Origin of the sequence: Streptococcus sp. TATVAM-FAB8 (assembly GCF_046592795.1) — a bacterium.
Taxonomy (GTDB): Bacteria; Bacillota; Bacilli; order Lactobacillales; family Streptococcaceae; genus Streptococcus; species Streptococcus ruminicola.
Genome location: NZ_JAWVPQ010000005.1, coordinates 57,672 through 115,342, shown reverse-complemented (window position 1 = coordinate 115,342; position 57,671 = coordinate 57,672). Strand labels below are relative to the sequence as shown.

Annotated in this window: 57 protein-coding genes and 2 riboswitches (2 of these 59 cut by a window edge); of the genes, 51 read left to right on the top strand and 6 right to left on the bottom strand. The window is 38.0% G+C overall.

What is annotated here, in order from left to right; genetic code table 11:
• The 7 genes from recN to SFC32_RS04660 form a co-directional block, all read left to right on the top strand.
• Window positions 1–681 carry the end of a DNA repair protein RecN gene (gene recN, locus SFC32_RS04690; RefSeq protein WP_411049390.1) on the top strand. It extends 978 nt beyond the left edge of the window, so only the last 681 of its 1,659 coding nucleotides appear in the window; the start codon falls outside the window, past its left edge; it ends in the stop codon at window positions 679–681.
• Window positions 682–817: 136 nt separating this feature from the next.
• Window positions 818–1,660, top strand: a complete 843-nt coding sequence (locus SFC32_RS04685) for a DegV family protein (RefSeq protein WP_039697266.1) — start codon at window positions 818–820, stop codon at window positions 1,658–1,660.
• Entirely contained in the window at window positions 1,653–2,501 is an 849-nt protein-coding gene (locus tag SFC32_RS04680) for an SGNH/GDSL hydrolase family protein (RefSeq protein WP_411049391.1), read from the top strand. Before SFC32_RS04685 ends, SFC32_RS04680 begins: the two co-directional genes overlap by 8 nt.
• A complete protein-coding gene (locus SFC32_RS04675) occupies window positions 2,470–3,072 on the top strand; it encodes a YpmS family protein (protein WP_039697264.1) in 603 nt (200 codons plus the stop codon). The genes SFC32_RS04680 and SFC32_RS04675 overlap by 32 nt, the downstream gene beginning before the upstream one ends.
• Window positions 3,073–3,166: 94 nt before the next feature.
• The gene (locus SFC32_RS04670) at window positions 3,167–3,442 is read left to right on the top strand and encodes an HU family DNA-binding protein (RefSeq protein ID WP_009853724.1); all 276 of its coding nucleotides are present in this window, start codon (window positions 3,167–3,169) and stop codon (window positions 3,440–3,442) included.
• A 178-nt stretch (window positions 3,443–3,620) separates the two neighbouring features.
• Window positions 3,621–3,818, top strand: coding sequence for a hypothetical protein (locus tag SFC32_RS04665; protein WP_133018061.1), 198 nt, complete (start codon window positions 3,621–3,623; stop codon window positions 3,816–3,818).
• A 424-nt stretch (window positions 3,819–4,242) separates the two neighbouring features.
• A complete protein-coding gene (locus SFC32_RS04660) occupies window positions 4,243–5,727 on the top strand; it encodes a peptide MFS transporter (protein ID WP_081341867.1) in 1,485 nt (494 codons plus the stop codon).
• Window positions 5,728–5,836: 109 nt separating this feature from the next.
• Here SFC32_RS04660 and SFC32_RS04655 read toward each other — a convergent pair whose 3' ends face one another.
• Window positions 5,837–6,772, bottom strand: a complete 936-nt coding sequence (locus SFC32_RS04655) for a dihydroorotate oxidase (RefSeq protein WP_074601406.1) — start codon at window positions 6,770–6,772, stop codon at window positions 5,837–5,839.
• A 321-nt stretch (window positions 6,773–7,093) separates the two neighbouring features.
• Here SFC32_RS04655 and SFC32_RS04650 point away from each other — a divergent pair, with 321 nt between their 5' ends.
• The 8 genes from SFC32_RS04650 (at window position 7,094) to SFC32_RS04615 (ending at window position 15,960) form a co-directional block, all read left to right on the top strand.
• Complete coding sequence (locus SFC32_RS04650; RefSeq protein ID WP_006531516.1) at window positions 7,094–7,408, top strand: ArsR/SmtB family transcription factor; 315 nt, start codon at window positions 7,094–7,096, stop codon at window positions 7,406–7,408.
• Between the two features lie 2 nt (window positions 7,409–7,410).
• Window positions 7,411–9,294 carry a heavy metal translocating P-type ATPase gene (locus tag SFC32_RS04645; RefSeq protein ID WP_411049392.1) on the top strand — a complete coding sequence of 628 codons (1,884 nt, stop codon included), beginning with the start codon at window positions 7,411–7,413 and terminating at the stop codon, window positions 9,292–9,294.
• Between the two features lie 374 nt (window positions 9,295–9,668).
• Window positions 9,669–10,361, top strand: a complete 693-nt coding sequence (locus SFC32_RS04640) for a phosphoglycerate mutase (RefSeq protein ID WP_020916409.1) — start codon at window positions 9,669–9,671, stop codon at window positions 10,359–10,361.
• Window positions 10,362–10,536: 175 nt separating this feature from the next.
• Complete coding sequence (locus SFC32_RS04635; RefSeq protein WP_039697260.1) at window positions 10,537–11,058, top strand: transcription repressor NadR; 522 nt, start codon at window positions 10,537–10,539, stop codon at window positions 11,056–11,058.
• Between the two features lie 176 nt (window positions 11,059–11,234).
• Complete coding sequence (locus tag SFC32_RS04630) at window positions 11,235–11,783, top strand: hypothetical protein (protein ID WP_411049393.1); 549 nt, start codon at window positions 11,235–11,237, stop codon at window positions 11,781–11,783.
• Between the two features lie 153 nt (window positions 11,784–11,936).
• Complete coding sequence (pbp2b, locus tag SFC32_RS04625; RefSeq protein WP_411049394.1) at window positions 11,937–14,018, top strand: penicillin-binding protein PBP2B; 2,082 nt, start codon at window positions 11,937–11,939, stop codon at window positions 14,016–14,018.
• Between the two features lie 59 nt (window positions 14,019–14,077).
• Complete coding sequence (gene recR, locus SFC32_RS04620) at window positions 14,078–14,674, top strand: recombination mediator RecR (protein ID WP_014334442.1); 597 nt, start codon at window positions 14,078–14,080, stop codon at window positions 14,672–14,674.
• 239 nt (window positions 14,675–14,913) lie between these two features.
• Entirely contained in the window at window positions 14,914–15,960 is a 1,047-nt protein-coding gene (locus tag SFC32_RS04615; RefSeq protein ID WP_006531508.1) for a D-alanine--D-alanine ligase, read from the top strand.
• A gap of 78 nt (window positions 15,961–16,038) precedes the next feature.
• Here SFC32_RS04615 and SFC32_RS04610 read toward each other — a convergent pair whose 3' ends face one another.
• A complete protein-coding gene (locus SFC32_RS04610; RefSeq protein WP_411049395.1) occupies window positions 16,039–16,596 on the bottom strand; it encodes a folate family ECF transporter S component in 558 nt (185 codons plus the stop codon).
• Between the two features lie 44 nt (window positions 16,597–16,640).
• Window positions 16,641–16,731: riboswitch (THF riboswitch) on the bottom strand.
• A 179-nt stretch (window positions 16,732–16,910) separates the two neighbouring features.
• Between SFC32_RS04610 and SFC32_RS04605 the strand changes: the two genes are divergently transcribed.
• The 5 genes from SFC32_RS04605 to SFC32_RS04585 all read left to right on the top strand — a co-directional run bounded on the left by SFC32_RS04605 (window position 16,911) and on the right by SFC32_RS04585 (window position 24,074).
• The gene (locus SFC32_RS04605) at window positions 16,911–17,858 is read left to right on the top strand and encodes a bile acid:sodium symporter family protein (RefSeq protein WP_411049396.1); all 948 of its coding nucleotides are present in this window, start codon (window positions 16,911–16,913) and stop codon (window positions 17,856–17,858) included.
• 67 nt (window positions 17,859–17,925) lie between these two features.
• A complete protein-coding gene (locus SFC32_RS04600) occupies window positions 17,926–19,290 on the top strand; it encodes a UDP-N-acetylmuramoyl-tripeptide--D-alanyl-D-alanine ligase (RefSeq protein WP_411049397.1) in 1,365 nt (454 codons plus the stop codon).
• Window positions 19,291–19,300: 10 nt separating this feature from the next.
• The gene (locus SFC32_RS04595) at window positions 19,301–20,449 is read left to right on the top strand and encodes a polymerase (RefSeq protein ID WP_411049398.1); all 1,149 of its coding nucleotides are present in this window, start codon (window positions 19,301–19,303) and stop codon (window positions 20,447–20,449) included.
• A 155-nt stretch (window positions 20,450–20,604) separates the two neighbouring features.
• Window positions 20,605–22,149: a peptide chain release factor 3 gene (locus SFC32_RS04590; RefSeq protein ID WP_006531502.1), complete on the top strand. Its 1,545-nt coding sequence runs from the start codon at window positions 20,605–20,607 to the stop codon at window positions 22,147–22,149.
• A 347-nt stretch (window positions 22,150–22,496) separates the two neighbouring features.
• Window positions 22,497–24,074, top strand: coding sequence for a DEAD/DEAH box helicase (locus SFC32_RS04585; protein WP_133018377.1), 1,578 nt, complete (start codon window positions 22,497–22,499; stop codon window positions 24,072–24,074).
• A 39-nt stretch (window positions 24,075–24,113) separates the two neighbouring features.
• Here the strand turns inward: SFC32_RS04585 and SFC32_RS04580 are convergent, their stop codons facing one another.
• A complete protein-coding gene (locus tag SFC32_RS04580) occupies window positions 24,114–24,389 on the bottom strand; it encodes a GIY-YIG nuclease family protein (protein ID WP_074601464.1) in 276 nt (91 codons plus the stop codon).
• A complete protein-coding gene (locus SFC32_RS04575; RefSeq protein WP_411049399.1) occupies window positions 24,364–25,125 on the bottom strand; it encodes a tRNA1(Val) (adenine(37)-N6)-methyltransferase in 762 nt (253 codons plus the stop codon). Before SFC32_RS04575 ends, SFC32_RS04580 begins: the two co-directional genes overlap by 26 nt.
• A gap of 116 nt (window positions 25,126–25,241) precedes the next feature.
• Here SFC32_RS04575 and SFC32_RS04570 point away from each other — a divergent pair, with 116 nt between their 5' ends.
• From SFC32_RS04570 to SFC32_RS04545, 6 genes are all read left to right on the top strand, one after another.
• Window positions 25,242–25,988 carry a lysophospholipid acyltransferase family protein gene (locus tag SFC32_RS04570; protein WP_074559556.1) on the top strand — a complete coding sequence of 249 codons (747 nt, stop codon included), beginning with the start codon at window positions 25,242–25,244 and terminating at the stop codon, window positions 25,986–25,988.
• Window positions 25,989–26,083: 95 nt separating this feature from the next.
• Complete coding sequence (locus SFC32_RS04565; protein ID WP_411049400.1) at window positions 26,084–26,764, top strand: helix-hairpin-helix domain-containing protein; 681 nt, start codon at window positions 26,084–26,086, stop codon at window positions 26,762–26,764.
• Window positions 26,754–28,988: a DNA internalization-related competence protein ComEC/Rec2 gene (locus tag SFC32_RS04560; protein ID WP_411049429.1), complete on the top strand. Its 2,235-nt coding sequence runs from the start codon at window positions 26,754–26,756 to the stop codon at window positions 28,986–28,988. The genes SFC32_RS04565 and SFC32_RS04560 overlap by 11 nt, the downstream gene beginning before the upstream one ends.
• 64 nt (window positions 28,989–29,052) lie before the next feature.
• A complete protein-coding gene (gene holA / locus SFC32_RS04555) occupies window positions 29,053–30,090 on the top strand; it encodes a DNA polymerase III subunit delta (protein WP_411049401.1) in 1,038 nt (345 codons plus the stop codon).
• Window positions 30,091–30,185: 95 nt separating this feature from the next.
• Entirely contained in the window at window positions 30,186–30,797 is a 612-nt protein-coding gene (gene sodA, locus SFC32_RS04550) for a superoxide dismutase SodA (protein WP_411049402.1), read from the top strand.
• A gap of 103 nt (window positions 30,798–30,900) precedes the next feature.
• On the top strand, window positions 30,901–31,626 hold the full coding sequence (locus SFC32_RS04545) for a YebC/PmpR family DNA-binding transcriptional regulator (protein ID WP_024344280.1): 726 nt from the start codon (window positions 30,901–30,903) through the stop codon (window positions 31,624–31,626).
• A gap of 51 nt (window positions 31,627–31,677) precedes the next feature.
• Here SFC32_RS04545 and queA read toward each other — a convergent pair whose 3' ends face one another.
• Window positions 31,678–32,706, bottom strand: coding sequence for a tRNA preQ1(34) S-adenosylmethionine ribosyltransferase-isomerase QueA (gene queA, locus SFC32_RS04540; RefSeq protein WP_411049403.1), 1,029 nt, complete (start codon window positions 32,704–32,706; stop codon window positions 31,678–31,680).
• Between the two features lie 163 nt (window positions 32,707–32,869).
• On the opposite strand from queA, the gene SFC32_RS04535 reads away from it, so the two are divergent.
• From SFC32_RS04535 to ribE, 25 genes are all read left to right on the top strand, one after another.
• Window positions 32,870–33,376 carry a VIT1/CCC1 transporter family protein gene (locus tag SFC32_RS04535; RefSeq protein ID WP_074564744.1) on the top strand — a complete coding sequence of 169 codons (507 nt, stop codon included), beginning with the start codon at window positions 32,870–32,872 and terminating at the stop codon, window positions 33,374–33,376.
• Between the two features lie 132 nt (window positions 33,377–33,508).
• Window positions 33,509–34,213 carry a glucosamine-6-phosphate deaminase gene (nagB, locus tag SFC32_RS04530; protein WP_411049404.1) on the top strand — a complete coding sequence of 235 codons (705 nt, stop codon included), beginning with the start codon at window positions 33,509–33,511 and terminating at the stop codon, window positions 34,211–34,213.
• Window positions 34,214–34,245: 32 nt separating this feature from the next.
• Window positions 34,246–34,962 (top strand): pseudouridine synthase, encoded by a 717-nt coding sequence (locus SFC32_RS04525; protein ID WP_411049405.1) that lies wholly within the window; start codon window positions 34,246–34,248, stop codon window positions 34,960–34,962.
• A 50-nt stretch (window positions 34,963–35,012) separates the two neighbouring features.
• Window positions 35,013–35,975, top strand: a complete 963-nt coding sequence (locus tag SFC32_RS04520; protein ID WP_411049406.1) for a competence protein CoiA — start codon at window positions 35,013–35,015, stop codon at window positions 35,973–35,975.
• Window positions 35,975–37,777: an oligoendopeptidase F gene (gene pepF, locus SFC32_RS04515; RefSeq protein ID WP_411049407.1), complete on the top strand. Its 1,803-nt coding sequence runs from the start codon at window positions 35,975–35,977 to the stop codon at window positions 37,775–37,777. Before SFC32_RS04520 ends, pepF begins: the two co-directional genes overlap by 1 nt.
• A 72-nt stretch (window positions 37,778–37,849) precedes the next feature.
• Window positions 37,850–38,356, top strand: a complete 507-nt coding sequence (locus SFC32_RS04510; protein WP_411049408.1) for a GNAT family N-acetyltransferase — start codon at window positions 37,850–37,852, stop codon at window positions 38,354–38,356.
• Between the two features lies 1 nt (window position 38,357).
• Window positions 38,358–38,969, top strand: a complete 612-nt coding sequence (locus SFC32_RS04505; protein WP_074869171.1) for an HAD-IA family hydrolase — start codon at window positions 38,358–38,360, stop codon at window positions 38,967–38,969.
• Between the two features lie 52 nt (window positions 38,970–39,021).
• Window positions 39,022–39,723 (top strand): O-methyltransferase, encoded by a 702-nt coding sequence (locus tag SFC32_RS04500; RefSeq protein ID WP_039697204.1) that lies wholly within the window; start codon window positions 39,022–39,024, stop codon window positions 39,721–39,723.
• A gap of 69 nt (window positions 39,724–39,792) precedes the next feature.
• Window positions 39,793–40,845 (top strand): peptidyl-prolyl cis-trans isomerase, encoded by a 1,053-nt coding sequence (locus SFC32_RS04495; RefSeq protein ID WP_411049409.1) that lies wholly within the window; start codon window positions 39,793–39,795, stop codon window positions 40,843–40,845.
• Between the two features lie 356 nt (window positions 40,846–41,201).
• Entirely contained in the window at window positions 41,202–43,820 is a 2,619-nt protein-coding gene (gene alaS, locus SFC32_RS04490) for an alanine--tRNA ligase (protein WP_411049410.1), read from the top strand.
• 1 nt (window position 43,821) lies between these two features.
• A complete protein-coding gene (locus SFC32_RS04485) occupies window positions 43,822–44,007 on the top strand; it encodes a peptidase (protein WP_411049411.1) in 186 nt (61 codons plus the stop codon).
• A 219-nt stretch (window positions 44,008–44,226) separates the two neighbouring features.
• A complete protein-coding gene (locus tag SFC32_RS04480; RefSeq protein ID WP_411216630.1) occupies window positions 44,227–45,099 on the top strand; it encodes a site-2 protease family protein in 873 nt (290 codons plus the stop codon).
• Between the two features lie 157 nt (window positions 45,100–45,256).
• Entirely contained in the window at window positions 45,257–46,039 is a 783-nt protein-coding gene (locus SFC32_RS04475; RefSeq protein ID WP_411049413.1) for a carbon-nitrogen family hydrolase, read from the top strand.
• A 13-nt stretch (window positions 46,040–46,052) separates the two neighbouring features.
• Entirely contained in the window at window positions 46,053–47,231 is a 1,179-nt protein-coding gene (locus SFC32_RS04470; RefSeq protein ID WP_411049414.1) for a pyridoxal phosphate-dependent aminotransferase, read from the top strand.
• 112 nt (window positions 47,232–47,343) lie between these two features.
• Window positions 47,344–48,366 carry an N-acetyl-gamma-glutamyl-phosphate reductase gene (argC, locus tag SFC32_RS04465; protein ID WP_074601506.1) on the top strand — a complete coding sequence of 341 codons (1,023 nt, stop codon included), beginning with the start codon at window positions 47,344–47,346 and terminating at the stop codon, window positions 48,364–48,366.
• A gap of 19 nt (window positions 48,367–48,385) precedes the next feature.
• Entirely contained in the window at window positions 48,386–49,579 is a 1,194-nt protein-coding gene (gene argJ, locus SFC32_RS04460; RefSeq protein ID WP_074601509.1) for a bifunctional ornithine acetyltransferase/N-acetylglutamate synthase, read from the top strand.
• 12 nt (window positions 49,580–49,591) lie between these two features.
• Window positions 49,592–50,326: an acetylglutamate kinase gene (gene argB / locus SFC32_RS04455; protein WP_074559612.1), complete on the top strand. Its 735-nt coding sequence runs from the start codon at window positions 49,592–49,594 to the stop codon at window positions 50,324–50,326.
• 18 nt (window positions 50,327–50,344) lie between these two features.
• Window positions 50,345–51,475: an acetylornithine transaminase gene (locus SFC32_RS04450; protein ID WP_074563343.1), complete on the top strand. Its 1,131-nt coding sequence runs from the start codon at window positions 50,345–50,347 to the stop codon at window positions 51,473–51,475.
• A gap of 95 nt (window positions 51,476–51,570) precedes the next feature.
• Window positions 51,571–52,128, top strand: coding sequence for an NAD(P)H-dependent oxidoreductase (locus SFC32_RS04445; protein ID WP_074563344.1), 558 nt, complete (start codon window positions 51,571–51,573; stop codon window positions 52,126–52,128).
• A gap of 144 nt (window positions 52,129–52,272) precedes the next feature.
• On the top strand, window positions 52,273–52,638 hold the full coding sequence (locus tag SFC32_RS04440) for a helix-turn-helix transcriptional regulator (RefSeq protein WP_411049416.1): 366 nt from the start codon (window positions 52,273–52,275) through the stop codon (window positions 52,636–52,638).
• Window positions 52,638–53,405 carry a DUF3169 family protein gene (locus tag SFC32_RS04435; protein WP_411049418.1) on the top strand — a complete coding sequence of 256 codons (768 nt, stop codon included), beginning with the start codon at window positions 52,638–52,640 and terminating at the stop codon, window positions 53,403–53,405. Before SFC32_RS04440 ends, SFC32_RS04435 begins: the two co-directional genes overlap by 1 nt.
• Window positions 53,406–53,458: 53 nt before the next feature.
• Window positions 53,459–53,714: riboswitch (FMN riboswitch) on the top strand.
• Window positions 53,715–53,933: 219 nt separating this feature from the next.
• Window positions 53,934–54,989 carry a bifunctional diaminohydroxyphosphoribosylaminopyrimidine deaminase/5-amino-6-(5-phosphoribosylamino)uracil reductase RibD gene (gene ribD / locus SFC32_RS04430; RefSeq protein ID WP_411049419.1) on the top strand — a complete coding sequence of 352 codons (1,056 nt, stop codon included), beginning with the start codon at window positions 53,934–53,936 and terminating at the stop codon, window positions 54,987–54,989.
• On the top strand, window positions 54,989–55,591 hold the full coding sequence (locus SFC32_RS04425) for a riboflavin synthase (protein ID WP_411049420.1): 603 nt from the start codon (window positions 54,989–54,991) through the stop codon (window positions 55,589–55,591). The genes ribD and SFC32_RS04425 overlap by 1 nt, the downstream gene beginning before the upstream one ends.
• Window positions 55,592–56,770, top strand: a complete 1,179-nt coding sequence (ribA, locus tag SFC32_RS04420; RefSeq protein WP_411049421.1) for a GTP cyclohydrolase II — start codon at window positions 55,592–55,594, stop codon at window positions 56,768–56,770.
• 11 nt (window positions 56,771–56,781) lie between these two features.
• Window positions 56,782–57,243: a 6,7-dimethyl-8-ribityllumazine synthase gene (gene ribE, locus SFC32_RS04415; RefSeq protein WP_411049422.1), complete on the top strand. Its 462-nt coding sequence runs from the start codon at window positions 56,782–56,784 to the stop codon at window positions 57,241–57,243.
• 63 nt (window positions 57,244–57,306) lie between these two features.
• On the opposite strand, the gene thiT is transcribed toward ribE, so the two are convergent.
• A protein-coding gene (gene thiT, locus SFC32_RS04410) for an energy-coupled thiamine transporter ThiT (protein ID WP_411049423.1) crosses the window boundary here: on the bottom strand, window positions 57,307–57,671 show its 3' portion. It continues 202 nt past the right edge of the window; 365 of the gene's 567 nt are visible here — the last part of the coding sequence; its start codon lies off the right edge, out of view; it ends in the stop codon at window positions 57,307–57,309.

The following is a 57,671-nucleotide window of genomic DNA, read 5'->3' as shown; positions in this document are numbered from 1 at the left end:
TACGAGAATATCACTAAAGAGTACAATCTTTTGACCGGCAATGATGAGTCATCTGATGATATGGAAAAAGAGCTCAAACGCTTGGAAAAAGAATTGATTGTTGCTGCTGAAAACCTTAGCCAAGAACGTCATCGATTAGCTAAAAATTTGGAAGCTGAAATCAAGCAAGAACTGGCTGATTTGTACATGGAAAAGGCTGATTTTCAAGTGCAATTTAGCAAGGGAAAATTCAATCGTGATGGGAATGAAGCTATTGAATTTTACATTTCAACTAACCCTGGTGAAGGTTTCAAGCCTTTGGTTAAGGTAGCCTCTGGTGGTGAAATTTCACGTTTAATGTTAGCTATAAAATCTGCCTTTTCACGTAAAGAAGACAAGACAAGTATTGTCTTTGATGAGGTTGATACAGGAGTTTCTGGACGTGTAGCGCAAGCTATTGCCCAAAAAATCTATAAAATCGGTAGTCACGGGCAAGTTTTGGCGATTTCACACTTGCCACAAGTGATTGCGATTGCGGATTATCAATTCTTTATTGAAAAACGTAGTGATGAAAATACAACTGTTTCAACAGTGCGTTTGTTAAGTGAAGAAGAGCGTGTGGAAGAAATTGCAAAAATGCTTGCTGGTAGTGATATTACGGAAATGGCGCGTGAACAAGCGCGTGAATTGCTAAAGAAATAAAATAGGAGCCTCAGGGCTTCTTTTTTTGTCTTCTAAAACCTGGTTGATAAAATGTCCCCCAACTGCTAAAAATTTGGTATAATGGTTGTTAGGATAAATTTTGATATAAAGTTTTGAAAGTATGATAGGATAAAAAATGAGTAAAATTAAAATTGTTACAGATTCATCTTTAACGATTGAACCAGAATTAGTAGAAAAATATGATATTACAGTTGTGCCATTGTCAGTTATGATTGATGGTGTTGTTTATTCTGATAACGACATGAAAGAGGAAGGAAAATTCCTCAACTTGATGCGTAACAGCAAAGAATTGCCTAAGACAAGTCAACCCCCTGTTGGTGTGTTTGCAGAAGTTTACGAAAACTTGATGAAAAATGGTGCTGAGCACATTGTTTCAATTCACATCACGCACACCCTTTCTGGAACTGTTGAGGCAGCCCGTCAAGGAGCTAACCTTGCTGGAGCAGACGTAACGGTTATCGATTCAACATTTACAGACCAATGTCAAAAATTCCAAGTGGTGCAAGCTGCCAAATTAGCCCAAGAAGGTGCAAGCTTAGAAGAAGTTCTTGCAAAAGTTGAAGAAGTTCGTCAAAAATCAGAACTTTACATTGGTGTTTCAACTCTTGAAAATTTGGTTAAGGGTGGACGTATTGGACGTGTTACAGGTCTTCTCAGCTCACTACTTAACATTCGAGTGGTTATGGAAATGATTGATTGCGAATTGAACACAGTTATCAAAGGTCGTGGTGTTAAAACATTTAACAAATGGCTTGATAGCTTTATTGAGCATGCACAAACATCTGGCAAGAAAGTCGCTGAAATCGGTATTTCATACTGTGGAACGGCTGATATGGCAAATGGCTTTAAAGAAAAGCTGCAAGTTTTGGGTGCTCCAATCGCTGTTTTAGAAACTGGTTCAATCATCCAAACGCACACTGGTGAAGACGCTTTTGCGGTTATGGTACGCTATGAATAAGAAAAAGAATTTTTTAACTGGGTTTGCTTTCTTTTTAGCAAGCCTTCTTCTGTTTATCGCCGTTTTTAATATTTTGATTCCAAAATCAGATCAAGAATTAACCAAAAAGGATTTCTTAGCTCAGAAAACAAAGTCATTTCATTATGTGGCTATCGGTGATTCCTTGACCGAAGGGGTTGGCGATACAACTAATCAAGGTGGTTTTGTCCCAATTCTATCCCAAAGTTTAACAGATACTTATCATTATCAAGTCACACATGATAATTATGGGGTTTCAGGAAATACCAGTAACCAGATTTTGACACGAATGAAAGATAAGCAAGACATCCAAAATTCCTTAGCTAAAGCTGATATGATGACCCTAACCGTTGGGGGGAATGATGTTATGGCCGTCATTCGCAAGCATTTGACGAAATTATCTGTGGCGACCTTTAAAAAGCCTACCAAATCATATCAAGAACGTTTACGTCAGATTATTGAGCTAGCTCGTTCAGAAAATGAAGATTTGCCAATTTATATTTTGGGAATTTATAATCCTTTTTACTTGAATTTCCCTGAAATGACGGAGATGCAAGAAATTATCAATGATTGGAATGATGCTACTGAGAGCGTGACAAAAGAGTATCATCATGTTTACTTCGTTCCAATCAATGATCAACTTTATAAAGGAATTGATGGTCAAGAAGGAATCGTGTCAACATCTGGTGACCAAACAACGGTTATCAACGATGCTTTGTTTAGTGGTGACCATTTCCACCCGAATAATATTGGCTATCAAATTATGTCAGACGTAACAATGGAGAAAATCAATGAAACTAAAAACGAATGGAACAAAGACTAACTGGTGGAAGTGGGCGTGTCTCCTCATTTTAGCTATTAATGTGGCTTTTGTGGGAGTGATTGCTAGCCGCTTAATTCAAGTTAGAGAACCAGCAGCACAAACGATTACTTCAAAAAAGGTTAAAAGTGTCAAAGTTGGAACAGTTTCAACGACACGTGAGCAATTGAATGATACGGTTGCTGCTTATTTGAAAGATTATCAAACAAAAAATTCGTCTTATAATGTTTACGCAACTTCATCAGCGATTTTGTTTGAAGGAACTTATACTTTTTTAGGTTATGAAGTACCACTTTATATTTATTTCCAACCAAGTCGCCTAGAATCGGGAGCTATTCAGCTAAAAATCACCTCATTTTCAGTTGGGACACTAACATTGCCAGAATCAGAAGTTTTGAAATACTTAAAATCAAGTGTAGACCTTCCAAATTTTGTGGAAGTTTTGCCAAAAGAGTCTGTTATTAATATCAATATTCAGAGCATAAAAAACGATGCAGGTATCTTTTTGAAAGCGACAACAATCGATCTTGTGGGCGATCAATTTAACTTTGATATTTACAAGAAAAACAGCTAATTAAACGTTTAATACTTGACCTTAAGCCTTTTTTTGGGTATCATAGACTTTGTTAAAGTGTTAACGCTTAGAAATTAATTGGAGGATTTGTTAAATGGCTAACAAACAAGATTTAATCGCTAAAGTTGCAGAAGCAACTGAGCTTACTAAAAAAGATTCAGCAGCAGCTGTAGATGCAGTATTCTCAGCAATCGAAAGCTTCCTTTCTGAAGGCGAAAAAGTTCAATTAATCGGTTTTGGTAACTTTGAAGTTCGCGAACGCGCAGCTCGTAAAGGTCGTAACCCACAAACTGGTGAAGAAATTGAAATTGCAGCTTCAAAAGTACCTGCATTCAAAGCTGGTAAAGCACTTAAAGACGCTGTAAAATAATTACATAGAAAAGAACCTTGTCATATCAACCTTTGTTGAGTCTGGCAAGGCTCTTTTTTTCTTGTAAAGAGGAAAAGTTTTACAGTAATAAGTCAAAGTAATCCATGCTTTTATGTTATAATCGAACATAGAAATATCGTGAACTTACGTGTGATAAATGTAAAGAAAGAGTTAAATCATGGATAAAACACTTTTGTTAGTTGTTATTTTTTTAGGGGCGTTTTCACTTTTTAAAGCAGTGATGTTAATTATGGTGGGGCTTGCCATGAAACCAAAAGTTGATGAAAACGGAAATGTCATCGCTCAAGATCAAGCAGAAGAAGATGATAAAACAAGCCCAGGCGAAGACGACAGTGATTTTTGGGATAATTGGTAAAGAATAAGGAAGTTGGGGTGAGAGCTGATTTCTCAGCCGATTATGGCTAAGTTAGCAGTGAGTACTTGCTTAAAAATTGTCTGAAGTTGGAAATCTAGCTTGTAAAGGAAACTAAGTCACTTAAAGTTGGCAATCACTGTTTTTATATTTTTGACAATCATTTTTAAAAATTTATCTCCAGATTGTTGAAATGCGTATTTTTATTACAATTTTATAAATTGAGAGGTTGAGTATTTTTGACTTAGCCTCTTTAAAAGCCCAAAAATAGCGCCTTTGTGGCGCTATTTTTTTGAGCAAGTCATTTGAAAAAGATGTTGATTTTGAGAGAAATTTACTGTGATTATATCCATTTTCAAGAATTTACTTAATATTTTAAATAAAATTTCTATTGCCCAAATTAAAAAAAATCTATATAATGGATTGTATGGAAAAAAATAAAGAAAAAACATTTTTTGGACAGCCTAAGGCTTTGTTTACTTTATTCCAAACAGAACTTTGGGAACGATTCTCGTATTATGGAATGCGTGCAATCTTAATTTACTATTTGTACGCATCTGTTACTTCAGCTAACGCAGGGTTAGGACTTCCTAAGCCACAAGCAATGGCTATTGTAAGTATCTATGGAGCTCTTGTATACCTTTCTGGTATTATTGGTGGATGGTTTGCAGACCGCGTCCTCGGCGCATCTCAAACAATCTTTATCGGTGGTATTCTTATTACCCTAGGGCACGTCGTTTTAGCTCTTCCGTTTGGCTTGACGTCTCTTTTCATCTCACTATTCTTGATTATCTTGGGAACAGGGATGTTGAAACCAAACATTTCAAATATGGTTGGTCACTTATATGAACCAGACGATCCTCGTCGTGACACAGGTTTCAATATCTTTGTTATCGGTATCAATATCGGTTCATTGCTTGCTCCTATCGTAGTAGGAACAGTTGGACAAAGTATCAACTATCACTTAGGTTTCTCTCTTGCCGCTATTGGTATGGTATTTGCTCTATTTGTTTATTGGTATGGACGAATGAAGCAATTCCCAGAAATTGGAAACAAACCTTCCAATCCATTAACGACAGCAGAGAAAAAAGGGTTAGCAATCAAATCAGTTATTGGTTTTGTTATCTTAGCTGTTGCTGGAACATTACTTTACCAAGCAAGCCCAGCTAAATTCGTTGATAACGTCATCAATATTCTATCAATGGCTGGTATCTTCATCCCATTTATCTACTTTATCTTGATGTTCGCATCTAAAAAAGTTTCAAGTACAGAACGTAAGCAATTGTTGGCTTACCTTCCATTGTTCTTGTCTTCTATCGTTTTCTGGTTAGTTGAAGAACAAAGTGCGACAGTTATTGCTGTCTGGGGTGAAACTCGTACAAACTTGCATCCAACAATCTTTGGTATTAACCTTTACATTGACCCTTCATGGTATCAATTGCTTAATCCATTGTTCATCGTTATTTTGACACCATTATTTGTTTGGATTTGGAACAAAATGGGTGAACGTCAACCATCAGCGGTTACAAAATTTGGATTAGGATTGTTGTTAACTGGTGTGTCATACATGATCATGGCTTTGCCAGGTATGTTGTATGGAACAAACAACCGTGTAAGCTTTATCTGGTTGGTAGTAATGTTTGCCGTTCAAATGGCTGGTGAGTTGTTAGTTTCTCCAGTAGGTCTATCTGTTTCAACTAGACTTGCACCACTTGCATTCCAATCACAAATGGTTGCACTTTGGTTCTTGGCAGACTCAACTTCACAAGCAGTGAATGCTTTGATTACACCATACTTTACTAAAGACACAGAAGTAGCATTCTTCGGTATCTTAGGACTTGTATGTCTTGGTATTGGTGCTTTGTTGCTACTTATCAAAAAACCAATTTTGAACTTAATGCGTAATAATTAATCTTTTAGGAACTCTTTCTCTTATGAGAAGAGCTTCTATGTCAACTGTAGGAGGTGGCAAATCCTAAAAAGAGTGAGGACAACATGTCCTTGCTCTTTTTGTTTTTTTATTAGTCGATATATTTCAATTTGCCACGGAAGTCTTCTAGGGTTTCATAACCTTTTTCTTCCATGATAGCTTTAAGTTCTTCTGTGATGCGGGCAAAGGCAGCAGGACCTTCTTGGTGAAGAATTGTTCCTAGTTGAACCATACTTGCACCACACAAGATGTGTTCAAACGCGTCACGACCAGATTTGACACCACCAGTTCCAATGATTTGGATAGAAGGATTTAGGCGGTTGTAAAAGGCATGGACATTAGCAAGGGCAGTTGGTTTTACATAATCACCACCGATGCCACCAAAACCATTTTTAGGTTTGATAACAACAGTTTCATCGTCAACCACCAAACCATTTCCGACTGAGTTGATGCAGTTAACGAAAGTTAGTGGAAATTGATTGAAGATAGCTGCCGCACGGTCAAAGTGTGCGATGTCAAAATATGGAGGCAGTTTAACTCCAAGAGGTTTTGTAAAGTATGTGAAGATATCTTTTAAAATTCGTTCAGTTGTTTCAAAATCATAAGCAATTTGTGGCTTACCTGGGACATTTGGACAAGAAAGGTTTAGTTCTACAAGTCCTTGGTAGTCAGATTCTTGAACTGTTTTTAAGATAGTATGTGTTTCTTCTTCAGACATACCAACAAGTGACAAGAAGTGATTTTTACTATTTGGTGTGTTTTGGAGTTCAGTAACGTAGTCAAGATAATATTGGAAACCATTGTTTGGTAGTCCCATAGAATTGATTGAACCAAGAGCTGTATCAGCGTAACGCGGTTCGGGATTTCCTGGACGCGCAGCCAATGTTCCAGTTTTTGTGACGAAAGAGCCTGCAGCAGAAGCCTCAATTTCAGCTAATTCTTCTCGAGTCATACAATAAACGCCAGCAGCGTTCATCAAGCAGTTGTCAAAATCGAAAGCTCCAATTTTTGTTGCAGTTGAAACCATAAAGTCCTCCAAAAATCTATTATCACACAATAGTGAATTTTCTGATATTACAAGAAACATTTTACTATTTCAGTAACCTGAAAGCAAGTGTTTTTCCGAACAATCTTGAAAATATTATAAAAAACAGAAAGATTTTGCGTAATTTTTGATACTTTTTCTGTTTTTTATCTTGTTAATAGACTGAAAAAATGAAAAATACCTCTCGAATTAAACAAAGTTAGTTCATGCTTGCATAGTTTTTGTGAAAGTGATAAACTGATTACAGTAGAACATTTGAGTAATTGTTCAAGTGTTTTATAAAAGATATTGGAGATAATTAAGATGATTGAGACTAATGAATCACAAAAATTGCTAAAAGGTGATTTGCTAACGGATGTTTCCAGCTTTTTTAAGGCGTTAGGAAACACGACTCGTTTGCAAATTATTTCTTGTTTAAGCAAGGGAGAGTTAAAATCTAGTGAATTAGCAGAAATTTTAGAGATGACGCCATCAGCGATTTCACATCAGTTGACTATGCTAAAAAATCTCAAGATTGTTTCTGTTCGACGCGAAGGGAAAAATCAGATTTATGCCCTTGCTGATAAGCATATTAGCCAAGTTTTGGAGTCTGTTGTAGAGCATTATCAGGAGGATTAATCATGTCACATAAACATAAAAAGAAGCTCGCTCGCATCTTGCTAGCAGCGCTAGTTTTTCTTGTCGTTTTCCTTGTGGTTCGCTTGAACCATCTGGGCTTAGTCGTTCAAGCTCTCTTATATGCCATTCCATTTTTAATGGCTGGTTATGACGTTTTGAAAAAAGCCTTGGTAAAAATAAGTCAAGGGAAAGTCTTTAGTGAACATTTTTTGATGTCACTAGCGACACTTGGAGCATTTGCTCTTAGTTTTATGACTGGTGAGGCTGAATTTGCTGAAGCAGTATTTGTAATGATCTTCTACCAAGTTGGTGAATTCTTTGAGCATATTGCTGAAGGTAGCAGTGAAAAATCAATCTCAGAATTGCTAGATTTGAGACCTAGCCTTGTTCATTTGGAAGAAGGTGGTCAAACGGTTGATGTTGATCCGAAAGACTTACAAGAAGGCCAAGTGATTGTGATTCAACCTGGGGAGAAGGTTGCGATTGATGGTATCTTGGTTTCTGGTGAGTCTTCAGTTGACACAGCAGCTTTGACAGGAGAAAGTTTACCACAAAGTGTTCAGGTTGGTGACCAAGTTCTCTCAGGGATGATTAATATGACTGGTGTGATTCGTGTTAAAGTTTTGCATCGTGTTGAAGATTCTACTTTGAGTAAGATTTTAGATTTGCTTGAAAATTCAACAGCCAATAAATCAAAGAGCGAACGTTTTATGACTAAGTTTGCAGAAGTTTACACGCCAACGGTAGTTATTGCTGCTTTGATTTTAGCTTTCTTACCGCCAGTATTTTCAGGTGATTTTGTAGGGAACTTTCCAGAGTGGCTGAGCCGTGCGCTTACTTTCCTTGTTATTTCTTGTCCATGTGCTTTGGTCATTTCTATTCCGCTTAGCTTTTTTGGCGGTTTGGGAGCAAGCTCAAAAGCTGGTGTTCTCATTAAAGGCTCAAACTATCTTGAAAGTTTAGCTTCACTTGAAACGTTGCTTTTTGATAAAACAGGGACTTTGACAGAAGGTGTTTTTGAGGTAACGGCTCTTCATTCAGATGATATTAAGAAAGAGCATTTACTACATTTGGCTAGTCACGTGGAACGTTTTTCAAGTCACCCGATTGCTCAATCACTTCGTGAAGCTTATGAAAAAGAAGCAGATGATTGTTCGATTACAGATGTGACTGAAAAATCTGGTTACGGTATTAGTGCTAAGGTAAACGGTCATGATGTGGCTGTCGGAAATACTAAATTTATGGATAGCTTAGGAGCTAAATGGAAACCTTGCCATAAAGTCGGAACGATTGTTCATGTGGCTATTGATGGTGCTTATGCTGGTCATATCGTTATTTCAGATTGCATTAAATCAGATACCAAGGAAGCTCTGGAACAACTTAAAAAAGCTGGAGTGAAAAATCTTGTCATGTTAACGGGAGACCGTCACGAAGTAGCTGAAAAAATTGCTGATGACTTGTCAATGACAGATTACAAAGCGGAGCTATTGCCAGCTGATAAGGTCAGTGAACTGGAAGGCTATTTGTCGAAAAAATCTCCTCGTGCCACAGTCGGATTTGTTGGTGATGGCATTAATGATGCTCCTGTATTAGCTAGAGCTGATATCGGTATCGCCATGGGGGGGCTTGGTAGTGATGTTGCCATTGAAGCAGCAGATGTTGTTGTTATGAATGACCATTTGTCAAAAATTGCGCAGGCTATCAAGATTGCACGCCAGACAATCACTATCGCTAGAGAAAACATTATTTTCTCAATCGGTATCAAGGTTTTAGTCTTGATACTCGCTAGTTTAGGCTTAGCTAATATGTGGCTAGCCATCTTTGCTGACGTTGGTGTGACAGTACTTGCGACCTTGAATGCCATGCGAACAATGAAATTGACATAGAAAATTTTTTGAATTATAATAGCCTTAATCATATAGAAAGCTACCATTTTCGTTAGAAAGTGGGGTGGTATGACCGCAATTGAATCATTCTTTTTGAGAATCGATTGCTGGTCATGCCATTTTTTTTATTTTGAAAAAAATGTGAGTAAATGGTTGGTAATGGCAGAGTCTTTTACAGAAAATTAGCAATTATACTAGCTTTTTTAGAGCTTTTTGGGTAGAATAGTAAGAGTAAACGACTTTTGTCGTAATAATAATTGGTTAAAATGCTGAGCCAAAAATAGTTTAATGATTTGCCATTCTGGTAAGAGTTAAGATCTATTTTTCGCTGTGTATTTATAGCCTTTGGACTATTTTAAAGGAGACTTTATCTAATGGTAAAATTAGTGTTTGCACGTCACGGGCAATCTGAATGGAACAAAGCTAACCTTTTCACTGGTTGGGCTGACGTTGACCTTACAGAAGAAGGTACTAAACAAGCTACTGAAGCTGGTAAATTGATCAAAGAAGCAGGAATCGAATTCGATGTTGCTTTCACTTCAGTTCTTAAACGTGCTATCAAAACAACTAACCTTGCTCTTGAAGCTTCTGACCAACTTTGGGTTCCAGTTGAAAAATCATGGCGCTTGAACGAACGTCACTACGGTGGTTTGACTGGTCAAAACAAAGCTGAAGCTGCTGAAAAATGGGGTGACGAACAAGTTCACATCTGGCGTCGTTCATACGATGTATTGCCACCAGCTATGGCTAAAGACGATCAATACTCAGCACACACTGACCGTCGTTACGCTAACCTTGATGACAAAGTTGTTCCAGATGCAGAAAACTTGAAAGTTACTTTGGAACGTGCCCTTCCATTCTGGGAAGATAAAATCGCTCCAGCTCTTAAAGATGGTAAAAACGTCTTTGTAGGTGCTCACGGTAACTCAATCCGCGCTCTTGTAAAACACATCAAACAATTGTCAGATGACGAAATTATGGATGTAGAAATCCCTAACTTCCCACCACTTGTATTCGAATTTGACGAAAAATTGAACGTTACTGACGAATACTTCTTGGGTAAATAATCTGATAAGAGATTATAAGGCGTAAAGCCCTTGATATGAAAGCATTCTAGGCTAGTCCCTAGGGTGCTTTTTTTGAATTTGTTACCCCTTTTGTTATCAGTTCGGAGAAATTCTGTTTTCGTTCAATTTGTGGTATGATTAGTAGTAAGTATTATATTTTGTAAAGGGGGCTTTTATGAAAGCAGCAGAACGCCGTCAAAAAATTATTGATATTTTGAGTCAGACGCAAGTTCCCATTTCAGCAAGTGTTTTAGCAGGTCAACTTGGTGTGAGTCGCCAAATTATTGTAGGAGATGTGGCTTTGTTGAGAGCAGCTAATCATGATGTCATTTCTACGCCACGAGGTTATGTCTTATCTCAGGCACTTTACTCACACCAGTTTATCGGGAAAATTGCTTGTCAACACGGTCCAGAGCATACTAAAGAAGAATTGGAGAGTGTCATCTCAAAAGGTGGCATTATGGTTGATGTGGAAGTTGAACATCCAATTTATGGGATGCTGACAGCACCTCTTAATATCAAAAGTCAGGAAGATATTGATAACTTTATGGAGAAGGTTGAACATTCAAATGCTACACTCCTTTCATCTTTAACGGATGGTATTCATACACATACCTTGTCATGTCATTCAAAAGATGAATTTGAAGAAATCAAATCTGACTTGTCTGATAAGGGCTTGCTTTTGAAATCAAATTAAAACAGCTACAGGTGTCTTGACACCTGTTCTTTTTTTCTTTATAATAGGCTAGGTCAGTTAGCTACTTTCAAAAAAACGTGTGTATTGCTTGTTAGTTAATTGATTAAAGCTATCGTCATACCTGAGTGATAATTGGGGATCATTCAGGTATTATCATATATAAAAGGAGTTGTCATATGAGACGTCATCAAACTAAGTCTCTTGCTTTTACAGCTATTTTAGTTGCCTTTGGGATTTTAATTCCTATGGTTATGCCGGTTAAGGTTGTCATCGGTCCAGCTTCATTTACACTAGCTAGTCATGTGCCTGTCTTTATGGCTATGTTCATTTCACCGCAAGTGGCTGTTTTAGTCGCTTTGGGAACAAGTCTTGGATTCTTGTTAGCTGGTTTTCCAATTGTCATCGTTTTGCGAGCTGTATCGCATTTGTTGTTTGCAGTCGTTGGTGCTATCATGATTAAAAAACGCCCATCACTGCTTGAAAAGCCAGTTTTGACATTTGGATTAGCTATTTTCTTAAATATTTTACATGGTTTAGCAGAATTCATCGTTGTTCTTGCTTTAACAGCTGGTGCACATACAGGAGCAGCTTATATTTGGTCTTTGGTAGGCTTGATTGGGTTAGGTTCTCTCGTTCATGGAACAATTGATTTTTACATTGCGTATTTCCTTTGGAAATTCTTACGTGATAAAGTTGGCGTTGATTTTTCAGTTGATGCTAAATAGAGTGAAAGGAGTGTTAAATCACTCCTTTTTTGGTGCGCTTTTTTTCTTGAAAAGTGGGGATGTAAAAAAGTGAAAAGTTTTACATTTTGTGTCACTCTCTTTTAAGTAAATTGTGATAAAATATAAAACGAAGCTTTTAATTGTGAGGAAAGAATGTCAGTTAAGAAGAGATTGAGCAAAATCAAAATTGCCAAAAAAACAACCAGTATTACAAAACGTATTTATTTGATTTTTGCAGTTATCGTCGTCTTATTTTCAATTATTATTTTAAGATTGGCACAGATGCAAATTTTAAATAAATCTTTTTACGATGATAAGTTAAATTCATCAACTACCTACAAGGTAACGTCCTCAAGTCCTCGTGGTCAAATTTTTGATGCCGCAGGCAATCTATTAGTATCAAATAATGTTAAACAGGTCGTTGCTTTCACACGTAGTAATACCATCACTGCTGAGGAAATGAAAAACTTGGCAAAAACGCTATCGACCTTGGTTGATTTTACAGAAACAAATGTTACAACACGTCAGAAAAAAGATTATTATTTAGCTGATTCAGACACTTATGCTAAGGTAGTCAAGAGTCTTCCAAATAATCAAAAATATGATAATTATGGTAATAACTTAACAGAATCAAAAGTTTATGCCAATGCTGTCAAGGCTGTAACGGATGATGAGATTAATTATTCAGAAGACGAATTGAAGTTGGTGTACATTTTCAGTCAGATGAATGCTGCCTCAACTTTCAGTACGGTTAACTTGACGACTGGTGATTTGACAGATGAGCAAATTGCTTATATCACAGCTAACCGTTCTAAATTATCAGGCATTTCGATTGCAACTGATTGGGATCGTCAAACATCAACAGGTTCTCTATCAACCCTTATTGGTACAGTTTCTTCAAAACAATCAGGTTTGCCAGCTGAAGAGGCAGAAGAATATCTAGCTAAAGGTTATTCGATGAATGACCGTGTCGGAACATCTTATCTTGAAAAAGCTTATGAAGATGATTTGCAAGGAACACACACAGTTCGTGAAATCACTACCGATAAGAATGGTAACGTTGTGGCAGATGATGTTACTAGCGAAGGTAAAGCTGGTAAGAATTTGAAGTTGACTGTTAACTCTGATTTTCAATCAGGTGTCGAAAATATTTTGAATCAGTATTACGGAGCCTCAATCGCTGCTGGTTTTGCTACTTATTCAGAAGGTGCCTATGCTGTTGCATTGAATCCTCAAACAGGAGCTATTTTAGCCATGGCTGGTTTGTCGCATGACACTGGTTCATCAACAACAACTCTAGACGCTCTTGGAACAATTAATGACCTCTTTGTTCCAGGGTCAGTTGTCAAAGCTGCAACTATCAGTTCAGGTTGGGAAAATAATGCGATTTCTGGTAACCAAGTCATTGCCGACCAGTCAATCAATCTTGCTGGCTCTCCAGCCATTAAATCGTGGTTCACAGGTAGTGGGGCAACGAATATCACAGCTGTTCAAGCCCTTGAGTACTCTTCAAATACTTACATGGTTCAAGTTGCTCTTAAAATGATGGGGCAAGAATATTATTCTGGAATGGCACTTGCCACAACTGGAACAAAAGAAGCTATGGAAGAACTTCGTGCTACCTATGCCGAATATGGTTTAGGAACAAGCACTGGAATGGATTTGCCAGAAACAACGACTGGTTACCTCTCAGAAGATTACAGCCCTGGTAATGTCTTAACAGAAGCCTTCGGTCAGTACGATTCTTACACACCAATGCAACTTGCTCAGTACGCTGCAACAGTCGCAAATGGTGGTAACCGTGTTGCACCACACATTGTCGATAGTGTTTATGATAATGATGGCACAACAGGACTTGGCAACTTGTCTAAAACGATTGATACTAATGTTTTAAACAAAGTTAATATTTCAAGTGATGAAATGGCTCTTCTTCAACAAGGTTTCTATCAAGTGGTAAATAGTACAAGTGGTTATGCTACTGGTACTCACATGCGTGGAAATGTCACTATCGCTGGTAAAACAGGTACTGCCGAAACTTACAAAGAAGATGGTAATGGTAATGTTGTGACAACAGTAAACTTGAGTGTTCTTGCTTACGATTACTCAAAAAATGATGATTCTAAAATTGCGGTTGCGGTTATCATCCCTCACTTGACAAGTGATGATAATCACCCTAACCAATTAATTGCGCGTGACATTATTAACTTGTACATGTCAACATACGCTAATAAATAAAAAAGAAGTTCGAGTCGGCGAAGGTCGGCTCGTGACTTTATCAGAAGAAAGGAGAAAAAATGCTTTATCCAACACCGATTGCAAAGCTAATTGATAGTTTTACAAAGTTACCAGGAATCGGGATTAAAACGGCGACGCGTTTGGCCTTTTACACGATTGGTATGTCTGATGAAGACGTGAATGAATTTGCTAAAAACTTGTTGGCTGCAAAACGAGAATTAACTTATTGTTCAGTGTGCGGGAATTTGACTGATGAAGATCCTTGCCAAATTTGTAATGATCAGACACGTGATCGTTCAGTGATTTTGGTGGTTGAGGATTCAAAAGATGTCTCAGCTATGGAAAAAATCCAAGAATATCACGGACTTTATCATGTCTTACACGGGCTTATTTCACCGATGAATGGTGTCGGTCCTGATGATATTAATTTGAAGTCATTGATTACACGTTTAATGGATAGTGAGGTTAGTGAGGTTATTATTGCAACCAACGCCACCGCAGATGGTGAAGCAACATCTATGTATATCTCACGTGTCCTAAAACCTGCAGGAATCAAAGTAACACGCTTGGCGCGTGGATTAGCGGTAGGTTCAGATATCGAATATGCCGATGAAGTTACCCTACTTCGTGCCATCGAAAACCGAACAGAATTGTAGGATACGAGAAAAGCAGCGAAATGCTGCTTTTTTCTTTGTCATCTTTTCTTCCATCTAATGCCCAATCTTGTTTGAAAGGAGGCTTCTTTTGTGGTATGATAATTAGGAAATTGTAATAGAAAAGGAATTGAACTTGAACTGAGATTTGGCTTATTTTGTGAGGCTTCTTGGTTCGATGAAAAATGTTATTAAGTATATTAAAACTTGGTACCTTTTTTCTGTTCAGGTAATTAAAGTTTATGGCAAAAGAAACGCTTGTTTTACTTTATGGTGGACGTTCTGCGGAACGTGAAGTATCTGTTTTATCAGCTGAAAGCGTCATGCGTGCGATTAATTATGATAAATTCTTTGTGAAAACTTACTTCATCACAAAATCTGGTGATTTTATTAAAACACAAGAATTCTTTAGCAAACCTGCTGATGATGAAAAATTGATGACTAACGACACAGTTGTTGAAAGTCAAAAAATTAAACCAAGTGATATTTATGAACCTGGCGCAGTAGTATTCCCAGTTCTTCACGGACCAATGGGTGAAGACGGTTCTGTCCAAGGTTTCCTTGAAGTTCTTAAAATGCCTTATGTTGGAACTAACATTTTGTCATCAAGTGTTGCAATGGACAAAATTTCAACAAAACATGTCCTTGAATCTGCAGGAGTTCCACTTGTTCCTTACGTGACTTATGTTGAAGGTTCTGATCTTGATGCAGCCGTAGCAGAAGTAAATGACAAATTGACATACCCTGTCTTTGTTAAACCAGCTAACATGGGTTCTTCAGTAGGTATCTCAAAAGCTGAAGATGAAGCAGCACTTCGCTCAGCTATTGACTTTGCTCTTAAATATGATAGCCGTATTCTTATCGAAACTGGTGTTAACGCTCGAGAAATCGAAGTTGGTATTTTGGGAAATGCTGACGTGAAGACAACACTTCCTGGTGAAGTTGTTAAAGACGTTGCTTTCTACGATTACGATGCTAAATACATCGATAACAAAATTACCATGGATATTCCAGCTCATATTGATAGCGACATTATGGAAGAAATGCGTGGCTATGCAACAACAGCTTTTCGTGCTATCGGTGGCTGTGGTTTGTCACGTTGTGATTTCTTCTTGACAGAAGATGGTCATGTTTACCTTAATGAATTGAACACAATGCCTGGTTTCACACAATGGTCAATGTATCCACTTCTTTGGGAAAACATGGGACTTGCTTACTCAGACTTGATTGAAAAATTGGTTGAGTTGGCTAAAGAAATGTTTGAAAAACGCGAAAGCCACTTAATTTAAAACTAAAAAGCACCGCTAGGTGCTTTTTTGCTGCAAAAAAATACCTCAGAGATGGGATAACTCTCTGAGGTTTTTGATTTATAAATTAGCAAGCTTGCGTAGTTCAGGGATGCGCTGCAACCTTGGAACAACAAGCATGATGACGATAATACGAATTGGAATTTCAAAGATTTTTAACCAGCGACCTGCTAGATATTGTGCCCAAAATGGAACGTGAAAATAAATCTGAACAAGCAGTGGTGTGAAGATAAAAGTACTAATCAGCATGGTAACAAGTACTGCCAGAGTGACGTGAAGCCAATCTTTTTTATTTGACCATTTGAGCTCTTTTCCATAGAAGAAAAGTCCATAAAAAAATCCTTGAACAGCTTCCATCAAAGTCCACCAGATAATAAAGTTTCCTTGACCGCTTAAGAGATTATCAACGACATCAAGAATGGCAAAACTAATAAATCCCCAAATAGGGCCAGCAACCATTCCGATAATAGTATTGACAATGAAAGTAAAGCTTACGACCAACTGTTCTGGAATGACTGGAATAGAAAACTTTCCAACAATGAATGCCAGTGCAATTAGCATAGCTAGGGTCACGAGGCGCTTTGATGTGAGTTTTGGTGTTTGAAAAATGTTTTTCATTTTTTGCTCCTTTTTACATTTGAAAACTGGAGCTGTTAAAAAATAACAGCGGATGCAACGATTCACCGCGCAAATTGCTTCGTTGTGTGACGACATCCCATTCACACACACTTAACGCGAATCATCTACTCTGTGTAAGGTTTTATCTCCTTACAGGTTTATTGTATCACAAAAAAGATTCTTTTGAATATGACTTGGAAAATAAATGAAAATGATTACGTAAAAAGATTGAAAATTCTGAAATTAGTCGTATAATGAAGCTGTAAAAATCAAAGGCTTTGCTGATAAAAAGCTTTTTAGTTAAGGAGAAAATGATGGAAAAACTAACTGATTTTTCAAAACAACTTAGTAAATGTTTTACCTTGGTTGTTATTATTTGGGCTTTCTTTAATTATCTCTTACCTCAGACTAGTACCTGGGTTATCCCTAATACATCGTATTTGTTGGGAATTATTCTTTTTGGGATGGGGCTGACACTTAAGACTGAAGATTTTGTTCGTATTTCTAAACGTCCAATTCCTGTCATTCTAGGTACAGTGGCACATTATATTATTATGCCAAGTTTAGCTTGGCTTTTATGTCATCTTTTTCATTTAACAGGAGCAACAGCAGCTGGTGTCATTTTAGTTGGTTCTTGTCCTAGTGGAACGTCTTCTAGTGTAATGGCTTTTTTGTCAGGAGGAGATGTTGCTTTGGATGTTTCTATTGAAATTCTTTCAACACTTCTTGCGCCAATTATGCTTCCTTTATTGTTATCGATTTTAGCAGGGCAATTTATTGCTGTACCAGCAGCAAGTCTTTTTCTTTCAACTTTAAGAATTGTTGTTGTGCCAATCATTTTAGGGGTGTTAGTTCATACACTTTTAGGTAAAAAAATTAATACCATTATTCAGTTGATGCCTCTAATCTCACAAGTAGCGATTCTTTTGATTATTGGAGCTGTTGTTTCTGCTAACCATGCTAATATTTTTACGACTGCAACAGCGCTAGTTATTCCGGTTGTTATGCTACATAATTTATGTGGTTATAGTCTTGGTTTTGCCTTTTCAAAACTTCTTCATTTGAAAGAACCACAACAAAAAGCTATTACATTTGAGGTGGGAATGCAGGACTCAAGTTTAGGTGCAACTTTAGCAATGAAGTATTTTGTTCCTCAAGCAGCTATTCCTTCAACGATTTTTTCAATTTGGCATAATATTTCTGGATCGATTTTATCTTCATGGTGGAAGAATCATTCTAAGGTCCATAAGGAAAATGCTTGAGAGCACTTTATTTTGTGATATAATAAGAGGAGCCAAAAGGCTCTTTTTATAATGGAGATAATAAAAAATGAAACTTAATTTACATGAAGTCGCCAAAGTTGTTGGCGCAAAGAACACTATTTCGGATTTTGATGACGTTCCTCTGAGACAAATTGAATTTGATAGTCGCAAGATTGAAAAAGGCGATTTGTTCTTACCTCTAAAGGGTGCGCGTGATGGACATGACTTTATTGAAACAGCTTTTGAAAATGGAGCTGTTGCAACTTTTTCAGAGCGCGAAGTAGAAGGTCATCCTTATATTTTAGTTGACGATTGTTTAGAAGCTTTCCAAGCTCTAGCAAGTTATTATCTTGAAAAACAACGCGTTGATGTGATTGCAGTAACAGGGTCAAATGGTAAAACAACAACCAAAGACATGATTGCTGCGGTACTTTCAACAGAATATAAAACATACAAAACACAAGGTAATTACAATAATGAAATTGGTTTACCTTATACAGCACTTCACATGCCAGATGATACAGAAAAAATTGTCCTTGAAATGGGACAAGATCACATGGGTGATATTCATCTCTTGTCAGAACTGGCTAAGCCACATATCGGTGTTGTGACTTTGATTGGTGAGGCTCACTTGGAATTCTTTGGCAGCCGTGAGAAAATTGCCAAAGGTAAACTTCAAATCGTTGACGGTATGGACTCAGATGGTATTTTGATTGCACCAGTTGACTCAATTGTTGATCCTTACTTACCAGAAAGTCAAATGGTGATTCGTTTCGGAGACGGTGCTGAGATTTTTGTCAAAGATTTGCAAGAAAGCAAAGATTCGCTTACTTTTACAACCAATGTAATTGACCGTCCAATTACACTTCCTGTTCCAGGAAAATACAATGCTACAAATGCCATGGTAGCAGCTTATGTTGGTAAGTTATTGGCGATTTCAGATGATGATATTGTTGAAGCCTTAGAAAACATCGAATTAACACGTAACCGCACAGAATGGAAAAAAGCGGCTAATGGTGCAGATATCCTGTCAGATGTCTACAATGCTAATCCAACAGCAATGCGTTTGATTTTAGAAACATTCTCTAAAATTCCTGCTAATGAAGGTGGTAAAAAAATTGCTGTGCTTGCTGATATGAAAGAATTAGGTGAGCAATCTGTCGAACTTCACAAGCGCATGATTATGAGTTTGTCACCTGAAACATTAGACACTCTTATTTTCTACGGTGAAGACATTGCTGAACTGGCGCAACTTGCTAGTCAAATGTTCCCACTAGGTAAAGTTTATTACTTTAAGAAAACAGCTGATGAAGATCAATTCGATGATATGCTAAAAACGGTTAAAACAGTTTTACAACCAGCTGACCAAATCTTACTGAAAGGTAGTAATTCAATGCATCTCGCTAAAGTTGTAGAAGCATTGGAAAACTAGTGAGGTGGAGATGGTAGAGAAAAGTGTTAAGGAGGGAAATAAAGACTCGGTTGTTATCTACCGAGCGTTGTATTTCCTTGAATGTTGTATTTTATTTTTAGCGTGGTTTTTAAAACGTTACCCGTTTCCACAACATGTCTTCCTGTTTATGTCTAGCCTGTCAATTATTGGTGGATTTGCTATTTATTTATGGAACTTCCGTCGAACAGGTTTTTCAATTGCTAAAATTTTAGCTGGAATTTTTGCTCTCGCATTTATGATTCTTTTGCCCCCATCAGGCTATCTTGATACAGCAATAGATGATTTAAGCATGATTGTCTTCTTTTTATTGTCGGTAAGTGTTGATAAAGATGATGATAATTTAATCACTGCACTCTTTTATTTCAAGCTAGTCGTGGCTATTATGGTTTTATTGGCTTACAATGGACATCTTATTCATGATGTCTCTGGAATAAGACCACATACAGATATTGTAAGGCACTCTTATGGCTTTATGCATCCAAACTCACTTGGAATGTTTTTCATTACTTTAATTTATGATTTTTCACTGCTTAGAAAGCCTTATCGCTTTGATGGTGGAATAATCATGTTGTTAGCAGCTTTGCTTGTCTTTTCAGTGACGGATTCAAGAACATCATTTTTCATTGCACTTGGTATTATCTTGTGTTATTTCTTGAAACCAATGTTATCGAAAATTAAAGTTTCAGGATATGTTATCATGCCATTTGTTATAGGAATGTTTGCGCTTGGGCTTGCTTTACCGAGATATTTTACACCAGATAATCCTATTTTTGTTACATTGAATCATCTATTTACTGGAAGAACTGGCATCGGTCATGCGTATCTGGAACAATTTGGTCTCAATTGGATGCCGAGAAATATTCCAACATTTACAGAGATTAACGGTGTTCCAATGTATGATGATAGTTTCTATGTTGATGCGCTTTTGCGTCAGGGGATTATTCTTTTCTGCATGTATCCAACCTTCTTATTGGTTCAATTAAAAGGTAAAAAGTTCACGCTTTTCCATACCTTGCTTTTCTTGTTGACATTCTTTATTGGTACTATGGAACATTATGGAGCAAGTGTTGAAATTTGCACTATCTTATTGCTGAATTATTTTGCGGTTTCTGGTGATAAGCTAGAGGAGAAATATTGAAATAGCGTTTAATTTTCGTTATAATAATAGAGTCATGGGAGTCCATGGCTCTATTTTTGTATTGCAGTGAAAAAGGAGTGGACCAATGTAGCCACTATAATCGTTAATGAGTGATACGTTTTTAAAGAGATAATTAAGATTAATAAGGAAATAAAATGACAATTCAAGATGACATTAAAAAACGTCGTACATTTGCCATCATCAGTCACCCGGATGCTGGTAAAACGACAATTACAGAGCAATTACTTTATTTTGGTGGAGAAATCCGTGAAGCAGGTACCGTAAAAGGTAAAAAAACAGGTAACTTTGCTAAATCCGACTGGATGGATATCGAAAAACAACGTGGTATCTCTGTTACATCATCAGTGATGCAATTTGACTACGCTGGTAAACGTGTGAATATCCTTGATACGCCAGGGCACGAGGACTTCTCTGAAGATACTTACCGTACGCTTATGGCTGTGGATGCTGCGGTTATGGTTGTCGATTCGGCCAAAGGTATCGAAGCACAAACTAAAAAACTATTTGAAGTTGTAAAACACCGTAACATTCCAGTTTTCACTTTTATTAACAAACTTGACCGTGATGGTCGTGAACCACTTGACCTTTTGGAAGAATTGGAAGAAGTGCTTGGTATTGCAAGTTATCCAATGAACTGGCCAATCGGTATGGGGAAATCATTCGAAGGGCTTTACGACTTGTACAACAAACGTTTGGAACTTTACAAAGGTGATGAACGTTTTGCGGATTTGGAAGAAGGGGATAAACTTTTTGCTAACAACCCATTCTACCAACAAGTTTTGGAAGATGTTGAGTTGCTAGAAGAAGCAGGAAATGAATTTTCAGAAGAAGCTATCTTGTCTGGTGATTTGACACCAGTATTCTTCGGTTCTGCCCTTACAAACTTCGGTGTGCAAACTTTCCTAGATACTTTCTTGAAATTTGCTCCAGAACCACATGGTCACAAAACAACTGAAGGTAATGAAATCGATCCTTACGATAAAGATTTCTCAGGATTTGTCTTCAAAATCCAAGCAAATATGGACCCACGTCACCGTGACCGTATTGCCTTTGTTCGTATCGTATCAGGTGAATTTGAACGTGGCATGAGCGTTAACTTAGCACGTACGAAAAAATCAGTGAAATTATCAAACGTGACTCAATTTATGGCTGAATCACGTGAAAATGTTGAAAATGCCGTTGCTGGTGATATTATCGGGGTTTACGATACAGGAACTTACCAAGTTGGTGATACCTTGACTGTCGGTAAAAACAAATTCGAATTTGAACCACTACCAACCTTCACACCAGAATTGTTCATGAAAGTTGCTGCTAAAAACGTCATGAAACAAAAATCATTCCACAAAGGGATTGAACAATTGGTGCAAGAAGGGGCTATTCAATTGTATAAAAACTACCAAACAGGCGAATACATGCTTGGTGCGGTAGGTCAATTGCAGTTTGAAGTCTTCAAACACCGTATGGAAAATGAATACAACGCTGAAGTTGTTATGACGCCAATGGGTAAAAAGACTGTTCGTTGGATTAAGCCAGAAGATCTTGACGAACGCATGTCTTCAAGCCGAAATATCTTAGCTAAAGACCGTTTCGATCAACCTGTTTTCCTTTTCGAAAACGACTTTGCACTTCGTTGGTTTGCGGATAAATACCCAGATGTTGATTTGGAAGAAAAAATGTAATAATAAAAAGTCTGAGCATTGCTCAGGCTTTTTTGGTTATTAGCATAAAAAAAACAGCACTGACGAATCAGAGCTGTTTCCTTGAGATTATGAAAAAGAAAAGTTTTAGGATGTTTACATTTTATCTATTATACCTTAAAGAAAACTTAAAAATCATCCAAAAATGCATTAATAACTTTTTTACAGAATATTTAAATAATTGACACTGTGAAAACGTGTTAATCATAATAAATGAAACTGTTTCCTATCTTTTTGACCTAGAATGTGTTACACTAGTTAAGTTGTTAAACAACGAAACTAAAGTTTAATAAGGCAGCTTCGCACTGCCTTTTAGAAAAGAGAAAAATTTGAAATTTACAGAACTTAACTTATCGGAAGCAATCCTTGCTGCTGTAGAAAAAGCAGGCTTTGTTGAGCCATCTCCAATCCAAGAATTAACAATTCCTTTGGCATTGGAAGGTAAGGATGTTATCGGACAAGCGCAAACTGGTACAGGGAAAACAGCTGCCTTTGGTTTACCAACCTTGGATAAAATTGATACAAGTCGTAATCTTGTTCAAGCCTTGGTTATCGCTCCAACACGTGAATTAGCGGTTCAAGGTCAAGAAGAATTGTTCCGTTTTGGTCGTGAAAAAGGTGTTAAAGTCCGTTCAGTTTACGGCGGTTCAAGCATTGAAAAACAAATTAAAGCTCTTCGTTCAGGTGCTCATATTGTTGTCGGAACACCAGGCCGTTTGCTTGATTTGATTAAACGTAAAGCTTTAAAACTTGAACACGTAGAAACATTGATTCTTGATGAAGCAGATGAAATGCTTAACATGGGATTCTTGGAAGATATTGAAGCTATTATCAGCCGCGTGCCTGAGACACGTCAAACACTTCTTTTCTCAGCTACAATGCCTGAAGCAATCAAACGTATTGGGGTTAAATTTATGCAAAATCCTGAGCACGTAAAAGTAGCTGCTAAAGAATTGACTACTGATCTTGTCGATCAATACTACATTCGTGTTAAAGAACAAGATAAATTTGATACAATGACACGTCTTATGGACGTTGATCAACCTGAATTGTCAATTGTCTTTGGACGTACAAAACGTCGTGTAGATGAATTGACACGTGGTTTGAAATTGCGCGGCTACCGTGCAGAAGGTATTCACGGTGACCTTGACCAAGGTAAACGCCTTCGTGTCCTTCGAGATTTCAAAAATGACAATATTGATATCCTTGTTGCGACTGACGTTGCAGCGCGTGGTCTTGATATTTCAGGGGTTACACACGTTTATAACTATGATATCCCACAAGATCCAGAAAGTTACGTACACCGTATTGGACGTACTGGACGTGCAGGTAAACACGGTCAATCTATTACTTTTGTTGCTCCAAATGAAATGGGTTACTTGTCAATCATTGAAAAATTGACGAAAAAACGTATGAAAGGTTTGAAACCAGCAACTGCTGATGAAGCCTTCAAAGCTAAGAAAAAAGTTGCTCTTAAGAAAATTGAACGTGATTTTGCTGATGAAACTATCCGTAATAACTTTGATAAATTCAAAGGCGATGCGGTTAAATTGGCTGCAGAATTCACACCAGAGGAGTTGGCACTTTACATCTTGAGCTTAACCGTTAAAGACCCTGAAACTCTTCCGAAAGTTGAAATTGCGCGTGAAAAACCATTGCCATTCAAACCTTCAGGTGGTGGCTTTAACAACCGTAAAGGTGGACGTGGAAATAATGGCCGTGGACGTGATAACCGCCGCGGCGGACGTGATCGCAAACGTGATGACCGTGACAACGGCTACCGCGATTTCAAACGCACATCATCTAAAAACAAACGCGATTTCCAAAATAAAGATAACAAACGTCCTCATCGCACATCTAGCGAGAAGAAAAATGGTTTTGTTATCCGTAACAAAGGGGAAAGATAATAGTAAAACGCACTCTGCTTGAGCAGGGTGCGTTTTTGGTTAAGCTTTGTGTTCGTTAATATAATCGAGTTTTTGTTGTCGTGTTTTTTGTTTAAAATAGCTTTCTGCGGACATGGCGGCTTCTTTGCTATCAAAACTTTCTTGATAAATGAGTCTGACAGGTAAGCGGCTTTTTGTGTATTTAGCGCCTTTACCTGCATTATGCGTTTTGATGCGGCGTTCTACATCAGTAGTGTAGCCAGTGTAGAGTGTACCGTCTGCGCACTCTACCACGTACATATAAGCTTTTTTAGTCTTTCTTTCCGTTTTTTCCATAATAGATTTCAAAAATATCGTCGGTATACTCGCCATTTTCTTTGTGAACAAAGAGTGGTGGAAGGATTTTTAGACCGTCAGTTGAACCATCTTTGATGGCTTCAATAAGTAACATATTGGCATCTTTTCCCATTTTTGGGTAAACGAATTGGATGCGTTTTGGTGCTAGATTGTACTGTCTCATGGTATCGATGATGTCTAGAAAACGATCTGGCCTGTGCACCATAGCAAGTCTTCCATTTGATTTTAGAGTGTGTCTTGCAATGTCACAAATTTCTTCAAGGTTTGTTGTGATTTCGTGTCTAGCTAGAAGATAGTGTTCAGATACATTTTTCTTAGAAGTCTCTGAAACCTTGAAATAAGGAGGATTGCAGAGAATTAAGTCAACACCAGTTCGCGGCACGTGATTTAACAAATTTTTCAAATCATCGTTAATCATCTGCACTTGGTCTTCTAGGTGGTTCAAGTGAATTGAACGCTCTGCCATGTCAGCTAAGCGCTCCTGAATTTCAACTTCGATAATTGGCGCTTTAGTGCGGGTGCTGGCAAAAAGTCCAACGGCACCATTTCCAGAGCAGAGGTCAACAATCAAGCCACGTGATGGGATTTTTGGAAAACGTGACAAGAGGACACTGTCGATAGAATAGCTGAAAACCTCTCTATTTTGAATAATTTTTACATCTGTCGAAAAGAGCTGATCAATACGCTCACCTTCTTTTAAAATTGATTTAGTCATGACATTTATTATAGCAGATTTTGCGTGTTCTCACTAGCGAGGTCGTTAATTTTTACTTTCTAAAACCGCTTAAGCATGGTACAATGTAAGGTAATGAGAAAAAAAGGAGTAAATCTGTGTTTTATACTTATTTACGCGGGCTAGTGGTTTTCCTTCTTTGGATTATCAATGGTAATGCCCATTATCACAATGAAGACAAAATTTTGAGCAAAGATGAAAACTATATTTTGGTTGCACCACACCGTACATGGTGGGACCCTGTTTATATGGCTTTCGCTGCTCGTCCAAAACAATTCATTTTCATGGCTAAAAAGGAATTGTTCACAAATCGTATCTTTGGTTGGTGGATTCGCATGTGTGGTGCTTTTCCAATTGACCGTGAAAATCCTGGTCAAAAAGCTATCAAATATCCGATTAACATGTTGAAAAAAAGTAATCGTTCACTTGTCATGTTTCCAAGTGGAAGTCGTCACTCAACAGATGTTAAAGGTGGGGTAGCCGTCATTGCTAAAATGGCAAAAGTTAAAATCATGCCAGTTGTTTACGCAGGACCAATGCAATTAAAAGGTCTTTTGACTGGTGAACGTGTTGACATGAACTTTGGTAACCCAATTGATATTTCTGATATCAAACGTATGAATGACGAAGGTATTGAAGAAGTTGCCAACCGTATTCAAACTGAATTTGACCGCTTGGATGCTGAAAATGCAACTTACCACATCGATAAAAAACCAAATCCATTGACATACATTTATCGTGTTCCACTTGGTTTGGTAGCTATTGTCGTTGTTCTTTTGACATTACTCTTTAGCTACATTGCAAGCTTTGTCTGGGATCCTGATAAACACCGTAAAATGAAATAAATGAGAAAAAGCTCGCATTTTCCGAGTTTTTTTCGAATAATTAAGTAAGGGCTCCGAGGAGCCCTTTTCTAATGCTAAAAAGGTGAGGTAATAGGATGATTGAAGAGATGAAAGAAAGACTTTTGGAACATAAGACGGTAGCGGCGGTTTTAGGAACGGTGCTTGTTATGCTTGTGGCATTCTTTGCTTGGTCTAGTATGACTAGACCACAAGCGCAGCTACAAAGTGATTTACCTGCGCTTTCTAGTAGTATCCCAGCAAGTTCAAGTCTTGAACCATCAAAGACAAAGACTATGACATCACGTTCTCAAGATTATTCTGGCAAAATTTTTATCGATATCAAGGGTGCGGTTAAAAATGAAGGTGTTTATGAATTATCATCAGGCAGCCGTGTTACGGATTTGGTCAAAAAAGCTGGCGGATTTACAGATGATGCTGATAAGAAGTCAGTCAATTTAGCTGAAAAATTAGCTGACGAAGCGGTTGTCTATGTGGCAAAAATTGGTGAAGAAGTCACACCAGCAAGCACACCTTCTCAAGCTAAACCAACGACAGCTAGCGGGGTACAAGGTGACAGCTCAGCGCAAATCAATCTTAACACCGCAACTACAGAAGAACTTCAAACTATTTCTGGCATTGGGGCTAAACGTGCGCAAGATATCATTGATTATCGTGATGCCAATGGTGGGTTCTCATCCGTTGATGACTTGAAAAATGTTTCTGGCATTGGTGAGAAGACTTTGGAAAAATTAAAAGCAGAGGTGACTGTTGATTAAGCATTTTCCCATTAAGCCAATTCAATTGGCTTTTTTGCTCACTTTATTTTATTATTTTTGTTTTGAAAAAGTGGTGTTATGTCTGATTTTACTCCTGTTAGCCTTGCTGTTTTTATGGCGACATTACGGGTGGAAAGTTTGGTGTCAGATTTCACTGTGCTTGGCTTTCTTTGCGATTTTTTTCCTGACTAAGTCTAATCAGACAGAACAGGCTTATCAAGCAGCACCAGCTCATTTAACAAAAATCCAGATAATTCCTGATACGATTTCGGTTAATGGTGATTTGTTATCTTTTCGAGGGAAGGAGGCTGGGCAGACTTATCAAGTTTTTTATACCTTGAAGTCAGAAAAAGAGCAGGAATTTTTTAAAAATCTTAATCAAACAGTGCTTTTATCAGGGCAGGTGGATTTAGAAGAGGCAACGCCACAGCGGAATTTTGGTGGTTTTGATTACCGCACTTACCTTAAACATGAAGGCATTTATCGGATTGCTAATCTTTCTTCGATTACTGAAATGAGACAGCAGAGCTCTTTAAGTTTTTTTGAACGACTACATGAACTTAGAAGACAGGCGATTGTCAGTATTCAAAGGAATTTTCCTGCCCCAATGCAACATTATATGACTGGCCTTTTGTTTGGATATTTGGATAAGTCTTTTGATGAGATGAGTGATGTATACACGAGTTTAGGGATTATTCATCTTTTTGCTCTGTCTGGTATGCAGGTGGGCTTTTTTGTGGGACTTTTTCGTTTTATCTTTTTACGTCTTGGGTTACGGCGAGATTATGTGGACATACTGCAAATCCCGTTTTCACTTGTATATGCTGGCTTGACAGGCTTTTCGGTTTCAGTTGTTCGGAGCCTTATTCAGTCTGCTTTTGCAAATCTTGGCATAAAAAAATTAGATAATCTTGCCTTTACTTTAATGACCCTTTTTATTTTGATGCCAAATTTTCTACTGACGACGGGAGGCATTCTTTCGTTTACTTACGCTTTTATCCTGAGTTTTATTGATTTCGATGAGCTTAGTCATTATCGAAAAATCCTTACAGAATGTTTGGCGATTTCGCTGGGAAGTTTACCGGTTTTGCTATATTTCTTCTCAGTATTTCAACCCTTGTCGCTGCTTTTAACAGCTATTTTTTCACTGGCTTTTGATACGCTTATCTTACCTGTTTTGACCTTTGTTTTTCTTTTATCACCTCTGGTTAAAATTACCGCGTTAAATCCATTTTTTGTTTTTTTGGAAACTATCATCAAATTTAGTAAGTCGCTGATTGGCACCCCACTCGTTTTTGGCAGACCAAGTCTAGGAATTTTGTTGCTATTACTTTTAACAATAGGGCTTCTCTATGACTGTTATCAACGTAAAAAAGTGGCATTTTTCCTTTTTAGCTTAGTAGCTTTGCTATTTTTCCAAATCAAGCATCCGCTGGAAAATGAAGTGACGGTGGTTGACATTGGTCAGGGAGATAGTATTTTTGTGCGTGATGTTAAAGGGCATACGCTGTTAATTGATGTCGGAGGAAAAGTGAGTTTTAGTGAGAAAAAATCGTGGCAAAAGCGCTTAGCTGATAGCAATGCTGAGCGGACACTGATTCCTTATCTGAAAAGTCGAGGAATTGGTAAAATTGACCAGTTGGTTTTGACGCACACGGATACAGACCATATGGGTGATATGCTGGAAGTCGCAAAAGAGCTGAAAATTGGTCAAGTCCTGGTGAGTCCAGGAAGTCTCACAAAGCCAGATTTTGTGGTTAAACTTCGACAAATGAAGACGCCAGTTCACGCAGTTTCTGCAGGAGATAACTTGCCAATTATGGGAAGTCACTTGCAGGTGCTCTATCCAAATGCTGTTGGTGACGGTGGAAATAATGATTCTGTGGTGCTTTATGGCAATCTTCTGGGCAAGAATTTTTTGTTTACAGGAGACTTGGAAGAAGAGGGCGAGCAACAGATGATAGCAACTTACCCCAATCTGCCAGTTGATGTCTTAAAAGCAGGGCACCACGGTTCAAAAGGGTCGTCGAGCCCAGAATTTCTAGAGCATATTTCACCGCAAGTTGCTCTGATTTCCGCAGGACAAAATAACCGCTACAAGCATCCTCATCAAGAAACGCTTGAACGCTTTCAAGCACAAAACATGACTATTTACCGTACTGATGAACAAGGTGCTATCCGCTTTAGAGGATTAAACCACTGGAAAATTGAAACGGTGAGATGATTTAAAAGTGATAGCACACGAAAAACAGTAGTCGATTTGTGGCTGTTTTTGTTATAATATCTTTATGATTGCAATCGAAGAAATTGATAAATTACGAAAAGAAAATCTTAGCTTGATTACGGTGGTAACGGGTGAGGATTTGGGACAATTTTCTCAGCTAAAAGAGCGTATGATGGAGCGCGTGGGATATGATAAGGATGATTTGACTTATTCTTATTTTGATATGGCTGAGGTTGATTACCAAGATGCTGAGATGGATCTTGAAAGCTTACCGTTTTTTGCAGATCAAAAAGTGGTTATTTTTGATAATCTGCTTGATATCACGACGGCTAAGAAGTCTTATTTGGATGATAAGGCACTCAAACGTTTTGAGGCATATTTGGAAAATCCTTTGGACACGACACGCTTGATTATTTTTGCCCCAGGAAAATTAGATGGCAAACGTCGCTTGGTGAAAATTCTTAAACGTGATGCGCAGATTTTTGAAGCGAGTGAATTAAAAGAAGCAGAGCTAAAGACTTATTTCCAAAAATTAGCTCACAAAGAAAATCTGACCTTTGATTCAGGTGTTTTTGAGGCTTTGCTTTTGAAATCCAATTATGATTTTAGTGAGATTTTGAAAAACATTGCTTTTTTGAAATCTTATAAAAAAGATGGTCATATCACGGCAGATGATATTAATCAAGCCATTCCTAAAACGCTTCAGGATAATATTCTTGACTTGACGCAGTTTGTCTTGAATGGCAAAATCGACGAGGCGCGTGACTTGATTCGTGATTTGCGCTTGCAAGGTGAAGATGAAATCAAGTTGATTGCTATTATGCTAGGGCAATTTCGTATGTTTTTGCAAGTCAGCATCTTAGCCAGTCAAGGAAAGACAGAGCAGCAGATGGTAGCAACCTTGTCTGATTATCTTGGACGCCGTGTCAATCCTTATCAAGTCAAATTTGCTGTGCGTGATTCACGCACACTGTCAATGACTTTCTTGAAAAAAGCTATTGCTGTTTTGATTGAGACAGATTATGCCATTAAGACAGGAACGTATGATAAAGATTACCTCTTTGATGTGGCTATTTTAAAAATTGCTCATGAGCATCATTAAGCGGACTTAAAAAAAGCGGTCAAATAATTTGCTAGTTAGACTTGATTCTTATAAAATGATGATAAGAAATAACGAAAAGAAAGAAGGTAACTAGCATGGCTATTATTTTACCGGAACTACCATACGCATACGATGCACTTGAACCATACATCGATGCAGAAACAATGACATTGCATCATGACAAACATCACGCTACTTACGTAGCAAATGCAAATGCTGCTCTTGAAAAACACCCAGAAATCGGAGAAGACTTGGAAGCATTATTGTCAGATGTTAATAGCATTCCAGCTGATATCCGTCAAGCGGTTATTAACAATGGTGGTGGTGCTCTTAACCACTCACTTTTCTGGGAATTCCTTTCTCCAGAAAAACAAGAACCGACAGCAGATGTTTTAGCTGCGATTGAAGAAGCATTTGGCTCATTTGAAGATTTCAAAACAGCTTTCACGCAAGCAGCAACAACTCGCTTTGGTTCAGGTTGGGCTTGGCTTGTCGTTAACAAAGATGGTAAACTTGAAGTAACCTCAACTGCTAACCAAGATACTCCACTTTCAGAAGGTAAGAAACCAATTCTTGCTCTTGATGTTTGGGAACATGCTTACTATCTCAAATATCGTAACGTTCGTCCAAATTACATCAAAGCATTCTTTGATATTATCAATTGGGCGAAAGTTGCTGAATTGTATCAAGCAGCAATTGCTGATTAATTATTATTATCATAGCACTCTCTAATCTAGAGGATAGGCGGATGTCTATCCTCTTTTTACGTCTAAATATGATATAATATCAGGGAATAGGGAGGAATTTTGCATGTCAGGACATAATAAATGGAGCAAAATTAAAAATAAAAAAGGTGAAGCAGACGCTAAACGCGGTGCGATTTTCAACAAATTGTCACGTGAAATTTTTGTAGCTGCTAAAGCTGGTGGTGGTGATCCATCAATGAACGCCAGTCTTCGTATGGTTTTGGATAAAGCGCGTGCGGCTAATATGCCAAAAGATAACATCAATCGCGCCATTAAGAAAGCAACAGATGTTGGTGATACAACTAACTACGATGAAATTACTTATGAAGGATATGGACCAGGCGGGGTTGCCATCCTAGTTCACACCTTAACTGACAACAAAAAACGTACAGATGCTAACATGCATACCATTTTCACTCGTAATGGTGGTAATATGGGCTCAACAGGATCTGTTGCTTACATGTTTGACCGTAAAGGTTATATTGTCATTGACCGTGAAAATTTGGACTTGGACGAAGACAGCATGCTTGAGTTGATTTTGGATGCTGGGGCAGAAGATTTGAAAACATCAGATGATGCCTTTGAAATCTTCACTGAACCAAAAGAATTTCCAGCTGTTAAAGAAGCTTTGCAAGCACAAAATCTTGAATTCGCGCAAGCTCAACTTAGCATGATTCCACAAAACTACGTTAGCCTTGATGCAGAACAAGCAGACATTTTGGAAACATTGGTTGATAAACTCGAAGACGACGATGACGTTCAAGATGTTTACACCAACATGGCTGATTAATAATGAAAAAAGAACTTCGAATTTTTTCGAAGTTCTTTTTAAGTAATTTTGTTATTTAACAAACATGGCATCGCCAAAGCTAAAGAAGCGGTAGCGTTCATCGATGGCGTGTTGGTAAGCTTCTAGGACGAATTCACGTCCTGCAAAAGCTGATACCAACATCACAAGTGTTGATTTTGGCAAGTGGAAGTTTGTTGAAAAGGCATCAACCACTTTAAAGTCGTAACCTGGTTTGATGAAGATATTTGTCCAACCACTGTCAGCTTTGATTTCACCGTTGAATTTTGAACCGATGGTTTCAAGGGTACGAATTGATGTTGTTCCAACTGCAACAACACGTCCACCAGCAGCTTTTACGTCGCGAAGGGTTTGAGCAGCTTCTTCAGATAAGCGGTAGAATTCAGAGTGCATTTCGTGTTCTTCGACATTGTCAACAGAAACTGGACGGAATGTTCCAAGTCCAACGTGAAGTGTCACGTAGACAAGTTTTACACCTTTTGCTTCGATTTGTTCAAGCAATTCTTTGGTGAAGTGGAGTCCAGCAGTTGGAGCAGCAGCAGAGCCGTTTTCTTTAGCGTAGACAGTTTGGTAACGGTCTGGGTCATCCAATTTTTCGTGAATGTATGGTGGCAATGGCATTTCACCAAGGCTTTCCAAAACTTCAAGGAAGATACCATCGTAGTCGAATTCAACGATACGTCCACCGTGGTCCAATTCTTCTACAACTGTGGCAGTCAAGCGACCATCACCAAATGATACTTTTGCTCCCACGCGCAAGCGTTTAGCTGGTTTTGCCAAAACTTCCCATTGGTCGCCTTCAGTATTTTTCAAAAGAAGCAATTCAACGTGACCGTGTGTGTCTGGTTTTTCACCGTAAAGACGAGCTGGAAGAACGCGTGTGTTGTTCATGACAAGAGCGTCACCAGGATTTAGCTCATCAAGAATGTGGTCGAAGTGTGCATCAACCATCTCGTGTGTTTTGTGGTCAATGACTAAAAGTTTAGAACTATCTCGTTTTTCAAGAGGTGTTTGGGCAATTAACTCCTCTGGTAAATTAAAATCAAAATCGTCGGTATGCATAATCTAACATGTTTCCTTAATATTATATTCTCAACTAATCATTATAACACGATAAGCATTTTCCGTCATCTGGTCTTGTTTTAATTGTAACAATTCTAAAGAGATGGTATAATGAAAACAACAAAGAAAACGCTTAAAAATTAATGGAAAGTGATGAAAAAAGATGAAAGAAAAATTTGGAGACTACGCAAAATCAATCGTCTATGGTGGCATGGACGGGATTGTGACGACATTTGCGGTTGTTGCAGGAGCTGTCGGTGGTAACTTAGGAATCACACCGATTGTTATTCTTGGCTTTTCAAATCTTCTGGCTGATGGCTTTTCAATGGCGGTCGGAGATTATTTGAGTTCAACGACAGAAGAATCAGTTGTAAAAGGTAAGGCAGTTAAGAATGCTGGGGCAACTTTCCTTTCATTCATATTTTTTGGCTTGATTCCTCTTTTGTCTTACCTTTTGATTAATGTTTTTAGCATTTTCAAAGTCCATACTTTTATGATGGCTTGTATTTTAGTATCGCTAGCGCTAACCTTACTTGGATTTGTCAAAGCTTTGATAACAAAGAAAAGCAAATTCAAAGAAATTTTTAGAACGCTACTGATTGGCTTAATTGCTGCGCTGTTTGCCTACTATGTCGGAGATTTCCTAGGACAGATTGCAGGAACAAGATAGAAAAATGATGTCTGAGATTAATTCTCAGGCTTTTTTATTTCTCGAAATATTTTCCTTGACAATAATTGGTATATACCATATAATAATTTTAGATAAATGGTATATACCAAAAAACAAGAATGGGGAAATAAGATGAGAGTAATTCGTGTTAATGATCAAATTGAAGGTGGTAAAGCAGCATTTGCTTTGTTAAAAGGAGCTTTGGAAAATGGTGCTAAAACATTAGGGCTTGCAACAGGTAGCACACCTCTTAGTTTCTATAAAGAAATTGCAAATAGTGACCTTGATTTTTCAGAAATGACAAGCATTAATCTTGATGAATATGTTGGTTTGGCTGCAGATAACGCACAAAGTTATCATCATTTTATGAAGGAAAATCTTTTCCAATATAAACCTTTCAAAAAAAGTTTTTTACCAAATGGTTTGGCGACTGACTTACAAGCAGAAGCTCGCCGTTACAATCAAGTGATAGCTGAGCACCCAATTGATTTTCAAATTTTGGGGATTGGTCGAAATGGTCATATTGGTTTCAATGAACCTGGCACATCATTTGATATGACGACTCATATCGTCGATTTGGCTGAAGATACGATTGAGGCAAATAGTCGTTTCTTTGACAGCATGGAAGAAGTGCCAAAACAAGCTATTTCAATGGGAATTCACTCAATCATGCAATCAAAAATGGTTGTTTTAATGGCTTATGGCAAGGACAAAGCAGACGCTATTAATCAAATGATTAATGGTCCAATCAGCGAAGATTTGCCAGCAAGCGTTCTTCACAATCACCCAAATCTTGTGGTGATTGTGGATGAAGCAGCAGCGAGCGAATTAGACTAAAAAATTGCTTCAGAACATGGTAAAATAGGAGCATGCGTTTAGATAAATTATTAGGACAAGCGGGATTTGGCTCTCGAAATCAAGTCAAAAAGCTCATCAGAAGTCGTCAGGTTTATGTTGATGGTCGCTTAGCTGAGGCTGATAATTTGAATGTTGAGCCAAGTCTGCAAGAGATAACTGTTTCGGGAAAACGAGTAGAGCTGTCGACTGAAAAATATTTCATTTTAAATAAACCAGCTGGTGTGGTTTCTGCGGTGTCTGATAAAGAACATCAAACGGTCATTGATTTGATTGTTGAAGCAGACCGAGTGCCAAGACTCTATCCAGTTGGGCGTTTAGACCGCGACACGGAAGGGCTACTTTTAATTACCAATAATGGTCCTTTGGGGTTTCGCATGTTGCATCCAAAATATCACGTTACAAAGACTTACTATGTCGAAGTAAATGGTCTTTTAGCAGCTGATGCGTCAGTATTTTTTAAAAATGGTGTGACCTTTGATGACGGAACGGTTTGTAAACCTGCTAATCTTGAGATTATCGAGGCAAGTTCTGAAAAAAGCTCCGCTTATATCTCGATTGCAGAAGGAAAATTTCATCAAGTTAAGAAAATGTTTTTGGCTTATGGGGTCAAGGTCATTTACCTCAAACGAATGACTTTTGGTGCCTTTGAACTTGGTGACTTGCCAAGGGGACAATACCGAGAATTGAATACGAAAGAAAAAGAAATCTTGAAAAATTATTTGGATTAATCCGGTGGTTTTTCAGGATTTTTTTCGAATAAAAAAGTAGGAGGTTTAATATGCTGTCTGCTCTTGATGAAAAAGGTCGTTTGGTCTCCTTGTTAGATGAGATTCCTAAAAAACAAGCTTTTACTTGTCCAGCCTGTCATTCACCAGTTCGACTGAGACATGGTCAGATTATGCGTCCGCATTTTGCGCATGTGTCACTGGAAAATTGTGACTTTTATAGTGAAAATGAAAGTGATGAACATTTGCAGTTAAAAGCAGGACTTTATCAGTCGCTTTCGCAAAGTGAAAAAGTGGTCGTTGAGGCTGTTTTGCCAGAGCTGCATCAGGTTGCAGATATTTTGGTCAATGATAACCTTGCTCTGGAAGTTCAGTGCTCCAGATTATCAGAAAAGCGTCTCAGAGAACGCACGGCTTCTTATCACAAGGCTGGCTTTAATGTTTTATGGCTTTTGGGAGAAAAACTATGGCTTGGCAAGCGTTTAACGCCGCTACAGCGACACTTTCTTTACTTTTCGCAGAATATGGGATTTCATCTGTGGGAGTTAGATGCTAAGAAAAGGCTTGTTCGACTACATTATTTAATTTATGAAGATTGGCATGGTAAAGTGCATTATTTGACAAAAAACTGCTCGTTCTCAGGAAACTTAATGGCATTTTTCAGACTTCCTTATCAAAAACAAAAACTCTCAACTTATGAGGTTAAACAAGATTCAAATCTATTAAGCTACATTCAAAGACAACTATCTTCTCGAAATACTTTTTGGTTAAAGCGCCAAGAAAAGGCTTATTTGCAAGGGAAAAATCTTCTCACACTGCCTTTGTCAGCTTTTTTTCCGCAAGTTAGGCCCCCAGAAACTAAGGCTGGTTTTTGTCAAATTTCACAAGACTTATCAGACTTTTATGAGACCTTCAGGTGTTATTATCAAAATCAAAGTGAAAAAGGTGTTCAAAAACTTTACCCACCAGCTTATTATGGTAGAATGGTTAATAATATCAAGAAAAGGAGAACATAATGTCAGATAATCGTAGTCATATTGATGAAAAATACAAATGGGATTTGAGCACTGTTTTTGCGACAGATGAAACATGGGAGGCTGAATTAGCTAAGTTAGATGCTGACTTAGAAGATGCCAAAAAATACAAAAGTCACTTGACAGAATCAAGCAAGGATTTATTAGCAATTACGGAGCATTATCTTGCTTTGTCACGTCGTTTGGAAAAAGTTTATGTTTATGCGTCAATGAAAAACGACCAAGATACTACAGTGGCAAAATACCAAGAATACCAAGCAAAAGCGACAGCCCTTTACGCTAAATACAGCGAAGTCTTTGCTTTTTACGAACCAGAATTGATGCAATTATCAGCTGAAGATTTTGCGGCATTTGTTGCTGAAACGCCAGCGTTATCAGCTTATGCGCATTTCTTTGAACAACTTTTCAAACGCCAAGCACACGTCTTGTCACAAAAAGAAGAGGAGCTCTTAGCTGGTGCACATGAAATCTTTGGTGCTGCTGGTGAAACTTTTGAAATTCTAGATAATGCCGACATTGTTTTCCCAGTGGTTTTAGATGATGAAGGCAATGAAGTGCAACTAACACATGGTAATTTCATTAGTCTTTTGGAATCAAAAAATCGCGACGTCCGAAAAGCAGCTTATGAAGCGATGTATGCCACTTACGAACAATTCCAGCATACTTACGCTAAGACATTGCAGACAAATGTTAAGGTTCATAACTACGATGCGCGTGTTCACCACTTCAAGTCAGCACGTGAGGCAGCACTTTCTGCTAACTTCATTCCAGAAGCAGTTTATGATACATTGATTGACCGCGTGAATGCCCACTTGCCATTGCTTCATCGTTATGTAGAACTTCGTAAAAAAGTTCTTAAATTAGATGATTTGAAAATGTATGATATCCATACACCATTGTCTGAAATGGATATGAGCTTCACTTATGAAGAAGCTTTGAAAAAAGCAGAAGAAGTTTTGGCTGTCTTTGGTAAAGATTATTCTGAGCGTGTTCATCGTGCTTTCACAGAACGTTGGATTGATGTTCATGTCAATAAAGGAAAACGCTCAGGAGCTTATTCTGGTGGGGCTTACGATACTAATGCCTTTATGCTTTTGAACTGGCAAGATACCCTTGATAATCTGTTTACTTTGGTACACGAAACAGGTCACAGTCTTCATTCAACATTTACACGTGAAAACCAACCATATGTGTACGGTGATTACAGTATTTTCTTAGCTGAGATTGCTTCAACAACTAATGAAAATATTTTGACAGAAACACTTCTAAAAGAAGTAGATGATGACAAGGATCGTTTTGCGATTTTGAATCATTTCTTGGATGGTTTCAAAGGAACAATCTTCCGTCAAGCACAGTTTGCAGAGTTTGAAGATATGATTCATAAAGCAGATCAAGCTGGTGAAGTATTGACAAGCGAATACCTTAACAATCTTTATGCAGACCTAAATGAAAAATATTATGGTCTTAGCAAGGAAGACAATCCAGAAATTCAATACGAATGGGCACGTATTCCGCATTTCTACTACAATTATTATGTCTATCAATACGCAACAGGTTTTGCAGCAGCAAGTTATCTAGCTGATAAAGTGGTTCACGGTACTCAGGCTGATATTGATCGATATCTTGATTATCTTAAAGCAGGAAATTCTGATTATCCGCTAAATGTCATTGCTAAAGCAGGTGTGGATATGACAAGTAGTGATTATTTGGATGCAGCCTTCAAGATTTTTGAAGACCGTCTAAATGAATTGGAAGCTTTGGTTGAAAAAGGAGCACACCTTTAAAATGCTTTATGAGGTTGGATATTCCAGCCTCGTTTTTTATGTTATAATGGAAAAAATTTTGGAGGTGCTAGTATGGAAATTAGGAGACTAGATGTTAATGATGAAGCGGCTTACCGAGCTTATCAAACAGCTTTGGAAAATGACGATAACCCCTTTATTACGACACGTGAGATTGGTGATTTTAAAACCTTTGTGGAAAATAGCAGAGCGCAAGAAATACAAGCTACTAATCCTGATTATTCAACGATGACTACCTATTATGCCTTTGTGAATGGAAAAATTGCTGCGCGTATATCTTGTCGATGGCAGCTGGAAAAGGGTAATCTTGCGACGATTGGTGGACATATCGGCTATCAAACCTTACCAGAATTTAGACGACAAGGTATCATGACCAGGCTTCTCAGCTTTGCTCTTGAGCAATATGCCAAACGTGGCATCAATCCTGTGCTTATCACAGCGCGTGAGGACAATATTGCCAGTCGTAGAACCATTGAAAAAGCTGGTGGTATTTTGGAAAATATTATTGACCTAGAAGATGGGCATCGTCTAGCACGTTATTGGATTAGATTGGAGAAATAGATTGACAACTTTGATTTGGGATTTTGATGGAACTTTGGTGGACTCATATGAGGCAATTGGTGAAGCTTTGAAAGTCACCTACGCACATTATGACCTAGACTTTAATGAAGAATGGGTCATGGATTTTATCATTAAAGAATCCGTCAAAGCTTTGCTTTATCAGGTCGCAGAGAAGGAAGAGATAGATTTTCCTGAACTATCAGCCTTCTTTAAAAAAGAGCAGGAAGCGCGTGACCACATGATAAAACCAATGCCACATTTGGCAGAGGTGCTTAAACAGACAAAACAAATGGGCATGACTCATTTTGTCTATACGCATAAAGGAATTACAGCCAATGATGTTTTAGAGAGACTTGGGGTGCGTCAGTATTTCACAGAAGTAGTGACTTCGGCAAACGGTTTTGCTCGTAAACCAGAACCAGAGGCTATTAATTATCTTATTAAAAAATATGCCTTAGACAAAGCAGACACTTTTTATGTTGGTGACCGTCGAATTGATGTTGAAGCTGCAGAGAATGCTAGTATTAAGTCTATTAATCTTGGACAACCATCATCAAAAATGAATCAAAAGATTGCTGATTTGTCAGATATTGTTACCCTTCTTAAGCAGTAAAATAAAATGCTGCCTATTCACATCGGCTTTATTTTGCTATATAATAAGAGTTATGGTTAAATCATATTCAAAAACAGCAAATCACAATATGCGACGTCCTGTTGTCAAAGAGGGTGTCGTGCGTTATATGCGAACACGTCAAAAGCAAAATGATGGCTTTTTAGCGGAATTAGAGGCTTTTGCACATCAAGAAAATATCCCGATTATCCAGCACGAAGTAGTAGCTTATTTCCGTTTCTTGTTGCAAACTTTGCAGCCTAAGAATATCTTGGAAATTGGGACAGCGATTGGTTTTTCAGCGCTTTTGATGGCAGAAAATGCACCAGAAGCTAAGATTACAACACTCGATCGTAATCCAGAAATGATTGCTTTTGCTAAGGAAAACTTTGCAAAATACGACACTCGCAAGCAAATCACATTAGTTGAAGGCGATGCCGTTGATACTCTTTCAACCCTTGAAGGTGAGTATGACTTTGTCTTCATGGATTCTGCAAAATCAAAATACATTGTCTTTTTGCCAGAAGTTTTGAAACACTTGAAAGTTGGAGGTGTCGTGATTTTTGATGATGTTTTCCAAGGTGGCGACATTGTCAAACCAATCGAAGAAGTACGCCGTGGACAACGTACCATTTACCGTGGACTTCAACGACTCTTCGACTCAACGCTTGACAATCCAAATCTGACAGCAAGCCTTTTGCCACTTAGCGACGGACTACTAATGCTCCGTAAAAATGCAGAAGACGTAGAACTGTAAAATTAAGCAACATTTAAGTTATTGTGGTATACTAATGGAGTTAAAGACAAATTAAGGAGTTTAATATCAATGGCTAACAAAGAAAAATCAGGATTTTCAAAAATGATCCAAAGCAAGGCTTTTAAAGGTGTTTCTATTGCCGTAGCGTCAGCTCTTATCGGTGCTGGTGTAACTTACCTTGCTACAAACAACAATTCTGAAACTAAAGCTCTTGTTACAATGAAAGGTAACACAATTACAGTATCAGACTTCTACAGTGCAGCTAAAAGCACATCATCATCTCAACAAACAATGTTGAACTTGATTTTGTCACGTGTCTTTGAAGACCAATATGGTGATAAAGTTTCTGATAAAGATGTCACTAAAGCTTATAACACAACAGCTTCATCATATGGTTCATCATTCTCAAGCGCTCTTCAAGCAGCTGGTTTGACAACTGACACTTACAAACAACAAATCCGTACATCAATGCTTGTAGAATATGCTGTTAAAGAAGCTGCCAAAGATAAATTGACAACTAAAAACTACAAAGAAGCTTACAAAGATTACAATCCTGATACAACAGCTACAGTTATTGCATTGACTGATGAAGACAAAGCTAACTCAGTTCATGATCAAGCGACAGCAGAAGGTGCTGATTTCGATAAAATTGCTAAAGATAACACAACAGCTAAGAAAACTGAATACACATTTGATTCTGCAGATACAAAACTTCCAACAGATGTTATGAATGCAGCATTCAAACAAGACGAAGGTTCAGTATCAGATGTAATCAAAGTGATGAACTCATCTACATATTCATACACTTACTACATCGTTAAAACAACTAAGAAAACAGAAAAAAATGCTGATTGGAAAACTTATAAAAAACGTTTGAAGAAAATCATTATGGCTAAATACCAAAATGATACAAACTTCCAAAACCAAGTTATCGGTAAAGCACTTGATAAAGCTAATGTGAAAATTAAAGATCGTAGCTTTGCAAGCATCCTTTCACAATATGCTACAAGCACATCTTCATCATCTTCAAAAGCTTCAACAAGCCAAGCAAGTTCTTCAGAAGCTAGTTCAACTGAAGACTCTTCAACAGCAGAATCAAGTTCTACAGATTCAGCTGAATAAGCTACTTGACCAGACGCATAAAATACAGTACAATTAAAAAGATTGAGAATCGTTTTTAAACATTCAGATTCAGAAAAGTGGCGGTTGCTGCGAGCCATGGATGAAGTTAAAAATGTGCTACTCATGTTTTCTGATTTTTAGTTTGGTAATTTTGATTACTAAGGTCAAATATAAGAAAAACAATTTAAAAGATAAATGAAGAATGACAGGTTCATTGAAAAGAGGTGGTACCGTGGCTAACGTCACCCTCTGTGAGATGGACTTGTCGTTTTTTTCTCCTTTGAACGAGAGCAAAAGATGATTTCAATCTATGGCAAGCGTTAAAATCGCTTAGTAAGAAGAAAAGGAAAGATGTAATGAAACAATTGACTAGTGCGCAAGTGCGCCAAATGTGGTTAGACTTCTGGAAATCAAAAGGTCACTCTGTTGAACCTTCTGCAAACTTGGTCCCTGTAAATGACCCAACTTTGTTGTGGATTAACTCAGGTGTTGCCACACTTAAAAAATATTTTGACGGATCAGTAATTCCAGAAAACCCACGTATCACAAATGCTCAAAAAGCTATCCGTACAAACGATATTGAAAACGTTGGTAAAACAGCTCGTCACCACACAATGTTTGAAATGTTGGGTAACTTCTCTGTTGGTGATTACTTCCGTGATGAAGCTATTACTTGGGGATTCGAATTGTTGACAAGCCCAGAATGGTTTGACTTCCCTAAAGACAAACTTTACATGACTTACTACCCAGATGATAAAGATACTTACAACCGTTGGATTTCACTTGGTGTTGAACCAAGTCACTTGATTCCAATCGAAGACAACTTCTGGGAAATTGGTGCTGGACCTTCAGGACCAGATACTGAAATCTTCTTTGACCGTGGAGAAGACTTTGACCCAGACCACGTTGGTATCAAACTTCTTGCTGAAGACATTGAAAACGACCGTTATATCGAAATTTGGAACATCGTGTTGTCACAATTCAACGCTGATCCAGCTGTTCCACGTTCAGAATACAAAGAATTACCACACAAAAACATTGATACGGGTGCTGGTTTGGAACGTTTGGTTGCGGTTATGCAAGGGGCTAAAACAAACTTTGAAACTGACCTCTTCATGCCAATCATTCGTGAAATCGAAAAATTATCTGGTAAAACTTATGATCCAGATGGCGACAACATGAGCTTTAAAGTTATCGCTGACCACATTCGCTCACTTTCATTTGCTATCGGTGATGGTGCTCTTCCTGGTAACGAAGGTCGTGGTTATGTGCTTCGTCGTTTGCTTCGTCGCGCAGTTATGCACGGCCGTCGCCTTGGCATCAACGAAACATTCTTGTATAAATTGGTTCCAACAGTTGGTAAAATCATGGAATCATACTACCCAGAAGTTCTTGAAAAGCGCGAATTTATCGAAAAAATCGTACGCCGCGAAGAAGAAACATTTGCTCGTACAATCGATGCTGGTTCAAACATGCTTGACCAATTATTGGCTGATTTGAAAGCAGCTGGTAAAGACACTGTTGAAGGTAAAGACATCTTCAAATTGTATGATACATACGGATTCCCAGTTGAATTGACTGAAGAATTGGCTGAAGATAAAGGATTCAAGATTGACCACGCTGGCTTTGAAGCTGCTATGAAAGAACAACAAGAACGTGCTCGTGCAAGTGTTGTTAAAGGTGGTTCAATGGGTATGCAAAACGAAACATTGTCAAGCATCACTGAAGAATCAGTCTTTAGCTATGAAGAAGAAGTTCTTGAATCTACATTGTCAGTTATTATCGCTGATAACGAACGTACTGAAGCTGTTTCAGAAGGTCAAGCTTTACTTGTTTTCGCTAAAACACCATTCTACGCTGAAATGGGTGGTCAAGTAGCTGACCACGGTGTTATCAAAAACGATAAAGGCGATATCGTTGCTCGTGTGATTGATGTTCAAAAAGCACCAAATGGTCAAGCTCTTCACACAGTTGAAGTACTTGCAAGCTTGTCAGTTGGTACAACATACACACTTGAAATCGACAGCAAACGTCGTCACAGTGTTATCAAAAACCACACAGCTACTCACTTGCTTCACGCTGCACTTCACCACGTTATCGGTGAACACGCTACTCAAGCTGGTTCTCTTAACGAAGAAGGATTCTTGCGCTTTGACTTCACTCACTTTGAAGCAGTAACTGCTGATGAATTGCGTCAAATCGAAGAAGAAGTTAACCAACAAATCTGGAATGCTATCCCAGTTAAGACTGTTGAAACTGACATTGATACAGCTAAATCAATGGGTGCTATGGCCTTGTTCGGTGAAAAATACGGTAAAAACGTACGTGTCGTAACAATTGGCGACTACTCAATCGAACTTTGTGGTGGTACACACGTTTCAAATACAGCAGAAATTGGAATCTTCAAGATTGTCAAAGAAGAAGGTATCGGTTCAGGAACTCGTCGTATCCTTGCTGTAACTGGTAAAGAAGCCTTTGAAGCATACCGTCAAGAAGAAGAAGACCTTAAAGCAATTGCTGAAACTCTTAAAGTGCCTCAATTGAAAGAAGTTACTAAGAAAGTAGTAAGCTTGCAAGAACAATTGCACAAATTGCAAAAAGAAAATGCTGAATTGAAAGAAAAAGCAGCAGCAGCACAAGCTGGTGACGTCTTCAAAGATGTTAAAGAAGCAAACGGTCTTCGCTTTATCGCTAGCCAAGTAACTGTTTCTGATGCAGGTGCCCTTCGTACATTTGCTGACAACTGGAAACAAAAAGATTACTCTGACGTTCTTGTATTGGCAGCAGCTATTGGCGAAAAAGTCAATGTTCTTGTAGCAAGCAAATCAAAAGATGTTCACGCTGGTAACTTGATTAAAGCTTTGGCACCAATCGTATCAGGTCGTGGTGGTGGTAAACCAGACATGGCTATGGCCGGTGGTTCAGATGCTGCTAAAATCGCTGACCTTCTTGCAGCAGTAGCAGAAAATCTTTAAGATGAAATCAAAAAATATCTTTCTAAAACTCGCCATTGCCTTAATCAGTGTAACAATCATAAGCCTTGCTGGAGTACTTATTGTCAATAGCATCCAAGGAAAGGTAAACTGGGTACTTATTGTCATTCTCTTTGCAGAAGCAAGCCTACTCAGTAGCCTGATTAAAACCTTGCAAGAAAGAAAATAAAATGAAAGCTCACCAAACGGTGGGCTTTTTTGCTATGGTTAAAAAATCTTATGATAAAATGGTAATATCATTTAGGAATTCCAGAGATATTCAGGAATAAAAGGGAGATATATGAGAAAATTATATTCGCCAGTTTGTGTAACATTTTTATTCTTACTTTTGTTGATGATAATATTTCCATCAGTACGAGAAACATTTATCTTAAGTTATATTAGTATTATGTTGGCTATTTTATTTCATGAATTTGGTCATTTTGCAGTTGGTTATATTAATGGCGTAAAACCACAGCATCTTATTGTTGGCTTTATCAAATTTGATTTTGAAAATGGATTTCGTGTGAGATTTAATGATAACTGGATGTATTATGGTGGTATTTATCGCTACAAGGTTACAAATTATCCAGAAAAATCAATGTTAAAGTTACTAGTTGGAGGTCCATTAGTTAGTTTACTTGGTTCATTTGTCTTGTTTTCACAGTTGGAATTTTTGAAAGTATTTGGATATTCTAGCCTATTATTATTTATAGCAACGGCAGCTCCAATAAACTTTTCTGGCTTATGCAACGATGGTTTTAAGGCATATAAATTGTTAATGAAAGATAACTTATTTCTTTTATATCAAAGAGTATCTAATCAATTATTGCAAGATTATAGCGTTACGACCTTTGATGAAGTTTCAAAAGTTTGTAGCACTTTAGAAAACAAAAATATTCCTGACTATATGATAAATACTTTTTTATTGTATCTGATTTATGCTTGGTTATTGCAAGGAGAAATGTTGCAGATTAGAAATAGTTATCAAAGATTGACAGAGATAAAGCCAAGTAATCAGTTTAATCGAAATTATTACTATAGCCTTCTAGTAAGTTTAGAAGCATTAGTGTATAAGAGGGTGTCTAGTGACTTATTTGCTAAAGTCAACTTGGAGAAATTAGATAAGATTAGCCAAAAACGTCTGCAATATCTATCATGTTTTTATTTAGAAAATAGTGAAGATATAAGTGAGAAAAAAATCGCTTTTCAAGAGGTGTTATCATCATATAGTGAACAAAAATCAGTTTTAGTTCAAGCTGAAAAACAGTTTTTAGTATAAAGTATTCAAAGCTCACCTGATGGTGGGCTTTTTTGGGGTTATAGTTTTTAACTATCAAATCTATTTAAAATAACTATTTTACGAGGAGAAGGGAGACTGCTATAATAGTCACTAAGATTTCAGAAAATTTTCAACAAAAGATAGAATCGAGGAAATCATGAAAGTTTCACTAATTCAGATGGCTATTTACGAAGCTGAGCCGAAGAAAAACATTGAGAATGTCTTAGCTTGGTTAGAAAAAGCAGCGCTTGATGAGCCTGATGTGATTGTCTTGCCAGAAATGTGGAATACAGGTTATGCTTTGGAGCAAATAGCAGAGCTTGCTGATGAGAATGGTCAAGAAACTAAAAACTTGCTTAGAAAGTTTGCGAAGGATCACCAGGTTAATCTGGTAGCGGGTTCTGTGGCAACGAAAAAAGAAACTGGTTTTTTTAACACAACTTATGTTTTTAACCGATCTGGTCAGGTGATTGCTGATTATGATAAGGTTCATCTTTTTGGCTTGATGGGAGAAGATCGTTTTTTGCAGGCTGGCAAAAATGAGAATCTTTTTGAACTAGACGGTGTAAAAGCAGCTAGTGTTATTTGCTATGATATCCGTTTTCCAGAATGGGTGAGAACCTTGATGTCAAGCGGAGCCAAGGTTTTATTTGTCGTAGCTGAGTGGCCGAAAGAGCGTGTCGAACAATGGGAGATTTTACTTCGTGCGCGTGCAGTTGAAAATCAAGCTTTTGTAGTGGCTGTTAACCGTGTTGGTCAAGGAGCGTTGGACGATTTTTCTGGGCATTCATTGGTTATTGACCCGCTAGGAAATGTTATTTTGCAAGCGCCAGATAATCAAGAAGGTGTTTTTTCGGTAGATATTGACTTATCAGAGGTTGAAAAAGTTCGTGGGCATATTCCTGTTTTTGCTGACCGAAAACCAGAGTTGTATCATTAATGGGGGAGTTAGGATGTTTTCACAATCAGATATTTTACAAACATTACCAAAACAATTTTTTGCTAGTCTTGTTGCTAAGGTCAATGCAAAACTGGCTGAAGGTTATGATGTGATTAATCTTGGTCAAGGAAATCCTGATCAGCCGACATACGATTATATTGTTGATGCTTTGATTGAAGCTGCTAAGAATCCAGGATCCCATAAATATTCACAATTTCGAGGCAATGCTAATTTTAAAGAAGCAGCTAGTCAGTTTTATAAGGATAATTATCAGGTGGAACTTGATAGTGAGAAGGAAATTTGTGTCCTTGGTGGTGCAAAGATTGGTCTGGTTGAGTTTCCCTTGGCCTTGATGAATCCAGGTGAGCTCTTACTTTTGCCTGACCCAGGCTATCCAGACTATTTATCAAGTGTAGCGCTAGGAAAAATTGAATATGAAACCTTTCCTTTAAAAGAAGAAAATAACTTTTTGCCAGATTTGTCAGCCATTCCTGAAGAAGTGGCAAAGCGTGCTAAATTTATCTACATCAATTACCCTAACAATCCTACCGGAGCTGTGGCGACGACTGAATTTTATGAAGAACTGGTCGCTTGGGCGAAAAAATACGAGGTCGGTGTTGTTAGCGACTTTGCTTATGGGGCTTTGGGAGCAGACGGTTACCAAAATCCAAGTTTTTTATCAACACCTGGAGCAAAAGAAGTAGGTATTGAACTTTACACATTTTCGAAAACTTTTAACATGGCAGGTTGGCGTTTGGCATTTGCTGCAGGAAATGCTGAGATGATTGAAGCTCTTAATCTCCTACAAGATCACCTCTTTGTTAGTATTTTTCCGGCAATCCAAGACGCTGGCGCGGTTGCCCTTTTAGATAAACGTGCGAAAGTAGCAATCGCAGAGCTAAATCACAAATATGACGAGCGACGCCACGCTTTTGTCAAAGCTGCTGCTAAAATAGGCTGGCACGCCTTTGAGTCAAAAGGTTCGTTTTATGCTTGGATGCCGGTGCCAGAAGGTTATAACAGTGAAAGCTTCGCTGATTTACTCTTAAACGAAGCTCACGTCGCAGTCGCACCGGGAAAAGGTTTCGGACAAGCAGGAGATGGCTACGTCAGAATCGGACTCCTAGTTGAACCAAAACGCCTTGAAGAAGCAGTTGAAAGAATTAGTCAGCTGGGATTGTTTGAAAAATAATGAAAGTACGAATGAAAATTCGTGCTTTTTTAATATTTTATGCAAAAAATACTTGACTTATGAATAAATATACTATAAAATTGAATACATATTTATTCAAGGAGTGTATATTATGAGAGTGTCGATTGTTGGTATCACTGGATACAGTGGTCTAGAATTAGTTAAATTATTGAATAATCATAAAAAAGTAACGATTGCTTCGATTCATGCAACTAAGGAAATCGGTCGACGATTATCAGACTTATACCCTTACTTAGTTGGTGTCTGTGACTTGGTTATCGAAGAATTTGATGCCGAGAAAATCATGGCAAAATCAGACTTGGTATTCTTTGCAACACCAAGTGGGGTCGCAAGTAAGTTAGCACAGCCTTTTGTGGAAGCTGATTTTCCAGTGATAGATTTGTCAGGGGACCATCGCTTGCCAGCCTATCTTTATGAAAAATGGTATAAAAAAACACCGGCAAGTGATGAAGCGTTGAATAAATTTACATATTCTTTGGCTGAGTTTACAGATGTTAAAGGTAAAAAATTCATTTCAAACCCTGGTTGCTACGCGACAGCAACAGAATTAGCTTTGATACCTTTGCTAAAAGCTGGTGTGGTTGAAGAAGATTCTATTATTGTGGATGCCAAAAGTGGTTTGACAGGTGCTGGTAAGGCACTTTCTGAATCAAGTCATTTTGTTAATGTGCATGATAATTACGTGACTTACAAGTTGAATCGTCACCAGCACATTCCAGAAATTGTGCAAGAGTTGAAGTTGTTCGATGACAAGGTTAATCACATTCAATTTTCAACATCGCTTTTGCCAGTTAATCGCGGTATCATGTCAACGGTTTATGTTAAGTTGAAAAAGCCACTAACAAACGCAAATCTTTTTGCTATCTATGAAGATTCTTACAAAGATACGCCTTTTGTTCGTGTGCAAGATGATTTACCAGAATTGCACAATGTTATTGGCTCAAACTTTACAGACATTGGTTTTCTTTACAATGAAGTGACTAATGTACTGACAGTAGTATCTGTCATTGATAATTTGATTAAAGGAGCGGCTGGGCAGGCTGTCCAGAACCTCAACTTGATGAATGGTTGGGATGAAACAGAAGGATTATTGATTTCACCAAATTATTTATAGTCTAGAAAGGGTATGAAATATGAAAGTTATTGAAGGTAATGTAGCAAGCCCACTTGGATTTTCAGCAGATGGATTACATGCAGGGTTTAAGAAAAGAAAACTTGATTTTGGTTGGATTGTATCTGAAGTGCCAGCTAGCGTTGCTGGGGTTTATACGACAAATAAAGTTATTGCAGCGCCACTAATTGTGACACGTCAGTCTGTTAAAAAAGCACAAAAAATGAAAGCCATCGTGGTAAACTCAGGCGTTGCCAACTCTTGTACAGGTGTGCAAGGAATGGAAGATGCTTATACAATGCAAAAATGGACAGCAGAAAAACTTGGTGTAGAACCTGATTTGGTCGGTGTCGCTTCAACTGGTGTGATTGGTGATTTGTTGCCAATGGATACTTTAAAAACTGGTCTTTCTAAACTTGTGGTGAATGGGAATTCAGATGATTTTTCAAAAGCTATTTTGACAACAGATACTATGGTTAAAACAGTTGCAGTCACAGAAAAATTTGGACGTGATGAAGTAACTATGGCAGGTGTCGCAAAAGGGTCAGGCATGATTCACCCAAATATGGCAACCATGCTTGCTTTTATCACTTGTGATGCCAATATTTCAAGTGAAACTTTGCAGTTAGCGCTTAGCCAAAATGTTGAAACAACCTTCAACCAAATCACCGTTGATGGCGATACGTCAACAAACGATATGGTTCTTGTCATGTCAAATGGTTGTACTTTGAACGAAGAAATTTTGCCAAATACACCTGAATTTGATAAATTCTCAGCCATGCTTAATTATGTCATGCAAGAATTAGCTAAAATGATTGCTAAAGATGGTGAAGGGGCAAGCAAACTCATTGAAGTAAATGTTAAAAATGCTCCAAATGCCCTTGATGCTCGTATGATGGCTAAAAGTGTTGTGGGTTCAAGCCTTGTGAAGACGGCTATTTTTGGTGAAGACCCTAACTGGGGACGTATTCTAGCAGCAGTTGGTTACGCAGGGGTTGATGTTCCTGTTGATAATATTGATATTTTCCTTGGCGATGTTCCAGTCATGCTAAAATCAAGTCCCGTTGACTTTGAAGCAGAAGAAATGCAAGATGTTATGCACGAAGATGAGATTACTATCACTGTTGATTTACATGCGGGTGAAGCACAAGGAAAAGCTTGGGGTTGTGATTTGTCATACGATTACGTGAAAATCAATGCCCTCTATCGTACATAAAGGGATAAGACTATGAAAGATACAATTGTGATTAAAATTGGTGGCGTTGCTAGCCAAAACTTGTCGCAAGACTTTTTAGCACAAGTCAAAAAATGGAAAGATGCCCATAAAAATTTGGTCATTGTGCATGGTGGCGGCTATGCTATTAATAAATTAATGGAAGATAACCAAGTACCAGTTAAAAAAATCAATGGGCTTCGTGTAACTAGTCAATCTGATATGAAGTTGGTCAGCTATGCTCTTCTTCACATGGTTGGTGAAAATTTGACTAAAAAACTAAACCAATCATCTATTGATAGTATTCAGTTGCTATCAAATATCAAAAGAGTGGTGACAGCTGATTTTCTTGATAAGGAAACTTATGGTTACGTTGGTGATGTCTCACATATTCAGACACCGATTTTGGAGCAAATGCTTGATAATCAAATGTTGCCAGTACTTGCTTCAATTGGTTATTCAAAAGAAGGCGATATGCTCAACATCAACGCTGATTATTTAGCAACAGCGGTTGCGATTGCCTTGAATGCTGAAAAATTGGTTTTGATGACAGATGTGAAAGGTGTTTTGGAAAATGGTGAAGTGCTTGATAGCCTGACTTCGAAAGAATTTCAAGAAAAGATCGATCAAGGCATTATCACTGGTGGTATGATTCCAAAAATTGAGTCAGCAGTGAACACTGTTTTAGCAGGTGTTGGTGAAGTATTGATTGGCGACAATCTTGTAACAGGAACTTCAATCATCTGCTAGGGATAAGGGGAGCAAGTAATGACAAAGTTATTTCAAAATTATAAACGCGCAGCTATTGAATTTGTTAAGGCGCAAGGAAATTATCTGTTTGATCAAGATGGTAAAAAATACCTTGATTTCTCAACAGGAATTGGGGTAACCAACCTTGGTTTTCACCCACAAGTTAAGGCAGCTCTTCTAAAACAAGCAGAAGAAATCTGGCATATGCCTAACTTGTATCATAATTCTTTGCAAGAAGAAGTGGCTGGCAAATTAATCGGTGACAAAGACTACCTGGCTTTCTTTGCCAATAGCGGTGCAGAAGCAAATGAAGCAGCCATTAAAATCGCTCGTAAATCCACTGGTAAGCAAGAAATTATTACCTTTGTCAATTCTTTCCACGGTCGTACCTTTGGCTCCATGTCAGCGACTGGTCAAGATAAAATCAAGACTGGTTTTGGTGATGGTGTGCCACATTTCAGCTACGCTACTTACAACGATTTGGACAGCGTTAAAGCTTTGGTAACGGAAGATACGGCAGCTGTCATGTTAGAATTAGTTCAAGGAGAATCAGGTGTTCGTCCAGCTGACAAAGCCTTTGTGACAGCTTTGAGTCAATTCTGTCAAGAAACAGGAATTTTACTGATTGTTGATGAAGTCCAAACTGGTATGGGACGTACTGGTAAGCTCTTCTCATTTGAGCATTATGGAATTGAACCAGATATTTTCACCTTGGCTAAAGGTCTTGGAAATGGTGTTCCCGTTGGTGCCATGATTGCCAAAGAAAAACTTGGTTCAGCCTTTTCATACGGTAGTCACGGTTCAACTTTCGGTGGTAATAAATTAGTCATGTCAGCAGCCTCAAGCGTACTGGATATTATGCTGGCTGACGGTTTCTTACCACAAGCACTTGAAAATGGTAATTATTTGCAAACGGAACTGAAAAAAGTTTTGGCTGACAATCCTAAAGTGACTGACGTTCGCGGTCTTGGCTACATGATTGGGATTGAAACCAGTGAAAACCTAGCGGACTTGGTTGAAAAAGCGCGTGACAAAGGTTTGATTGTGTTGACAGCAGGAACCAATGTCATTCGTCTCTTGCCACCATTAACCTTGACAAAAGAAGAAATCGACCAAGGTGTAGCCATTTTGGCAGATGTTTTTGCATAAAATTGTTTGAGGCTGAGACCAAGTTCTCAGCTTTTTTAGGTTGACAAATTGTGTGCAATTGTATAGAATTTTCTAATAATAGAAGAGGTGAAAAAATGGCTAAAAAAGTTCTTGTTGTTTCAGGACACCCTGATTTGAAAAATGATTCTTTGGCAAATAAAACCATTTTAAAAGAAATTAAAAAGCTCTACCCAGAAGTTGAATTGGATATTTTGAGCAATTTGTATCCTGATTATCAGATTGATGTGGCTGCTGAGCAAGATAAGCTTCGTTGGGCGGATGTCATTGTTTTCCAATACCCGCTTTATTGGTACATGACCCCATCTTTGATGAATAAATGGATTGAAAAAGTTTTTGTGCATGGTTTTTCTCACGGGTCAAATGGCAATGCCTTGAAAGATAAATACTTGATTGCATCTTTGACGACTGGTGCAGGAGAAGCAGCATATAGCGCTGAATCTGGTACAACGATTGAAGACCTTTTAGCACCAATTCGTTTGACAGCTAAATTGACGCAGCTTAACTTTGTTGGTCATGTTGTCACACATGGTGTGTCTTATTCACTGCGTGAGGACGCTGACAAAACCCAAGAAATGATTGCAAAATCTCAAGCACATGCTAAAAAACTGGTAGAAATGATTGAAAGTTTGTAGGAAATAAGGCTCGGTTTTATTAACCGGGTCTTTTTTTGACAAAAATTATGTTCTTTTTGACAATTATCTTTGTATTTTTGACAAATATCCTTGTCATTTTTAGAAGGTAGTGCTATAATCAATTCATCGAAGGGGGGAGATTAGATGTCTTCTAAAAATGATTGGATTTTTATTTTTCTTGCCATCTTTGGTGCTTATCTTACATCAGAAACTCCCAATCCTAGGAGAAATGAATTATTAAGAAGACGTTTTTTGAAAAAGAAACATCTTTTATCAATTACTAGAATGGAGGAAAATTTGGTATTAAAAAATCGTCTGAAAGAATTACGTGCGCGTGATGGTTTGAATCAGACACAGTTAGCCAAATTGGCGAAAGTTTCTAGACAAACGATTAGTCTTTTGGAACGTAATGAGTATACGCCATCGGTGATTATCGCTTTGCGCATTGCAAAAATTTTTAATGAACCTGTCGAAAATGTTTTTAGTCTTGATGAAGAGGGAGAAGAATAATGAAAAAGACAAAACAATTAACAACAAAACAACGTGTTTTATTTTATCTAGGAATTGTTACTGTTAGTGCTCTTGTCGGAGGAGTAACTGGTGCTTTGGGACTTGGTCTTGGTGATAAGGTTTTAACGTTTAATTTTGATATTTTTATGACTTTTGTCTACATACTGACTGCTATGTCAATTCTCGTGACATTATGGTTTATGTACCAAGCAAATCATTATCAAAATCGTTATGAGGCTATGGACGAAGATGCTGATGAAGATGAAAGTTACGAGATTTATCGTAAGACATTTAAAAATTTAGAATTTGCATCGACTTTTTACAATGCCTCAGTAGCGCTTATTCTCTTTTCAGTATGTCTTGGTATTTGCGATTTTCATAACAGAATTAATAATGGTTTAGCCTTTAAGATAACGACCTATGTTGTAGAAGCTATCTTTTTTATTTTTTTATTTGTACTTCAAATAGCGATATTTAGATTAACTCGAAAAATTCGTCATTACAAAATTTCAGTTTTCCCGACTATTAAAGAAGTAAAAGAATTTGCCTATTCTTACGATGAGGGTGAACTTCAAGCAAATTATGAGCAAGCTTTTTTGATTGTTTTCAATCTTAATCAGTATTTACCATTTGTTTATGCTATCTTGTGTGTATTAGCAGTCGTGAGTTCGCTCGATGTTACTTCAGGTTTGGTAGTAACGACAGGAATTTATATCTATATCAACCTTGCTAACATTCGTTTTGTGAATAAATATTTCAGAAAATAATAAAAATGATTGACAGCACTTCTAATTCGTGCTAATCTAAAACAGAATTGAATAGTTTTCTTCGGGGCAGGGTGAGATTCCCGACCGACGGTGATGTTGTCTCGTTGATTGCTATTTGCTTTTTATTCATTGTTGACACCTCTTGCCTAATACCAGTTATGTCTGCGAGGCTGTCGTCTAAACTAAAAGCAAATCATCAATCAACTTTGTTTGGTTTGATATCCAAGTGAGATAGTTAAGTCCGTGAGCGCAAGCTGATCTGGTGCAATTCCAGAACCGACAGTATAGTCTGGATGAGAGAAGAATTGATAGAGTGTCAAAAGGCAAGCTCTTGCTTTTTGGAATACTTTTTTACTTGTCTTTAATTCCCCGTGGTGTAAGCTGCGGGGATTTTAGTTTAGTAACTTTATAGTATTGTCAGAATTTTTCGATAATACCTTAAGTGTTATCCCGATGAAAATAACTAGCTAGGCCATTCTAGTTTAGTGATTTTTATCGGGATTTTTTAGTCTAGAAAGGAGGACGATTATGGATAATTATTATATGTCGCAGGCAATTGCAGAAGCTAAAAAAGGTTTTCGTCAAACTTATACCAATCCTTTAGTTGGTGCGGTGATTGTTAAAGATGATCATGTGATTGCTCGCGGTGCGCATTTGCAGTATGGGCATGAACATGCTGAAAAGAATGCTATTTTACATTGTCAAACTCCTGAAGAACTAGTCGATTCAACACTTTATGTAACATTGGAACCTTGCCATCACAGGGGAAAACAGCCCCCCTGCACCCAAGCGATTCTAGCAGCTGGCATCAAAAAGGTGGTGGTTGGTCAACTTGATCCCAATCCTTTGGTGGCTGGGAAAGGGCTAGCTTTCTTGAAAGAAGAAGGCATCGAAGTGGTGACTGGTGTTTTAGAAGAAGAGGCTAGAGGTCTTAATCCTCACTATAATTTTTACTACGAACATCAGCGTCCTTATGTGGTTTTGAAGCAGGCGGTGAGTTTAGATGGGAAAATCGCAGTGTTAGGTAGCAGAACAGCTTTGACTGATGATGAGACTAGTCGTTTTGTTCATGATGAACGTGATGATTACCAGGCTATTTTGGTTGGTGCTGACACGGTCTTGATTGATAACCCGCGTTTACTGGGGGCAGGAACGAGCTTGTATCCTATTGTTCGTGTGATTTTGGATGAAGCTGGTCGTGTTTTTGAGAGACAAGATTTGCAGATTTTTACAGATGATTCAGCTCCAGTTCTCATTTTTAGCAAGCGTAAGGTATCAAATTTGCCTAGTCATATGAAGGTGATTGATTTGCCTGAGTTCTCGATTGCAAATATCTTGCGGGTACTTTATGATGAAAAGATTCAATCAGTTTATGTCGAGGGCGGAGCGGCTGTTCATGATGCTTTTTTAGATAGCGGACTTTGGGATGAAATCATTTCTTATGTGACGCCTAAGCTTATCGGAGGAAATGGCAAAGCAGCAATGTCAAGTTTTCGTTTGGTAGAAGAAGTGCTAGAGTTGCAAGATTTTTCATGTCAAAAAATTGGAAATACAATCAGATTGTCAGCGAAAAGGAGAACGTGATGTTTACAGGATTAATTCAAGAACAAGGTCGTATCAGTCGGATTGTCAAACACCAACACCATATCAAGTTAACTTGCAAAGCTTCACGAAAAATTTTAGCAGACTATAAAATTGGTGACAGTATGGCAATTAATGGAGTATGCCTTACCTGCGTGGCTAAATCAGGAGATTTATTTACTGTTGATGTCATGCCTGAAACCTTTAGACGGACAATTTTTTCAGAAAGTCGTGTGGGCGATTTGGTTAATTTAGAACTGGCCATGTCAGCCAATGCTCGTTTTGAAGGGCACCTTGTGACGGGACACGTAGATGGTGTGGCAACTCTTGTCCAGAAAAAGAGCGATGAAACTGCTCTGGTACTCAGCTTTGCTTTTCTAAAAGAACTTGAAGGGCAAATTGTGGGACAGGGGTCAATTGCCGTCAATGGGGTTAGTCTAACGGTGGTGTCTGTTGAGTCGGGACAATTTAGCGTTTCTTTGATTCCGCATACGGCAAAAGAAACCAACTTGGCTAGTCTTAAAAAAGGCGACAAGGTCAATATCGAGACTGATATTTTAGCAAAATACATGCAGGCACAAGTAGCAAGGATGAAAGGAGAATAAATGTTTAAGGATGTTGAAAAGGCTCTTTTTGATTTGAGAGCAGGAAAATTAATTATCGTGGTCGATGATGATGACCGCGAAGCTGAAGGGGACTTGGTTGGCCTGGCAGAATTAGCAAGCCCAGAAAATGTGAATTTTATGACCAAGCATGCGCGTGGCTTGATTTGTGCACCAGTGTCTGAGGAGATTGCTAATCGTTTGGAACTTATTCCAATGTCAGAAGAAAATACAGATGCACATGGCACAGCTTTTACCATTAGCGTAGACCACAAAGAAACGTCAACAGGAATTTCAGCTTTTGACCGCGCTAAGACTATTCAAGAATTAGCGTCGTCAACAAGTAAAGCAAGTGATTTTCACAGACCTGGTCACATGTTTCCATTGGTGGGACGAAGTGGTGGCGTTCTAGAACGTCGTGGGCACACGGAAGCAAGTCTTGATTTGGCACGTTTAGCTGGTGTGAGAGAAGCAGCTTATATTTGTGAGATTTTAAAAGATGATGGCACGATGGCTCGTAAAGCTGATTTGCATGATTTTGCTAGCAAGTGGAATTTGACCATGATTGAAGTGGGTGATATTGCGCGTTATGTGAGCTTTCAAGATAGTCCTAAGGTAAAGTTGCCATCAAGTTATGGTGACTTTGACCTTCAGTTATTTGAAGATGAAGAAAAGCGCGAGCATGTTCTCTTGTCAAAGGGAGATTTGACGACAGATGAACCGCTTTTACTGCGTTTGCACTCAGAGTGTTTGACTGGCGATATTTTTGGGTCTTTGCGTTGTGACTGTGGAGAACAGTTGCATGTTGCCATGGAAAAAATTGACCAAGTTGGGCGCGGAGCTATTTTGTACCTTCGTCAAGAAGGTCGAGGTATCGGTTTAAAAAATAAACTGAAAGCTTATCAGTTGCAAGAAGAAGGTTTGGACACTTATGAGGCAAATCTTGAGCTTGGCTTTGCTCCCGATGAGCGTGATTATCAGATTGCAGCGGATATTTTGAGCTTTTTAGATATCGAGCAGGTTAAACTCTTAACCAATAATCCTGACAAGTTGGAGCAACTAGAAATGGCAGGCATAGATATTGTAGAACGCTTGCCCTTACAGATGCCAGCCCACCAAGAAAATAAAGCTTATCTACAAACCAAGCAAGAAAAATTTCATCATTTATTACACATCGTATAAGGAGAATAATCATGACAACATTTGAAGGAAAATTTATCGGAAAAGACTTAAAGATTGCTATCGTAGTTGCACGTTTTAATGAATTTATCACCTCAAAACTATTGGGTGGTGCAATGGACGGTTTGATTCGTAACGAAGTGGCCGAAGAAGATATTGATGTTTACTGGGTACCAGGTGCTTTTGAAATTCCATTTATGACCAAAAAAATCGTTGCGACTGGGAAATACGATGGTGTCATCACACTTGGTAGTGTCATTCGTGGGTCAACAAGTCATTATGATTTGGTCTGTAACGAAGTGGCTAAAGGGGTTGGACAAATCAATCTTTCTAGCGATATTCCAGTTATGTTTGGTGTGATTACCACTGAGGATATCGAGCAAGCTATCGAACGTTCTGGTTCAAAAGCAGGTAATAAAGGTAGCGAATGCGCTCAAGGTGTGCTTGAAATGATTAATTTGGCAAAACAAATGTAATAGAAAAAAAGCTAAGACGATTTGTCTTAGCTTTTATGGTGTTAAGCTTAGAAAATAAAGATTTTATTTCTTCACCAAGAAGAGTTTTCCTTGTGTTGGGATGATGATAGCTAGTGCTAAAATGACGAAGACTAGAGTTAAGAGTCCAGCAGTGCCATTGACGCTGAGTGAATAAAGGTAAGGTGACATGCCTTTTGGTGCGTAGCTTCCCCAGAAGATAAAGCCAGCGACATAGTGCCAGAAGTAGCGGACAAAAACAGCAAGTGTGGCACCGATAGTAGAGTAAATCAAAGCACGTCCTTTATTGTCTTTAGAAAGAGCATTTTGAAATGGCTCAGATAAAAATCCAGCTAAGCCCATTGAGATAAAGGCAATGATGTATTCGATGATAACTTGTGACAAAGCCAAATACCAAACTTTACCTAAAA

What these genes read in the sequence shown, in the direction of transcription:
- SFC32_RS04685 (WP_039697266.1), top strand. Translation starts at nt 818, where the DNA reads ATGAGTAAAATTAAAATTGTTACAGATTCATCTTTAACGATTGAACCA.
- SFC32_RS04680 (WP_411049391.1), top strand. Translation starts at nt 1,653, where the DNA reads ATGAATAAGAAAAAGAATTTTTTAACTGGGTTTGCTTTCTTTTTAGCA.
- SFC32_RS04675 (WP_039697264.1), top strand. Translation starts at nt 2,470, where the DNA reads ATGAAACTAAAAACGAATGGAACAAAGACTAACTGGTGGAAGTGGGCG.
- SFC32_RS04670 (WP_009853724.1), top strand. Translation starts at nt 3,167, where the DNA reads ATGGCTAACAAACAAGATTTAATCGCTAAAGTTGCAGAAGCAACTGAG.
- SFC32_RS04665 (WP_133018061.1), top strand. Translation starts at nt 3,621, where the DNA reads ATGGATAAAACACTTTTGTTAGTTGTTATTTTTTTAGGGGCGTTTTCA.
- SFC32_RS04660 (WP_081341867.1), top strand. Translation starts at nt 4,243, where the DNA reads ATGGAAAAAAATAAAGAAAAAACATTTTTTGGACAGCCTAAGGCTTTG.
- SFC32_RS04655 (WP_074601406.1), bottom strand. Translation starts at nt 6,772, where the DNA reads ATGGTTTCAACTGCAACAAAAATTGGAGCTTTCGATTTTGACAACTGC.
- SFC32_RS04650 (WP_006531516.1), top strand. Translation starts at nt 7,094, where the DNA reads ATGATTGAGACTAATGAATCACAAAAATTGCTAAAAGGTGATTTGCTA.
- SFC32_RS04645 (WP_411049392.1), top strand. Translation starts at nt 7,411, where the DNA reads ATGTCACATAAACATAAAAAGAAGCTCGCTCGCATCTTGCTAGCAGCG.
- SFC32_RS04640 (WP_020916409.1), top strand. Translation starts at nt 9,669, where the DNA reads ATGGTAAAATTAGTGTTTGCACGTCACGGGCAATCTGAATGGAACAAA.
- SFC32_RS04635 (WP_039697260.1), top strand. Translation starts at nt 10,537, where the DNA reads ATGAAAGCAGCAGAACGCCGTCAAAAAATTATTGATATTTTGAGTCAG.
- SFC32_RS04630 (WP_411049393.1), top strand. Translation starts at nt 11,235, where the DNA reads ATGAGACGTCATCAAACTAAGTCTCTTGCTTTTACAGCTATTTTAGTT.
- pbp2b (WP_411049394.1), top strand. Translation starts at nt 11,937, where the DNA reads ATGTCAGTTAAGAAGAGATTGAGCAAAATCAAAATTGCCAAAAAAACA.
- recR (WP_014334442.1), top strand. Translation starts at nt 14,078, where the DNA reads ATGCTTTATCCAACACCGATTGCAAAGCTAATTGATAGTTTTACAAAG.
- SFC32_RS04615 (WP_006531508.1), top strand. Translation starts at nt 14,914, where the DNA reads ATGGCAAAAGAAACGCTTGTTTTACTTTATGGTGGACGTTCTGCGGAA.
- SFC32_RS04610 (WP_411049395.1), bottom strand. Translation starts at nt 16,596, where the DNA reads ATGAAAAACATTTTTCAAACACCAAAACTCACATCAAAGCGCCTCGTG.
- SFC32_RS04605 (WP_411049396.1), top strand. Translation starts at nt 16,911, where the DNA reads ATGGAAAAACTAACTGATTTTTCAAAACAACTTAGTAAATGTTTTACC.
- SFC32_RS04600 (WP_411049397.1), top strand. Translation starts at nt 17,926, where the DNA reads ATGAAACTTAATTTACATGAAGTCGCCAAAGTTGTTGGCGCAAAGAAC.
- SFC32_RS04595 (WP_411049398.1), top strand. Translation starts at nt 19,301, where the DNA reads ATGGTAGAGAAAAGTGTTAAGGAGGGAAATAAAGACTCGGTTGTTATC.
- SFC32_RS04590 (WP_006531502.1), top strand. Translation starts at nt 20,605, where the DNA reads ATGACAATTCAAGATGACATTAAAAAACGTCGTACATTTGCCATCATC.
- SFC32_RS04580 (WP_074601464.1), bottom strand. Translation starts at nt 24,389, where the DNA reads ATGGAAAAAACGGAAAGAAAGACTAAAAAAGCTTATATGTACGTGGTA.
- SFC32_RS04575 (WP_411049399.1), bottom strand. Translation starts at nt 25,125, where the DNA reads ATGACTAAATCAATTTTAAAAGAAGGTGAGCGTATTGATCAGCTCTTT.
- SFC32_RS04565 (WP_411049400.1), top strand. Translation starts at nt 26,084, where the DNA reads ATGATTGAAGAGATGAAAGAAAGACTTTTGGAACATAAGACGGTAGCG.
- holA (WP_411049401.1), top strand. Translation starts at nt 29,053, where the DNA reads ATGATTGCAATCGAAGAAATTGATAAATTACGAAAAGAAAATCTTAGC.
- sodA (WP_411049402.1), top strand. Translation starts at nt 30,186, where the DNA reads ATGGCTATTATTTTACCGGAACTACCATACGCATACGATGCACTTGAA.
- SFC32_RS04545 (WP_024344280.1), top strand. Translation starts at nt 30,901, where the DNA reads ATGTCAGGACATAATAAATGGAGCAAAATTAAAAATAAAAAAGGTGAA.
- queA (WP_411049403.1), bottom strand. Translation starts at nt 32,706, where the DNA reads ATGCATACCGACGATTTTGATTTTAATTTACCAGAGGAGTTAATTGCC.
- SFC32_RS04535 (WP_074564744.1), top strand. Translation starts at nt 32,870, where the DNA reads ATGAAAGAAAAATTTGGAGACTACGCAAAATCAATCGTCTATGGTGGC.
- nagB (WP_411049404.1), top strand. Translation starts at nt 33,509, where the DNA reads ATGAGAGTAATTCGTGTTAATGATCAAATTGAAGGTGGTAAAGCAGCA.
- SFC32_RS04525 (WP_411049405.1), top strand. Translation starts at nt 34,246, where the DNA reads ATGCGTTTAGATAAATTATTAGGACAAGCGGGATTTGGCTCTCGAAAT.
- SFC32_RS04520 (WP_411049406.1), top strand. Translation starts at nt 35,013, where the DNA reads ATGCTGTCTGCTCTTGATGAAAAAGGTCGTTTGGTCTCCTTGTTAGAT.
- pepF (WP_411049407.1), top strand. Translation starts at nt 35,975, where the DNA reads ATGTCAGATAATCGTAGTCATATTGATGAAAAATACAAATGGGATTTG.
- SFC32_RS04510 (WP_411049408.1), top strand. Translation starts at nt 37,850, where the DNA reads ATGGAAATTAGGAGACTAGATGTTAATGATGAAGCGGCTTACCGAGCT.
- SFC32_RS04500 (WP_039697204.1), top strand. Translation starts at nt 39,022, where the DNA reads ATGGTTAAATCATATTCAAAAACAGCAAATCACAATATGCGACGTCCT.
- SFC32_RS04495 (WP_411049409.1), top strand. Translation starts at nt 39,793, where the DNA reads ATGGCTAACAAAGAAAAATCAGGATTTTCAAAAATGATCCAAAGCAAG.
- alaS (WP_411049410.1), top strand. Translation starts at nt 41,202, where the DNA reads ATGAAACAATTGACTAGTGCGCAAGTGCGCCAAATGTGGTTAGACTTC.
- SFC32_RS04485 (WP_411049411.1), top strand. Translation starts at nt 43,822, where the DNA reads ATGAAATCAAAAAATATCTTTCTAAAACTCGCCATTGCCTTAATCAGT.
- SFC32_RS04480 (WP_411216630.1), top strand. Translation starts at nt 44,227, where the DNA reads ATGTTGGCTATTTTATTTCATGAATTTGGTCATTTTGCAGTTGGTTAT.
- SFC32_RS04475 (WP_411049413.1), top strand. Translation starts at nt 45,257, where the DNA reads ATGAAAGTTTCACTAATTCAGATGGCTATTTACGAAGCTGAGCCGAAG.
- SFC32_RS04470 (WP_411049414.1), top strand. Translation starts at nt 46,053, where the DNA reads ATGTTTTCACAATCAGATATTTTACAAACATTACCAAAACAATTTTTT.
- argC (WP_074601506.1), top strand. Translation starts at nt 47,344, where the DNA reads ATGAGAGTGTCGATTGTTGGTATCACTGGATACAGTGGTCTAGAATTA.
- argJ (WP_074601509.1), top strand. Translation starts at nt 48,386, where the DNA reads ATGAAAGTTATTGAAGGTAATGTAGCAAGCCCACTTGGATTTTCAGCA.
- argB (WP_074559612.1), top strand. Translation starts at nt 49,592, where the DNA reads ATGAAAGATACAATTGTGATTAAAATTGGTGGCGTTGCTAGCCAAAAC.
- SFC32_RS04450 (WP_074563343.1), top strand. Translation starts at nt 50,345, where the DNA reads ATGACAAAGTTATTTCAAAATTATAAACGCGCAGCTATTGAATTTGTT.
- SFC32_RS04445 (WP_074563344.1), top strand. Translation starts at nt 51,571, where the DNA reads ATGGCTAAAAAAGTTCTTGTTGTTTCAGGACACCCTGATTTGAAAAAT.
- SFC32_RS04440 (WP_411049416.1), top strand. Translation starts at nt 52,273, where the DNA reads ATGTCTTCTAAAAATGATTGGATTTTTATTTTTCTTGCCATCTTTGGT.
- SFC32_RS04435 (WP_411049418.1), top strand. Translation starts at nt 52,638, where the DNA reads ATGAAAAAGACAAAACAATTAACAACAAAACAACGTGTTTTATTTTAT.
- ribD (WP_411049419.1), top strand. Translation starts at nt 53,934, where the DNA reads ATGGATAATTATTATATGTCGCAGGCAATTGCAGAAGCTAAAAAAGGT.
- SFC32_RS04425 (WP_411049420.1), top strand. Translation starts at nt 54,989, where the DNA reads ATGTTTACAGGATTAATTCAAGAACAAGGTCGTATCAGTCGGATTGTC.
- ribA (WP_411049421.1), top strand. Translation starts at nt 55,592, where the DNA reads ATGTTTAAGGATGTTGAAAAGGCTCTTTTTGATTTGAGAGCAGGAAAA.
- ribE (WP_411049422.1), top strand. Translation starts at nt 56,782, where the DNA reads ATGACAACATTTGAAGGAAAATTTATCGGAAAAGACTTAAAGATTGCT.